The sequence below is a fragment of the Serratia quinivorans genome (assembly GCF_052113645.1).
GTDB lineage: Bacteria > Pseudomonadota > Gammaproteobacteria > Enterobacterales > Enterobacteriaceae > Serratia > Serratia quinivorans_B.
On record NZ_JBIEIU010000002.1, the window covers coordinates 55,297 to 112,359 of the forward strand.

Consider the following 57,063-nt stretch of genomic DNA (forward strand, 5'->3'; position numbering starts at 1 on the left):
TGACAGAACATTACCGGGTATAAATTACTTCTTGTCTTCCAGCAGGCAGCGATAAATCAGACCGCCAATAACACCACCCACTAATGGCACCAGCCAGAATACCCAGAGCTGTTGCAATGCCCAGGTCCCCTGGAATATCGCCACGCCGGTACTGCGCGCTGGGTTTACGGAAGTATTGGTTACCGGAATACTGATCAGGTGAATCAGCGTTAATGTCAGACCAATAGCCAACGGAGCAAACCCTGCCGGCGCGCGTTTATCTGTCACGCCATGAATAACGATCAGGAAGAATGCGGTCAATACCAATTCAATGGCGATCGCGGATTGCAGAGAATAGCCGCCCGGTGAGTGTTCACCGTAACCGTTGGAGGCGAAGCCGCCGCCGGTAGCATCAAAACCTGCCTTGCCGCTGGCGATCAAATACAACACCGCTGCTGCGGCAATCCCGCCAATCACTTGAGCAATCACATAGGGAATAACGTCTTTAGCGGCGAAACGGCCGCCGGCAAATAATCCCACGGTAATCGCCGGGTTAAAGTGCCCGCCAGAAATATGACCAACCGCATAAGCCATAGTGACCACGGTAAGACCAAAAGCGAGCGCTACACCAAGAAAACCAATACCCAGTTGTGGAAATGCTGCTGCTAATACTGCGCTACCACAACCACCGAACACTAACCAAAATGTGCCAAAAAATTCGGCAAAAAGTCGCTTTGACATAGATTCCATCCCACGGAAAATACTAACGGGCGTTAGCACTAAAAACTATAGAACACCTTTTTCAATTAATGCAGGTTTCTATCAGTATTTTCTTAATGCACCTTGAGTAACCGCGGGTATTAAATCCCCAGAGATTAATTTTGTCTATGCGATGACATCTATATTCTTGGCTTTTTGGCGCGTTTGCTGTTTTTTTTATCGCTGTTATAAGAATTTACCCTAAGCTTAGGCGGTATAGGTATTTTTAGCGGGAAATAGCCATGGTTAAATTAAGTTTTTCATGCGTTTTTTCCATTCGATTTACCCGCGTTCATTGCTAATTCCTATTTGCCATATTTAATTGTGGCTGAAATTCATAGCATTAGCCCTGTTTGTCATCAGACTGTCATGTGAGGCTAATACCTTAGCAAGCTGCCAACTCTCCCCCCTTAACTCTGAGCCATAACCATGAAAATAAAATCGGTTTCGCTGTTAATCAGTTCGTTGTTTCCTCTGTTGTCTTATGCTGCCAGCGACGTTGAAGTGACGCGCTATATTGTCAGCTTTCCCGGCGGCGAGCATGTGAGCTACCAGGGGGCATTCGCCAAGAATTTCCCGCAGGGATTGCCAGTGGGTATCGGTTCGGGCCTGGTATTTAATGGCCATGAAGGCAAAGATCTGTTGTTGACCACCCTGACCGATCGTGGCCCCAATGCCGATGCGCCTGCGGTGGGGGAACAGGAAGCGAAAATCTTCGCCAATCCGGCGTTCGTGCCGCTGTTGATGGATATTCGCGTGGGGAGCGGTAAAGCGGTCGCCAGCAACTCACGTCCGCTGCATGACCAGCAAGGGCCCATTAGCGGTTTGCCTCTGCCGGCGGGTTTGATCGGCGCAACTAACGAAGTGGCTCTGAGCGATACGCTGAAAACCCTGCAGAGCGATCGGCGTGGGTTGGATACCGAAGGCATCACGCCGGACGGTAAAGGTGGCTATTGGTTGTGTGATGAATATGGTCCATTCCTGATCCATATCGACAACCAGGGCAAGATCCTCGCCAAATACGGCCCGACGCCGGAACAAGGCGAGCAGGCCGTCGCCAGTGGGTTGCCGAATATCATCAAGTGGCGCCAGCCGAATCGCGGTTTTGAAGGCATCACCCGTTTGCCGGACGGGCGCATTCTGGCGGCGGTGCAGAGCACGCTCGACGTGGATGGCAAGAGCAAGAACAAGGCGCAGTTTACGCGCTTGGTCAGTTTTGATCCGGCCAGCGGCAAAACGGCGATGTACGGCTATCCGATCGATATCGACAGCTATAAAAAAGCCAAAGACGCCAAGGTGGGTGACATCGTGGCGGTGGACAACCAACACATCCTGCTGGTTGAGCAGGGCAGCGATAAAGACAAGCAGATGATCAACAAGATCTACCTGGTCGATCTCAGCCAGGCAACCGATCTGACGCCTTTCGACGGCAAGGGCAAGGCGCTGGAGTTTGACGATGCGAAAGATCTCGCCAAGCGCGGCGTGAAGTTGGCACAGAAGCGTGAAGTGGCGGATCTGCGTAAATTGGGTTGGCAGCAGGAGAAGGTAGAAGGCCTGTCGCTGATCGACGATCGCACCCTGGCGATCATTAACGATAACGATTTTGGCCTGCAGGCCAAGCTGGTGGACGCGCAACCCAAGGCCAAGAAAATCGGCGATTATCAGTTGGATAAACAGGGCAACCTGAGCCTGGAAGGAAAAACGGTATCGACCCGTATCGAACTGCAACCGCTGGAGAAACCGGAATCGCTCAGCGAGTTGTGGGTATTGACGCTGCCGCAGTCGCTGAAGTAAATACGGCATCCGGGGGCCGCGCCCTAATGCCAATCGTTTAATAGATCGAGATACCGGGACGATCCGGGGTGGGCCTCCGGTGGGAACCCTACCCCGGTTTCTCGCTGGTCAGTGAGCGTTGCTGGCCCGTGGCGCTCTGCTGCGTGAAATGCTCTCCCACACCGCGACCGCCACCATAATCAGCGTCGTCAGGCCGTTCACCATCAGTAAATCGGTGAGGTAGGCCAGCGGCGCCAACACGGCCAGTGCGATCAGCCCCAACAGGTGCGACAACGGGAAACGACGATACACCAACCGCTTGTACAGCGCGTTGGCGAGCAGATAAATCGCCGGACCCAACAGCAGCACCGCGGCCGTCACGTTGTCGATATGACCGTCAGGGTGGGCGATCACCAGTTCATTGGCAACGGCGCAGACGATGATCGCGCCAACCAGCACCACATGGACATAATGGAAGTTGGCCCCCAACTGGCCGGGGTTTTCCGCCTGGCTGATGGCATGGCTGCCGGCTTTGCTGCTGGTATCGAAATAGACCCACCACATCGCCAGACTGCCGAGGAAAGCCACCAGCGAGGCAATCAGTACCGGTGCGCTCCAGGACTCCATTTCGCTGAGGGTCGAACCGGTAATCAGAATGGTTTCCCCCAGCGCCACGATCACGAACAACTGACAGCGTTCTGCCAGGTGGTGGCCTTCGATAGTCCATTCGCTGCTGCTGTCGGAGCGGCCCAGCACTGGCAAACGGAAACCGAACATCGGCGAAACGTATTCGCACAATACCGCTATTGCCCACAGCCACAGTCGGTTATGGCCTTCCGCCAGCCCGCCGAGGATCCAGAACAGCGCCGAAATGCACATCCAGCCGAGAATGCGGCGGAAGTTTTGTTGCAGCGGATGGTTGGCGGGCAGCAGGTTCAGCACCACCAGTGAACGGCCCACCTGGATCGCCACGTAAAACAGCGCAAACGTCAGCCCACGCTCGCCAAATGCCTGCGGCAACGCAGAAGAGGCAAACAGCCCCAGCAGCATGATGCCGAACAGCAGGATACGGATAGGGCGGGTATCCGGGTTAAACCAGTTGGTGACCCAGGCGGTGTATTGCCAGGCCAGCCAGACGGCGAACCACAGCAACAGCGTTTCCAACGCGCCGATCAGCGTGAGGTGGTGCAGCAGATAGTGGGAAAGTTGGGTAACGGCAAAAACGTAAATCAGATCGAACAGCAATTCCGAAAACGAAACCGAGGCGCCACGGCCATCACGAACACGCAGTAAGGTTTGCGACATAGGGAGTCCTTCCATAATGATAACCTTCAGGAATAGCGTAGTTCAGTCGCGGGTGATGAGAGAAGAATCTTAAAAGTGAAGGTTTTTATTTTCCGCGTCCAAACGGACTTTTAATTGTCCTCCGTCAGGGGTAGAGTGGCTGCATAAACCTCGAATTGCCCTGCCGAAGACATACCTGCACGCACTTCCTCCTTATTTTCATCACAATGATTGATGTTCTTTACATTGGATTACGTCTGCTTTCATTGTCTGGTCGATAATTAACTCCACTGATACGAGAAAATAAACAAAAACATCTGGAGTTCACTATGAAACTATTACCTGGCATCGCAGCAGTTCTCTTGGCAGCCGCTTCATTTTCTTCCTTTGCAGCGCCGCTGTCGTCGGTAAAACAGATCAGTACTGAGCAGGCCAGTGGCATGCAAAGCCTTGGTGTAGTGTCGGTTTCCGGCGTTAGCGGTTCTCCGGGCGATGCGGTTCACGCGCTGAAAGAAAAAGCCCAGGCGGACGGCGCCAGCCGTATTCGTATTATCGGGCTGGACACCCCGGGGGATTCCAGCAACTGGCGCGGCAATGCGGAAATATACCGTTAATCGTCTGAAATAAATAAAGTTCGGCCACTGTTATCGGTGGCCGATAAAATAAACGGTTGTGGATAATAATCTGACCGGTAATGCTGTTGCCTGATTACCTGAAGATGATTGCCGCACCTTTTTTTTGCCTGCAGTCGGTTGCATTTTATTACAAGTATGTCGGCGGTTTTAGGAAACATGTTAATGAATACTTAAGAAATTGGGTTCAGATTGGTGGCTACTCAACCTAAGGAGGCCCCAATGTTAAACGCGACCCGGCTGCAACTGAAGAACCACTTTTCTTACCTCCAGCAGTTTATGGCTTCGCCGCGCACCATCGGTACGCTGGCGCCTTCTTCTCCCTGGCTGTGTCAGGCGATGCTGAATCAGATTGAATGGACCGGGGCGTTGTCGATCGCCGAACTGGGTGCGGCGGACGGTGTGCTGACCAAGAGAATATTGGGGCGCATGCGCGCCGATGCTTCGCTCGAGGCCTTTGAAATTCAATCTCATTTTGTGCATCAGCTGCGCAAAATCGACGACCGCCGCCTGCAGGTGATGGATCGTTCGGCAGAAGAAATGGCCCGCGATTATGACGTGGTGTTCTCCTGCCTGCCGCTGTTGTCGATCCCGCTTAAAATCAGCATTCGTATTTTGCAGCAGGCGCAGCAGCGTTTGCTGGCCCGCAACGGTACGTTGGTGCTGTTCCAGTACAGCCACCTGTCGGAAAAGCTGCTGTCCCGCTATTTCCACTGGAAACGGCTGCGGGTGGTGCGTAACTTCCCGCCGGCGCTGGTGTATATCTGCACGCCGCGTTAGCTAAAGCCTTTTTTCCATCACCACCACTTCGCCCCCGTACTGCTGCCGGCGTTCGATGGTTTGCCAGCCCCAGCCGGTATACAGCGCCTCGGATTTATCGGTAATCAGGTGCAATACGGGGTGATTGTGCTGGCGTGCCAATTGCACAATCGCCGCTTCCAGACGCTGCGCAATGCCCTGGCGGCGGTGATCCGGGTGCACAAACACCCCGGCCAGCCAGGGAGAAAGGTCCATTCGGTGATGATCGTCGCTCGGCCACAGGCTGGCCATGCCCAGCGGACGTTCCCCCTCAAGTGCGAGCAGGGTGGTGTAGTCTTCGCTCGGCTGCGCGCACAGGGCAAAACGCTGACGCGTGCGTTCCAGTGAACCGCCACGTTGTGAACCCCATTGACCAAAGGCCCATGCGGCGCACACGTCGCTGAGCTGTGGGCACTCTGCCAGTGGAACAATACGTTGGGTCATCTCTGTACCTCCTGGATTATTGGCAATCTGGCTCGTGTTTTATCGAATTATCGACCGATTTTTTAACTTTATAAAACGGCATTTACAGCGATTTTTCACGTTTCAGCGCCGAAACAGCGTGATTCAACGGATTTAGCTGGCCCGCCAAGGGTTGTGATTGAAAGTGCTAATGAGAGTGATTATCATGCGCGCATATTTTGCTGATCCGGTTCACTCATGCGCAATTCCCTCATGTTACTGCTGTTTTCCCTGCTGCTTGGCGTTTTTAGCGTTCAGGCGAAAATGGTCACCGATATCACTGGCCGTCAGGTCGAGGTGCCGGACAATCCGCAGCGTATCGTAGTGGGCGAAAGCCGGATGCTGTACACCCTGGCGTTGCTGGAGCCGGGCAACCCCGCCCAACGTATCGTCGGCTGGCCGGACGACATGGCGCGTTTCGATGCGCAAAGTTGGCAGCTCTACACGCAGAAATTCCCGCAGATCAAAGCCATACCTTCCATCAGCAAGGGCAACTTCCGCCAGGTTAACATTGAAAATCTGATCCGATTGAAACCGGATTTGGTGATCCTGGCCCGTTACGCGAAGGAAGAGGGGGACAGTGATTTACTGCTCACAGCGCTAAATAAGGCCGGTATTGCGGTGATCTATGTCGATTTACGGGTCGATCTGCTGCATAACACCGTGCCGAGCGTTCGGCTGTTGGGCGAGGTGCTCAACCGCCAGCAACGGGCGGAGCAGTTCATCCACTTCTATCAGCAGCATATGGCGGTGATCCAGCAGCGGCTGGCCGGCTACCAAGGGCCAAAGCCCAAGGTGATGCTGCACCTGCACCTTGGACGGCGCGAAACCTGCTGTACCACGGCGGCCCATGGCAACCTGGGCGATCTGCTGGCCTTTGCCGGCGGCGACAATATCGCCAACGCCAGCATCAAGGGCGTTTACGGCGAGCTGAACCCGGAAACGATTCTGACCGCCAATCCTGTCATTTACATTGCCACCGGCATGGCCGGTCCGCAGGGCAAGCGTTTTTCCGATCTGCGCCTTGGGCCACAGGTCACTCAGCAGGAGGCCGATGAAAGCTTCCGCCTGGTCATGCAAAAACAGCCGATGCTCGCCAACCTGAACGCGATAAAAAACCACCAGGCCTGGAGCATCTGGCACAACTTCTATCTCAGTCCGTACCACGTGGTGGCGGTTGAGATGTTCGCCAAAGCGTTCTATCCGGATCTGTTTGCAGACATCAACCCGCAGCAGACCTTCAAGCAGCTTTATCAACAATTTTTACCATTGCCTTTTTCAGGGACCTATTGGAGTCAGTTAGATAATGAATAATACCCAGCGTGGCTGGTGGTGCGCACTGCCTCTGGCGGCCTGTGCGTCGGTACCGGCAATCGGCGCGGAAAAAACGGCAGAGGAAGGGGAAACTCTGCTGGTAGTCGGCCAGGCATCGACGGAGGGGACGCAAAGTTATCAGCCGCTGACCAGCGTGACGGGCACCCGAACGGAGACCAGCCTGCTGAATGTTCCGCAGGCTGTCGACGTGGTGCCGCAGCAGGTGATTACCGATCAGGCGGTCAGCAGCCTGGATGAAGCGCTGTATAACGTCAGCGGCATTACCCAGGCGAATACCTTGGGCGGCACCCAGGACGCGGTGATGAAGCGCGGTTTCGGCGATAACCGCGACGGCTCCATTCTGCGCGACGGCGTGCGTTCGGTGCAGGCACGCAACTTTACCCCGACCACCGAGCGGGTTGAGGTGCTGAAAGGCCCCGCGTCGATGCTGTACGGCATGGGGGAACCGGGCGGGATGATCAACATGATCACCAAAAAGCCGCAGTTGCAGCAGCACACCCATGTGGAAGGTTGGGGCAGTAGCTTCAAGGGCGGAGGCGGCCAGTTGGACGTCACCGGGCCGATCGGCACCTCCGGGTTCGCCTATCGGATGATTGTCGATCACGATGAAACCGACTATTGGCGTAACTTTGGTCGTAACCGCCAGACGGTGATTGCGCCATCGCTGATGTGGTACGGCGAGAGCACCACGGTACGCGTTGCCTATGAGCATATGGAATACCTGGTGCCATTCGACCGCGGTACCATCATTGATTCGCGTACCGGCAAGCCGGTGAATACGCCGCGCGACCGCCGTTTTGACGAGGGTTATAACGCCACGCGTGGCGATCAGGACAGCCTGACCCTGCAGATCGATCAGGTACTGAACGACAGTTGGAAAAGCTCACTGACTTACGCCTACAGCCGCAACAGCTACAGCGACAATCAGGCTCGCGCGCTGGCTTTGGATCCTGAAACCGGCGTGCTGTCGCGCCAGGCCGACTCCACCGCCCATGCCGTCAGCCATGCCAACGCGGTACAACTGACGTTCAACGGTGACGTGGACTGGGGCAGCATCAACCACCAGATGCTGTTCGGGTTTGATTTTGAAGATAATCGGACCTACCGCGGCGATATGATCCGCGGTAAAAAGAACAGCGATTTCAACATTTATAATCCGGTGTACGGCCAGATGCCTACCTCGAATGCCGTCAGTGCCAAAGACAGCGATCAGCGTGAAAACCTCACCAGCTACGGTTGGTTCATGCAGGACTCCATTCAACTGACTGATAAATGGTTGGTGATGGGGGGGCTGCGCTATGACGCCTTCGACGTTTTTGCCGGTAAAGGGCGACCCTTCGTCACCAATACCGACAGCTCTGACGGCAAACTGGTGCCGCGCGCCGGGGTGGTCTACAAACTGACACCTTATGTGTCGCTGTACAGCAGCTATACCGAGTCCTTCAAGCCAAACTCTTCCATTGCCAGCCAGATTGGTTCGCTGCCGCCGGAACAGGGCAAGGCCTGGGAAGTGGGCAGCAAGCTTGAGTTGCCGAACGGCGTCACCGGAACCCTGGCGCTGTTCGACATCACCAAACGCAACGTGATGGTCAGCGAACTGGTGAATGGCGAAACCGTCACCCGTACCGCCGGGCGAGTACGTTCGCAGGGCGTGGAGCTGGATGTTGCCGGCAACATCACCGACTCGTTGAGCATGATCGGTTCTTACGCTTATACCGACGCGCGGGTGGTGGATGACCCGGATAACAAGGGTAAAGAGATGACCAACGTGGCACGCCATACCGCCTCGCTGTTCCTGACGCAGGATCTGGGCTCCCCAGGACTGTACAGCGGGGACAATGTACGGATAGGCGCCGGTGCGCGTTATGTGGGCCGCCGTCCGGGCGACGCCGCTAACAGTTTCACGCTCGATAACTACACCGTCGCTGACGCTTTCGCCGCTTACACCATGCCGATACAGGGTTACCGGGTGAAATGGCAATTGAACGTGAAGAACCTGTTCGACAAAACCTATTACCCTTCCAGCGGCGGAAATTTACGCGTGGCGATAGGGGAACCGCGTGAAGTGGTGCTGCGTGCCAGCGTCGACTTCTAATTTTTCGCGCAGCAACGCGAGCCCGGCGGCGGGTATCTGCCGTCGGGGAAATCTGGTTAAATAGCCGGCCCTGACGTTAAGGAGAACCCGATGAGCCTGCAAATCCGTTTAGCGCAGCCACAAGATATTGTTCAGTTGATTGCCGTCGAGCAGTCTGCGGCGCAGCTGTTTCTTCAACAGCCGGCCTGGCGTTTTATTGCCGAAGGCCCGGTGATGACGGCAGAGCAACATGCTGATTTTATTCAGCGGCAACACACGTGGCTGGCTGAAAATGCCGTGGGGGAGGTGGCCGGTTTTATCGCCGCCGTGCCGGGGCAGCAGGATTGGCATATCGCCGAGCTGTCGGTGGCCGCCCACTGCCAGCGACAGGGCATTGGCCGCCGTTTGATTATTGAGGTTGCGGCGCAGGCCGCCTTGTTGGGCGCACAGCGCCTGACGCTGACCACTTTTATCGATGTGCCCTGGAATGCGCCCTATTACCAGCGCCTGGGGTTCAGGCCGATAGCCGCCGAGCGACTCAGCACCTCACTGAGGCAGCAACTGGCTGAAGAGGTGGCGCAGGGCTTTGCCGTTGGCAGCCGCTGTGCCATGGAATTTACACTATCGTAAATATTGAAATACAGGCTGATGGCGGTATGATGCAGCAACTACGCCATCGCACGATCTGCACGCCGGATCCTGGCGTGCTAACGCATTCAAGTCACCGTATAAGGGACAACCCGTAATGACTCAAACCATTTTCATGGTCGGCGCTCGCGGAGCCGGTAAAACCACGGTGGGCAGTGCTCTGGCGTTGGCGCTGGGCTATCAATTCACCGATACCGATCTGTTTATGCAGCAGACCACGCAGATGAGCGTGGCGGAAATGGTCGCAAATGAAGGCTGGCTGGGTTTTCGCCGCCGTGAAAGTATTGCTCTGCAAACCGTAACTCAACCGTCAACTGTAGTTGCCACCGGCGGTGGCGCGATCCTGGCGGAAGAGAACCGTCAATTCATGCGTCAGCACGGCACCGTCATTTACCTGCGCGCTCCGGCCGAGGTGCTGGCGCAGCGGTTGGAAGAGTATCCGCAAGACACGCAGCGCCCCACGCTGACCGGGCGTCCGATTGCTGAAGAGATGCTGGAAGTACTGGCCGCACGCGAGGCCTTGTATCAGGAGACCGCGCACTACGTGATGGACGGCACCGGCAGCCCGCAGCAGGTGGTCGAAAAGATCCTCGCGGCGTTGCAGTTGGAAACGGTAAAGTAATCCTCCGCTGACACTTTCGGGCACCGAGCCTGGTGCCCGACTCTCCACATTTCTCTCCTGGGTAGCGCAATCGCGAGGCGATTGAGCAGGGGTCTTCACCGATTTTTCGCGAACGCGGCCTGAATGCTGTCAGTGCTAACGATCTGATGGCGGCTGTGGAGTCCGCTCAAGGCGATGCGTTGTCGGAGCAGTTTCTCAATGCGACGCGTCAGGCGCTGTTGCCGTCTGACGTTGAGTAAAATACAACCCCGGCGTGGTGCCAAAGCGTTGACGGAAGGCGGCAATATAGGCGCTGACATTGTCATAGCCGTATTCGCCGGCAATCCGGCCGACTGACTCACCGCGCGACAGAGGTTCCAGCGAGCGGAGCACTCGTGCCTGCTGACGCCAGCGGGCAAAGGTCACGCCGGTTTCACCGATAAAGCGGCGGCTGAGGGTGCGCACGCTCAGCCCGGCCCAGGCTGCCCATTCACTCTGGCTGCGGTCGCTGGCAGGCTCATTCAGCAGTGCGCGGGCGATTTTCAGCAGCCGCGCGTCCTGCGGTAGCGGCAACTGCAGTGGCGCGGTTTCTTCCGCTTTCATCTCATCCAGCAAGACCTGCAATAAGCGCAGCTGCGCCGGATCCAGCCTTTGCCCGGCGAAAGGGGCAATGCGGGCGACTAATGCCTGAATCAACGTCGAGGCGGGGCTCAAACGCGGTTGCGCAGGCAGCGTCGCGCACCGGGGTTCCGGCAGATACAGGCTCCAGCCGGTGACGTTGCCGCAGGCCAGTGCCTGATGCGGGCAGTTTGGCGGCAACCAGCCGATGCTGCCGGCGGTCATTGCCCATTGCCGCTCCCGGGTTTCCAACGCCATCATGCCGTGGGTCAACAGGTAGATCTGCCCGCCGGCGTGCTGGTGCCAGGGTGTCAGGTGCTTTTTGTGATGCCAAAGTCGCTCGCTTTGCAGGATCATAATGATTGGCCGATTAGCAGTATAAAAAGTCCGGATGTGGTTATTATGCCACCTTCCATCGGCTTTATGATCTCCTCGTCATTCAATTTTGGAGATCAACAATGAACCCGAAAACCCCCACCGCCGTAGTGCTCGACGCTTTACAGAGGGTCGTCGCCGCCCCGCAACACCAGCCGGCGTTGATCGATGAACTTTTCAGTGCCGATTACCGCCAGCAGGTGGACGGCAAGGCGCTGGATTATGTGCAGTTCGTGCAACATATGGCGTTGCTCAAGCAACTGACCCGCAGCATGACGCTGGAGATCGTCGCCATCGCCGGGCAGGGGGATTCGGTGCTGACACACCATCGGGTGCGGGTGGAAAAGCGGGACGGGCGTTGCAGCCGGATTAAGGTGCTGGCGCATTTCACCGTGCGCGACGGCAAAATCTGCGCTTGCGATGAGCTGACGCAATTGCTGGAAGGCGAACATGGCGATCGCGATCTGGGGTCACGGGTGTCGGCATAAATAGCACTGCTATACTTAAACCTGTGGAATCACACGGGAGATCAGCATGCGCGAAAATGACCGACCAGGCTATCCGAGAACCGCCCGAGTGGTCGCCGTTGACCGGGGCGACCCGAGCTTGCATATGCACCGTTTCGAGGTGCGTACCGACGATATTGAGCCGAATACGTTACTCAGTGAGCACGCAACCGAGCAGGAAGCGCTTGATGCCAAACATCGCTATGAGGATCCGGCGCTGGAAGATTAAGCGGCATCCCTCAGAAACCGGCGCAATGCCGGTTTCTTTATTGGTTCTACTGACCCCTTTTATTTATTTCTGTGGTGCGGCAACCCTAAATTAGCATGACATGCTGGTTTATACCCTTGAGCTCGAGTAACTGCGTGGTAATGGAGTTATTTCATCCCTGTTCTCTGTTGTATTTTATTTTGTGAAGCATCATCCGCTGGGATTAATGGGCGGGATGAAAAATAAACTGCTTGACGATAAGTTGTGCGAGTTTTAGTTTCTAATTATCAAACAGGAACTGAGTTCCATATAGTGGAACAGGGCGCGCCATGACAACCTTGGAAAATGCCGCAGCGGTATTAAAGCTATTTTCACAACAACGGATGATGCACGGTCAGCCCGGTATTTCATTCAGCGATGTGGTGAACCAATTAGCGCTGCCAAAAAGTACCGTCTCGCGTCTGCTGCAGACCATGGAAACGCAGGGCATGCTGGAGCGCGATCCCGACAGCAAACTGTATAAAATCGGCCGTTTGCTGTTATCGGTCTCCAGCCATTATCTGTCGACGCCGCTGGTGGACAGCGTGGCGGCCAGTATGGTGCAGCTCAGCCAACTCACCAGCTGCACGGGCTATGTTTCGGTGCTGGAAGGGCAAGAGATCATGGTGATGCGCATGTTCCCGGGCCGTCATTTCCTCCAGGTAGTGACGCCGGCGGGCAGCCGCTCACCGGCGGCGGAAACCTCGGTGGGCCGGGCAATACTGGCGCGAGACAGTGATGAACAAGCCATGGCGCGCTATGCCGCGGGTTACTCTGTGGCTTCGCCCAATGCTCCGCAATCGCCGGAGGCGCTGTTGAGCAAGCTGGCGCAGATTCGACGGCAGGGCTGGTCTCTGGCCCGCAACGAAACCCTGCATGGCATCAGTTCGCTGGCGACGGCTGTGACCAATAAACACCGCAATGAAACGGTGGGTCTGTGTTTATCCTTTGCCACGCAGGCGGATGAACAACCGTTTTCAGCCGCCGTATTAGAGGCATTGATGACGGTATCCCGGCAATTGGCGGAAAAATTCGGTGATGATTATTGGCAACAGATCAAATAACGCACCGAAATAATTTCGCCAGCACTCAATAATTAACAAAAGCCAACACCAGGGAGTTTGTTAATTATTTAAATGATGATTAAGGGTCAATAAATTATTAATTCAACTCACAGTTCCAAATATCGGAACTGTGACGGCAGCCTTACGCCGAAAAATGACCCTTGCCAAGCGCCAGCGCATATTCAGGGAAATTGACGTCATGAAATCGAATACCACCATAAATCCGTTGAAAGATATAGGTACGCTGTTGGTGATGGTGATTCTGTCCATCGTCGGGGCCATTATCGGCGTGCAGCTGATCACCACGCTGGGCGTGACGCCCAATACGTCGATCATTGGCGCGCTATTCGCCATGTTGTTGGCGCGCATTCCGTTGCAGATGTTCCAGCGTTACCGGTCGGTGCATACGCAAAACCTGGCGCAAACGGTGATCTCTTCCGCCACCTTTGGCGCCGCCAACTCCCTGCTGATGCCGATTGCCGTGCCCTATGTGATGGGCCAACCGCAGCTGATCCTGCCGATGTTTTGCGGGGTGGCGGCGGCGATGCTGCTCGACGCCTACCTGCTGTATCGCATGTTTGACACCAAAATCTTTCCTGCCTCCAATGCCTGGCCGCCGGGCGTCGCGGCGGCGGAAGCCATTAAGGCCGGCGACCGGGGCGGCAAACAGGCCTGGCTGCTGGTGGTGGGGGTAGTGGTCGGGATCGCTGGGTCGATGCTTAAAATCCCAATGGCCGCATTCGGCACCGCGTTTATCGGCAATATTTGGGCATTGGGGATGTTCGGCGTCGGCCTGCTGTTACGCGCCTACGCGGAGCCGATGGCGGGTTTTGACATCAATGCGCATTTCATTCCGCATGGAGTGATGGTCGGTGCCGGGTTGGTGGCCTTGATCCAGGTGGTGCAGGTGATCCGCAGCAAAAACGCCGATGCAGCCGGTTACAGCCAGGCCGATACCGAAGTGCGCAAGGCACTGGGGTTAGGTGCCGTTGGCTATATCATCATTGCGGCGCTGCTGGCGTTGGCCGCTGGGCTGTACAGTGAGATGTCGCTGACCATGCTGGTGCTGTTTGTGATTTACGCCGCGTTTGCTGCCTTTGTGCATGAGCTGATCGTCGGTATCGCTGCGATGCATTCCGGCTGGTTCCCGGCCTTTGCGGTGGCGCTGATTACCCTGATTATCGGCATTCTGATTGGCTTCCCGCCGTTGGCTCTGTGCGTGCTGACCGGCTTTACCGCCGCCACCGGCCCGGCGTTTGCCGACATGGGCTTTGATCTGAAAGCCGGCTTCATTTTGCGCGGCTACGGCAAAGATTTGCAGCAAGAGCTGCTGGGGCGCCGTATTCAGCTGTTCGCCGCGCTGATTGCCTTCGTCATCGCCATTCCGGTGGTGTACTTCGCCTATTCCAGTTACTTCCTGCAGGACCTGATCCCGCCGGTAGCGCGGGTGTACGCCAAGACCATCGAGGCGGGCGCGCAGCCGGGCATTGCCTACAGCTTGCTGATCTGGGCCATTCCCGGTGCCATCGTGCAACTGATTGGCGGGCCCAAGCGCCAGCTCGGCGTACTGTTGGCCACCGGTCTGTTGATCAACAACGCGTTGGCCGGATGGGCGGTGATCGTCGGCATTGCGCTGCGCATTCTGATTATCCGTCGCTGGGGCGACAAGGGCCGTACGCCGATGGAGATCATGGCGGCCGGTTTTATCGCCGGTGATGCGCTGTACAACTTTTTCAATTCCATTTTTTCCAGCAAAGGGAAATAACCCACCCGGTTAAATTGTGAGGCTAGTCAACTATGAGTTTGCAACAAACGCTGCAGGTTTTTGAATTAATTGATAATGCATATGTGAGCGGTCAGGATGTTGTCGATCTGTTTGCCTCTTATCCCGGTATCCGGGCCAGTACGCTGCGTGCCAGCGGGCCGAAAGGCGCGACCGATTTCGTGCGGATTGATATCCCCGGAAGCGCCGGTAAAAGCCAGGGTGGGGATGCGCCGACCCTGGGTATTGTCGGCCGCTTGGGCGGCATCGGTGCACGGCCTACGCGCATTGGCCTGGTGTCTGACGGCGACGGGGCGATCGCCGCGATTGCCAGCGCGCTGAAGCTGGCAGAAATGCAACGTAAAGGCGATGTGCTGGCGGGAGACGTCATCATCACCACCCACATTTGCCCTGACGCGCCAACCCGTCCGCATGATCCGGTCGATTTTATGGATTCACCGATCGACGACGTGACTATGAACGATAATGAAGTGGTGGCGGAGGCCGACGCGATTTTGTCTATCGACACCACCAAAGGCAATCGCATCATCAACCACAAAGGCTACGCGCTGTCGCCAACGGTGAAAGAAGGCTACATCCTGCGGGTGGCGGAAGATCTGCTGCGGATTATGGAGATGACCAGCGGTCGCCCGGCGGTGACCTTCCCGATCACCACACAGGACATTACGCCGTACGGCAACGGGGTACATCACCTGAACAGCATTCTGCAACCTTCTACCGCGACTGCTGCGCCAGTGGTCGGCGTGGCGATCTGTACCGAATCGGTGGTGCCGGGCTGCGGGACCGGTGCCAGCCATGAAGTGGATATTGCGCTGACCGCGAAGTTCGCCGTGGAAGTGGCGAAAGAGTTCGGACGCGGCACCTGCCACTTTTACCAGGCCGATGAATACGCGCAGCTGCTGGCGTTGTACGGCAGCCTGAGCCACCTGCAAAAAAGGAAATAACCGGATGAATGCTTCATTTGCCACGCTGACTATCGGCCAGGCGCCGCGCAACGACATCATGCCGCTGTTGTCTGCCTATCTGCCTGCGGAGCAGGTGAGGCACGTCGGGTTGCTGGACGGGTTGAGCCTCGCCCAGATTGAAGAACGTTATATCCCCGTAGCCGGTGAGAAGGTGCTGGTTTCACGTCTGCTGGACGGGACACAGGTGAAGCTGGCAGCCTCGCGGGTCGAGCAGGGGTTGCAGCATAAAATCAGCGAACTGGAGGCGGACGGTTGCGATGTGATCCTGCTGTTGTGCACCGGCGAATTCGGCCGGCTGCATGCAGAACGGGCGCTGTTGCTGGAGCCGGATCGCATCATTCCACCGCTGATTTCCGCCATTGTCAGCCAACATCGGGTCGGCATCGTGGTACCGGTGGCGGAACAAATCGACCAGCAGGCGGGCAAATGGCAACTGCTGGCGACGCCCCCCTGTTTCGCCGTGGCCAGTCCCTATCTGGCGGATGACGCCGCGTTGGTGCTGGCAGCGAGTGAATTGCAGCGACAGGGGGCGCAGGTGGTGGTGCTTGATTGCATCGGCTATCACCGCCGGCATCGCGATTTCTTGCAGGCACGGCTTGAAATACCGGTACTGCTGTCCAACGTGCTGGTCGCCAAGTTGGCAGCTGAGCTAATTGACTGATTAAAAAGCTAATAAAATCTCATTCTGTCGGGTACCTGCGGCTGTCCGGCGCGTTTTTGAGTGTCGAACCAGAACGGCAGGCTGACGCTCTACCGCCCGACAGAATTTTACACTGCGTCACGATCGCATTTCGCGTGAAAAACCAGTGACAGATCAACCTCAATCCCCCAATATGGATTTCCCATAAAGTTGATTACGCGGGTGCCAGTCTATGCTGAAAGTGAACGAGTATTTTGCCGGAAAAGTGAAGTCTATCGGTTTCGATAGTAGCAGCATCGGCCTTACCAGCGTCGGTGTCATGGAAGAGGGAGAGTACACCTTCACCACCGCCCAGCCGGAAGAAATGACCGTGATTACCGGTGCGTTGAAAGTGTTGCTGCCGGGCTCGCCGGACTGGCAGGTGTTTATGCCGGGTGAGAAGTTCTTCGTACCGGGTCACAGTGAGTTCAACCTGCAGGTGGCCGACGCGACCGCCTATCTGTGCCGTTACTTAAGCAAATAACTTCACCCTCTGGTGATACATCAGGGCTCTGCATGCAGAGCCCTTGGTATTTCTGGCGAGGATTAACGCTGGGCTTCGCCACCCAGAGCTTCGATGGTGTTTTTGATTAACGCCGCCAGCTCGCTGGTCATCAGGATGAAATCGGCGTCAAAACGCTGGGCGAAGTCGTCCCGATCGATATCGTCATTTTGCTCACGCAGCGTATCGGCGAACTTCAGGCGTTTCAACGAGCCGTCATCCGCCAGCACCAGTTGAATGCGCTCTTGCCAGTCCACCGCCAGCTTGGTCACCAGTTTGCCGGCTTCGATATGCACCGCAATTTCATCGCTGATCAGGTTCTGTTTCTTGCAACGGATCACGCCACCGTCTTCCAGAATCGCCTTCAGTTCCGCCTCGTCCTGAATGATAAAGCCGGCCGGCAGTTCACCGGAACGCACCCATTCGGTCAGCGTCAGTTCGATCGGGCTTTCCATGGTCAATGGCACTACCGGCAGCGAACCCAGGCTCTTGCGCAGCAGCGCCAGAGTGTCTTCCGCGCGTTTGGCGCTGGCGGCATCAACCATGATCAGGTCGTTGACCGTGTCGATCCACATAAAAGTCTGGTTAAAACGGCTGAAGGCGCGTGGCAACAGGCTGTGCAACACTTCGTCTTTCAGCGCGTCTTTTTCTGTTTTCTTCAGCTTGCGATGCTGTTCGCCTTCGAGGCGTTCAATTTTGGCCTGCAACTCTTGCTTGATGACCGGCGACGGCAGGATTTTTTCTTCCTTGCGCGCGCAAATGACGATCTGGCCGTTAACCGCATGCGTCAATGCGTCGCTGTGTGAGCCCATTGGGGAGACCCAGCCGGTTTTCGCCATGTCCTGGCTGCCGCACGGGGTGAAAGCAAAAGCGCTGAGCTGTTTTTCCATTTCATCCGCGTTTAGCGCAACTTCGCGGCTCAAACGGTAAACCATCAAATTCTTAAACCACAGCATAATGTTATCCCTGGCTGGGCGTGCAGCTGGCACGCTTATTCATCAAAAGCAGGGCGGCATAATAACGAATCAGAGGCGAAAAATCGCCTCATTCCCTCTGAATTGCGTCGTTGCCCGCGTTTGGACGGCGTGCCCGTTGCAACGCCAGCGCCAGCTGCCGCTGGCTGAACGGCTTACGAAGCAGTTCAACGTTGGGCAGATTTTCTTCGTGCTGGCGGCGCAGATCCTGGCCGCTGATCAGCAGGGCGGTGAGGCGCGGGTTAATCTCCCGCGCCAGCCCAATCACCTGCACGCCGTCCAGCTCGCCCGGCAGCATCAGGTCGCTGATCAGCACGCCAATATCCGGCGTCTGGCGCAGCAGCGCCAAGGCTTCATGGCTGTCCGCGCTGTCCAGTGTCAGGTAACCGAGCTGGTGCAGGTGTTCGCACAGCGTCTGACGCACGTCGTTTTCATCCTCCAGTACCAACACCAGTTTGTCTGTGATCTGGCTGTCCTCGAGCGGCAGAGAGGGCGCTTGCGCCAGTGCCGGTGTCGGGGCTCGGGGCAATTGCAGGCGAACCAGCGTGCCCTTGCCCGGCGCGGTTTCAATCTGCACCCGTCCACCGGACTGACGGACAAAGCCGTAGACCATCGACAGGCCCAGCCCGCTGCCGCTGCCCACCGCCTTGGTGGTGAAGAAGGGTTCGAACACCTGCGCCTTCACTTCTTCCGACATGCCGCAGCCGGTATCAATCACCTCCAGCGCCACCATGTCCTGTTTCTTTCCGCCGCTGCGCACCACCCGTTGGTTGTAGATGCGGATCTTCACCACGCCGCTGCGGCCTTCCATGGCATCCCGCGCGTTGACCACCAGGTTGATCAGCGCGTTTTCCAACTGATTGGCATCGATCCACGCCGGCCAGCCGGGGTGCTGTGCCTCAATGTTCAGCGATAACGTGGTGGGCAGCGAATGGCGCAGCAGCTCCTGCAGGTTTTCCACCAGCGCCTGCAGTGTGATGGCCTGCGGGTGCAGCGCCTGTTTCCGCGAGAATGCCAGCAGCCGCTGGGTGAGTTGCGCCCCGCGTTCTGAGGCCTTCAGCGCCCGGGCGATACGCTGTGCGGTCTGCGCGTCCTGCGTGTGCTGAGTGGTCAGTTCCAGGCTGCCGATAATCACCGCCAGCAGGTTGTTGAAGTCATGCGCCAGGCCACCGGTGAGCTGACCGACCGCCTTCATTTTCTGGCTGTGCAGCAGCGCTTCTTCCAGCGCTTTGCGCTCGGTGCGTTCCAGCACCACGTTGACCACGCCGCGGTTCGGCACCGGGCTGAAGCGGAGCTCTACGGTGCGGCCATCGCTCAGGCGCAGTTCCTGCGGTTGCGGCAGTTCGCTGGACAAGTTGGCCAGCACCGCTTCCCAGCGTTGGCCCGCCGGTGGCGTGACGTGTTGCAACAACTCGCGGTAGTGCTGGCCCCGGTGCAACTGATGTTCGTTGAGCCCCAGCAGCAAGGGATACTGCGGATTCCACACCACTAACTGGCCGTCGTTATCAAATAGCGCAAAGCCGTCGCGCATCGCCAGGAAGGTGGTTTCCAGCTGGGTGCTTTTTTCTTTCAGCAGACGGGAGGTCTGCTCCAGCGAGGCGGTGTTGCGGGCAAAGACGTTGAAAGCCCGCGCCAACTCGCCGAGTTCATCACGGCGTTGCAGCGCCGGTACGCTGACGTCGCGTTCGCCGCGTGCCAGCCGCGTCATGGCCCCGGCGATCGCCGTCAGGTTCGAGCCGAGATTGCGATAGATATACAGCCCGGCGAAGCCGGTGATCACCAGCGCCAGCAGTGCGAACAGGCCGATAAACCAGCTGATGGAGCTGAGCTCATGATGGGTTTGCTGAGTGCGCAGTTCCGATTCGTTCGCCACCTTTTGCACGTAAAGGTTGATATCGTCATTGAGCATCGCCACTAACGCTTTGATATGGTAGGTGTAATAGGCCAGCGCCAGGTCGCTTTGCTCCAGTTCCAGCGTTTCGGGCAGCAGGCGTTGTTCGCTAAGGCGAAACTGCCGCATTTTCTCGTCCACCAAGGCATCCGGGCTGTGTTGCGGCCAGTAGGCCATGACGTTGTCGAGCTGTTGGGCGGCGGCTTTGGGCGTCGGGGTCTGAATGGCGATCGCCAGCAGCCGGTCGATCTGGCTCAGCAGCGGCAGCGAGGGTTGGTTCAGGTTATTGCGCTGGTTGAGGCTGGCAATATGCCGCAGCGTGCTCTGCGACTGGTACAGCCCGCTGAGCAGGATATTGCGTTGCAGATGCCGCTGGTGACCGAGATCCAGCATGCGGGTCACGCTGGTTTCCAGCGCGTTGCTGCGGCTGATGATGCGCTTGACCAGCGCCGATTCGCTGTGGGCCAACGGCGCGTCCGCCAACCGATTCAGCGAGGCTTGCAGTACCAGTTGGGTTTGTTTCAACCGGGCGGATTCGCTCTGGTATTCCAGCGCCCCAACCACTTGCGAAAGCCGAATGGCCGCGGTCGCCACGTTGGAAGTATCCCGGCTCAACGCCATGCTGCCGTTCATCTCTTTCAAGGTTTGCGCCTGCATCTGTTCCTGCAGCTTGCCCGCATGGTAAAAGCCGAAGATCGCCACGCCGCTGACCATCAGCGTCACCGCCACCACCAGCAGGTTGAACATCAGCAGGCGCCCGCGCGCGCCGGCAAGGAAAGGCAGTCTGCGCATCCTATCTCCCGTAACTGACTGTTCGCAGTATAAATCCCCATCCCATTAACAATATGACAAAGATGAACAGCCGCTGACATTTTGCATTTATTTATGCGTGGTTAACTGCACTCAATCCGAACCGCAATCTGAGGTATGACGATGAGCGCGACCCCGATTCTGGAAATGCACAACATCGCCAAGAGTTTTGGTCAGTTCTATGCGCTGAAGGGCGTCAACCTGACGGTGTATCGCGGTGAGATCCACGCGCTAATGGGTGAAAACGGCGCGGGCAAAAGTACCTTAATGAAAATATTGGCCGGCGCTTATATCGCCAGCAGCGGGGAAATTTTTATCGATGGGCAGCCGTTCGCCATCAAAGGGCCAAAAGATGCCCTGGCGGCAGGCATCACGCTGATTTACCAGGAAATGAATTTGGCGCCGAATTTGACGGTGGCGGAAAACATTTTTTTGGGCAGCGAGATCCAGCGCGGCGGCCTGGTGAAGCGCGGACAGATGTTGTTGGAAGCGCAGAAGGTGATCGATCGTCTGGGGGCACAGTTCAGTGCCGGCGATCGCGTGATGAAATTAACCATCGCCGAGCAGCAACAGGTGGAAATCGCCCGTGCGCTGCACCGTAACAGCCGCATTCTGGTGATGGATGAACCCACGGCGGCGCTCTCTTCGCGTGAGACGCATCGGTTGTTCGAACTGATCAAACGGCTGCGCGATGAAGGCATGGCGATCATTTATATCAGCCATCGCATGGCGGAGGTGTACGAGCTTTCGGATCGCGTCAGCGTGCTGCGTGACGGCCAGTATGTTGGCAGCCTGATGCGCGACGAGCTGTCCGCCAGCGAACTGGTGCGCATGATGGTAGGCCGACCGCTGAGTGATTTGTTCAACAAGGAGCAGGGCATCGCGGTGGGTGAACCCCGCCTGACGCTGCATGGCCTGACCGACGGCAAGAAGGTGAAACCGGTCAGTCTGCAGGTTCGCGCCGGTGAAATTGTCGCTCTTGCCGGGTTGGTGGGGGCCGGGCGCTCCGAGCTGGCGCAGCTGATTTTCGGCGTGCGCAAGTCCAGCGGCGGCACGGTGGAGGTCGATGGCAAGGTGGCCAGTATCCACTCGCCGCGCGACGCCATCGCGCTGGGTATCGGTTTCCTCACTGAAAACCGCAAAGAGCAGGGTTTGTTTCTCGATCTGGCGGCACATGAAAATATCGTGATGGCGACGCTGGAGCGCGACGGTCGCTACGGCCTGCTTAATCGCCGCAAGGCGCAACGTATTTCCAGCGACGCAATCGGTCTGCTGAATATCCGCGTACCGCATGCCCAGGTCAGGGCCGGTGGGCTGTCCGGCGGCAACCAGCAAAAGCTGCTGATTTCACGCTGGGTGGCGATCGGTCCGCGCATTCTGATCCTCGACGAACCGACGCGCGGCGTAGACGTTGGCGCCAAAAGCGAGATTTACCGCATCATGAGCCAGATGGCGCAGCAAGGCGTGGCGATCCTGATGATCTCCAGTGAACTGCCTGAGGTGGTCGGCATGAGCGACCGGGTCTACGTGATGCACGAAGGCAGCATCGTCGGGGAACTGAGCGGCGCTGAGATCAGCCAGGAAAACATTATGACGCTGGCCACCGGCGTCGACGCCACCCAGCCGCAGGTGACTACCGCATGAATAATTCCATTCCTACGCTCAAGGAGCCGACCATGACTTCGAATCCGCTGCCATCAGGCGCAAAAAATCCGACGCTGAAGCGGGCGTTATTGGGCGATATGATGCAAACCGTCGGCATCTTGCCGATATTGATCCTGATCGTCGCAGTTTTCGGCTTTGTCGCACCGAATTTCTTTACCGACGCCAACCTGCTGAATATCGCCCGGCAGGCGTCGATTAACATCGTGTTGGCGGCGGGCATGACCTTTATCATCCTGACCGGCGGCATCGATCTCTCGGTCGGTTCGATGCTGGGCACCACGGCGGTGGTGGCGATGGCGGTTTCACTGATGCCGGACATGGCCGGCTTGTCGATCCCGTTGGCGCTGCTGGCCGGGTTGGGTATGGGGCTGTTTAACGGTTTTCTGGTGGCCTACGCGGGTCTGCCGCCGTTTATCGTCACCCTGGGGACCTACACCGCGCTGCGCGGTGCCGCTTATCTGCTGGCGGACGGCACCACCATCATCAATTCCAATATCAGTTTTGAATGGATCGGTAACGCTTATTTGGGGCCGATCCCGTGGCTGGTGATTATCGCCTTTGCGGTGATCGCACTGTGCTGGTTCATTCTGCGCCGCACGACTCTGGGGGTTCATATCTACGCGGTAGGCGGCAACATGCAGGCGGCGCGCCTGACCGGGATCAAGGTTGGCGCCGTGTTGCTGTTCGTCTATGGCATGAGCGGTCTGTTGTCCGGGCTGGGCGGGGTGATGAGCGCTTCTCGGCTGTACAGCGCCAACGGCAACCTCGGCATGGGCTATGAGCTGGACGCGATTGCCGCAGTGATCCTCGGCGGCACCAGTTTTGTCGGTGGCATCGGCACCATTACCGGCACCCTGGTGGGAGCGCTGATTATCGCCACCCTGAACAACGGCATGACGTTAATGGGCGTCTCTTATTTCTGGCAATTGGTGATCAAAGGGGCGGTGATCATCATCGCGGTGTTAATCGACAAGTATCGCACCCGCAATTATCAACACTGATCTACCGGTCCTCTTTCAAGCCGCAGCGTTGTGACTTGCACTCGCTGCTACTCGAAATCCATAGGGCAAGGTTGAGTGAAAAAGAAAGGTTGGTTAGCGCCCACCGGGGCAGGTTTTTCGTATCTCAGAAAATAATGAGGAAAACACTATGCGTTTCAAGCCATTGATTACTGCTTTGCTGGTTACCGCTGCGCTCGGCAGTGCCTCGTTGGTGCAGGCGAAAGAGTTGAAATCGATTGGGGTGACGGTGGGCGATTTGGCCAACCCGTTCTTTGTGCAAATCACCAAAGGTGCGGAACTGAAAGCGCGTGAGCTGGCCGGTGACAAGGTCAACGTGACGCTGGTGTCGAGCGGTTACGATCTCGGCCAGCAGGTGGCGCAGATCGATAACTTTATCGCTGCCAAGGTCGATATGATCATCCTCAACGCCGCGGATTCCAAAGGTATCGGCCCGGCGGTAAAACGCGCCAAAGACGCGGGCATCGTGGTGGTGGCGGTTGACGTGGCGGCTGAAGGCGCCGATGCCACCATCACCTCGGACAATACCCAGGCCGGCGCCATGGCCTGTAAGTACATCAGCGACCGCCTGAAAGAGAAAGGCAACGTGGTGATCATCAACGGGCCACCGGTCTCTGCGGTACAGAACCGGGTGGAAGGCTGCATGACCGAGCTGAAGAACCATCCGCAGATCAAGCTGTTGTCCTATAACCAGAACGCCAAGGGCAGCCGCGAAGGCGGGCTGGAGATCATGACCGCGCTGCTGGCCGCCAATCCGAAGATCGACGGGGTGTTCGCGATTAACGATCCGACGGCGATCGGTGCGGATCTGGCGGCCAAGCAGGCGCAGCGCAGTGAGTTCTTTATCGTTGGCGTCGATGGATCGCCAGACGGCGAAGAGGCGCTCAAGCGCGGCAATTCATTGTTTGTGGCTACGCCGGCACAGGATCCGCAGGTGATGGCGGCCAAAGCGGTCGAGATCGGCTACCAGATCCTGCAGGGCAAACCCGCGCCAACCGGCCCGGTGCTGATCCCGGTGACCATGATCGATAAAAACAATATCGGCAGCTACAAAGGCTGGACGGTGAAATAACCTGTTGTCGGCGGGGTCTGCTACGCCAGGCCCCACATTTCATCACCGCTTCCGGAGGCGACATGAACCGTTCCGCCGTGAACCAGACTCTGCAACAAACCCAGCACTTTTTTGCCCGCTTTGACGTCCATCTGCCGCCCTTTGCCCACTTCAGTCCGCCCGTCTGGCGCCAGCTCGATCGCCAGCCGTGGCAGGAGGTGTTCGACCTGAAACTGGGCTGGGACGTCACGGCGTTCGGCGGCGATGATTTTGCCCGCAAGGGACTCACGTTATTCACGTTGCGTAACGGTTCACCGGGGGGGCAACCCTACGTCAAATGCTATGCGGAAAAGATCATGCATTGCCGCGAAGCGCAGGTCACGCCGATGCATTTCCACTGGCGTAAACGGGAAGACATCATCAACCGCGGCGGCGGTAACCTGATCGTCGAACTGCACAATGCCGATCCACAGGAAGGACTGGCCGCTAGCCCGGTGAGCGTGACGCTGGACGGCTGCCGACAGACCCACGCCGCCGGGTCGCGCCTGCGGCTGGCGCCGGGAGAAAGCATCTGCCTGACGCCGGGCATCTATCACAGCTTTTGGGGCGAGGAAGGCTTTGGCGATGTGCTGGTAGGGGAAGTGTCGACGGTGAATGATGACGACAACGATAACCGTTTCCTGACGCCGCTCAGCCGTTTTAGCCCGATCGAAGAGGACCAGCCGCCCCAGTGGCTGCTGTGTCACGAATACTTGCGCTTTATCGCTTAAGGAGAACCAGCATGGCATTGATTTCACTGGCGCAGGGGTTGTGATGACCCGGCACGGCATTGGTGCTGTCGGCGCTGCGCTGGCTGGATTATATCAGGCGGCAGCTACCGGCTGGCTGACGTCGGCGGCAAAGACATAACCCAGCCCGCGAATGGTGCGGATCAGCTCGGGCTGATGTGGATTGCTCTCGATCTTGCGTCGCAGCCGCATGATCAACACGTCGATGGTGCGATCGAAGACCTCCAGTGTTTCGCTGTGGGTCAGCTCCAGCAGGCGATCGCGGGTCAGCACTTTGCGCGCATGTTGCACCAGCGCCAGCAGCAAACCGTATTCGCCCTGGGTCAGATCGACAGGTTGCCGCTGGGGGTTGTGCAGCGTGCAACGGCTGGTGTCCAGGCACCAACCGTTGAACTGCCAGCCCTCGGCTTTGGCCGGGCCGGCGGCGCTCGGCTCCAGTGCCAGCGCACCGGTACGACGCAGGACCGCCTTGGCGCGAGCGACCACCACGCGAGGGTTAAAGGGTTTGGCGATGTAGTCGTCGGCGCCCATTTCCAGGCCGACCACCACGTCGGACTCGGAGCCGAGGCCGGTCAGCATCACCACCGGCAGATCCGGCCGCAGACGGTGAATCTGCTGCAACACCAGCAGGCCGTTGGTGTCCGGCAGGATCAGATCAAGCAGCACCAGCGCAATGTCGGGCTGCTGGTTGAGGAGTGTCAGCGCCTCGCTGCCCCGGTGGCAGGCATGCACGGTAAACACGTGCTCGTTGAGCACGTCGCGAAGCAGGTCACAGATAGCGGGATCGTCGTCGACGATCAATATGGCAGGTTTCATCGCTGCTCTCCGAATTTTATGATGCGGAAAAATGTTATCAATAGGTTAACTGATGAAATTCAGTGTACCTGATGGCTAATTAATAAGCGGCAGCCGGTGCGGTTCTGATGCGGAAATTGCCATCGCCGTCACACTCGGCGTTAATGGGGTGATCCCGAAAGCCGGTTACATTAGGCTGTAGCAATGTTGTTGTGCATTGAGGAGAAAAATCGTGCGCATTGGTATCGACCTGGGTGGCACCAAAATTGAAGTGATCGCGTTGGCCAACGACGGGCGGGAACTGTTCCGCCATCGTATTGCCACGCCGCGCCATGACTATCAGAAAACGCTGGAAGCGATCGCCGGTTTGGTGACGCTGGCAGAAGACAATACCGGGCAGCAGGGCTCGGTCGGGGTGGGCATTCCCGGTACGCTGTCGCCCTATACCGGCTTGGTGAAAAACGCCAACTCGGTGTGGCTTAACGGCCGGCCACTGGACAAAGACCTGTCGGCGATGCTGGCGCGTGAAGTCCGTATCGCTAACGACGCCAACTGCCTGGCGGTATCGGAAGCCACCGACGGCGCCGCCGCCGGCAAGCAAACCGTGTTTGCGGTGATCATCGGCACCGGCTGCGGTGCCGGGGTGGCGATCAACGGGCAGGCACACTCTGGCGGTAACGGCATCTCTGGCGAATGGGGGCATAACCCGCTGCCGTGGCTGGACGATGACGAACTGCGTTTTCGCGCGGAGGTTCCCTGCTACTGTGGCAAACAGGGCTGTATCGAGACCTTTATCTCCGGCACCGGCTTTGCCACCGACTATGCGCGCCTGAGCGGCAATCCGCTAAAAGGGCATGAGATCATGACGTTGGTGGCCCAGGGGGATACTCTGGCGGAGCAAGCCATCAGCCGCTATGAACTGCGGCTGGCGAAATCGCTGGCGCACGTGATCAATATTTTTGATCCGGACGTGGTGGTGTTGGGCGGTGGTATGAGCAATGTGGATCGTCTTTATCAGCACGTGCCGCAGTTGGTGAAATCCTGGGTATTCGGCGGCGAATGTGAAACCCCGATCCGCAAGGCCGTCCACGGCGACTCCAGCGGCGTGCGTGGCGCGGCCTGGCTGTGGCCACAGCTGTAACTGTTGCAAAAAAGCGCGGGACTGCTCGCGCTTTAATCAATTACCTGTACAAAAACTAGACTCCCCATTATGCTTTAGCTAACTTAGCTAAGGAGATCGCGTATGCCTATCCAGGCCAATATGCACGAAGCCAAATCCAATCTGAGCCAACTGGCGGATAAAGCCGCACAAGGAGAGACCGTGATTATAGCGAAAGCAGGGAAGCCGTATGTTCAGCTGGTGGCCATCAAAGGGCAAACTCGCCAGCCTGGTGCTGCCAAGGGCAAATTTACCGTACCGGAGAATTTTAATGATGGCGATGCAGACATCACAGCGCTGTTTGAGGGGGATGAATGAGGCGTCTGCTGCTGGATACTCATGCGCTGCTGTGGTGGCTGATAGACGATGCCAGCCTGGGGGAAAATACCAGAAAGCAGATAGCCGAGCCCGGCAATGTGGTGTTTGTCAGCGCGGCCAGCATTTGGGAGATTTCGATTAAGCGGGCGCTGGGCAAGCTGGTGCTGCCGGAAGACATTTTTGAGGTGATTGAGGCCGAAGATTTCCTGCCGCTGCCCATGTCGGCTTTTCACGGCCAGCAGGCAGGCGAATTGCCCCCACACCATCATGATCCTTTTGATCGCATGCTGATCGCTCAGGCACAGGCCGAAGGGCTGACGCTGATTAGCGCCGACGCCGCTTTTCCGCAGTACGGCATTCGGGTGTTTGACGCCCGACGCTAACGCTATTTTGTCTCGCTCTCGTTGCGTACCCGTTCGATATGAATGGTCAGAAACATCATCTCTTCGCGGGTGAGTTGGTGCTGATAATTTTTTTCGATGTGCTGATTAATCTTGCCTGCGCAGGCAAAGGAGCTTGGGTACTTTTCTTTCACCACCAGATAGAGTGAATCGTCATCACTGTCGACGTAGTTTTTACCCAGCAGACGCTGGGCGAAGAACTTCAGGTGGGTAACAAAGCGGTGATAACTCAGGGCTTCTTCGTTGTAGTCAAAACGGAAGTGGTATTTGACGATATTCAGGATCTCCTGCATGACACGAGTGATGTGCAGGGTGTTGTGCATCTCGTCATTCAACTGAGCGTTAACCAGGTGCAGGGCGATAAATCCTGCCTCGTCTTCCGGCAAGGAGGGACCCAGTCGTTGAGCGATCAGCGCCAGTGCCTCCAGCCCGACGGCAAACTCGGCCGGGTAGAGTTTCTTGATTTCCCACAGCAGCACGTTTTTGATGTCCAGCCCCTGCGCATGGCGTTGCAGCGCAAAATGGATGTGATCGGTCAGCGTGATATAAACGATATTATGCAGCTTGCCTGGCAGGCGCTGGCGGGCGAGGGTGATGATTTTGTCGGCGGTGGTCACGCAGGCCAGCGGGATCTCCGACAGCAGCGTTTTATAGCGCTCGGCCATATCGCTGCCGTTCAGCGTGAAGATCTTCTCGATCAGATCTTCGTCCAGCAGATCGCCGGCCTTCTTCTTAAAGCCGATGCCTTTTCCCATGACCACCGTCTCTTCCTGGCGGTCGTCCAGCGTAATCACCACGTTATTATTGAGTATTTTAGCGATCTTCATGGTTTTTCCCGGATGTTTCAGCATACTGAAAACGAAAAAACCTGACGTACAGGAGCGATCCCGTACGTCAGGTTTTGCCTGTATATTTACAGTAACAATCCTGTTATCGATAGCATCATAAACTTTGTCAGCGGTGGCTCAATGCTTTTCACCGGGGAGTGCCGCCACGGTCACATTTCTGCGGCCGGGCAAGGTTATTCCAGCCGGAACTGTGGCTCCAGCCGGCTGATGCCGAGACCGTTAACCTTTTTCACCTTGATCTGCACCGGAATGCGATCTTTCATTGCTTCAACGTGGCTGATCACGCCGATCGTTTTTCCTGAGGCGTTCAGGCTGTCGAGCGCGTCCAGCGCGGTATCCAGGGTTTCCGCATCCAGCGTGCCGAAGCCTTCATCGAGGAACAGCGAATCGATACTGGTCTTGTGGCTGACCAGATCGGACAACGCCAGCGCCAGCGCCAGGCTCACCAGGAAGCTTTCCCCACCGGACAGGGTGCGGGTGTCGCGCAGTGCGTCCGCTTGCCAGGTATCCACCACCTGCAATTCCAGCGCGTCGCTGGTTTTGCGCTGCAGCAGATAGCGCCCGTGTAGCCTCCCAAGCTGATTGTTGGCCAGATAGACCAGATGATCGAGCGTCAATCCTTGGGCGAACTTACGGAATTTATCACCCTCTTTGGAGCCGATTAACTGATTGAGATAGCTCCAGTCGTCGTACTGTTGCTGACTTTGGCTGATTTGCTCAAACAGCGACTGCTGATTGAGGCGGCGTGCGGCGTCGCTTTCCAACTGATTGCGGACTTCACCCTGCCGTAGCTGCAGGGTTTTGAGCTGCTGCGCCAGCGTGGTCAGATCCTGACTCAGGGTTTGGGGATCGGCCTGGGTTTCATCCAACCCTTCCGGACGCTGCCGGCGCTGTTGCTCCAGGGTTTCCAGGGATTGAGTCAGCAGAGCGCTGGCTTCCACCTGTCGCTGCTGCAACTGCTCTTTGCGCTGTTGCAATTGTTGACGTTGGTCGTCATTCAACAGTGCGGCGTTAAAGGCGGCCTCGTCACCGAATTCACTGGCGGACAATGCCTGTTGCCAGTCTTGCTCCGTCTGTTGCAGTCGCTCAGTCTGTTGCAGCAGTTGCTGCTGTAGTCCGGCGAGCTGTCCGCTCAGGCGATCACGCTGTTCCTGCGCTTTCTGCCATTGCTCAGCCGCCTGTTGGCTGGCCTGCTCACAGGCTGTCTGCCGGGCGCGTAACTGTTCACGCACCTGCGCGATGTGCTGTTCGCCAAACAGGGCCAGCCTTTGTGCACGTTGTTCGGCAAGGGCCAGCTCTGCTTCTTGCCGCTGTTGCAGCAGGCGTTGCTGTTGCGACTGGGCCTCGGCGTGGCTTTTTGCCAGCAGGGCAAAGCGTTCGTCCAGCCGCGCCTTCTCCTGCTGCGCCTGCTGCTGCTGCGTTTGCAGGGCGGCCAACTGATCTTTAGCCTGCTGCACGGCGTGGGCTGCCTGCTCATGTTGCAGCAGACAGGCCTGGGCCTGACGCTCTTCATGGTCGCAGGCGCTCAACCACTGGCTAAGGCTGTCGGTGTCCTGCAGGTCAAAATCAAACGCCAGAGGCGTGCTGAGGGTTTGCCACTGCTGCCGGTGTGCGGCCAGTTGTTGTTCGTCTTGCCCGATGAGCTGTTGCTGGCGTTGCAACTGCTCCTTCAGGCTTTCGCAGCGGGTGCGCAGTTCGGTGCCCTGGGTGTACAAGGCCTCGGTTTTGACGCGCATCTCCGCCAGGCGTAATGCGGTCTCAGAAGGTTTTACCGCCTGATATTGCTCAATGGCCGGATGTTCGGCAGAGCCGCACAGCGGGCAGGGCTCGCCAGTTTGCAGACGGGCGCGTTCCGCTTCCAGACTGACGATGCGTTGTTCCAGCTCAAGGGCTTTCTCCACGTCCGTCTGATGCGCTTTTTGCTGTTTGTACTGCTGGCGCGTTGCTTCGAGCTGTTTTTCAAGCTCGCCGAGCTGCGCCTGACCGGCGGCGAATTCTTTGCGCTGCTGCTCCAGACGTTCGCTGACCTGGCCAAACAGCGAGGAGAGCGTGAATAACTGCTGGCGCACCGGGCGCAGTTCGGCCAACTCGCTCTGACGCTGGCGCAGTGCTGTCAGGGGCGATTGAGCTTCCAGCGTATTTTGCAGCTGTTGCTGCGTCGCCAGCGCGGCGCCAAGGCCGTTAAGCCGCTCCTGATGCTGCCCCGCCTGGAGGGTGAGTTGGGTTCGTTGAACCTCGAGTTGTTCCAGCTCCGCTTTTTGCTGTGCGTACTGCTGCGTGGCGGTATCACAGGCCTGTTGCAGTTCTGCCTGCGTTTTTTGTAACTGGGCGATCTGGTGGTCGAGCGGGACGATCTGCTCGTCGATCAGCCGTTGCTGTGCCTGCTGGTGTTCGGCATGCGCCTGCAATTGCGCGCGCGCTTGATCCACCGCCTGTTGCAGCGGCGCCATTTGGGCGAGTTGCTGTTCTTGTTGCAATACCCACTGAGCGATCTGCTGTTGCAGCGTCTTGTGATCGCTATGGCAGCGGTTGCGCTCGTTGAGCAGCGGTCGCAGTTTCTCTGCCGGTTCGCTGCGTGCCAACTGCTGCAACTGCGGTTCTGCCGCGGCCTGCTCTTGCTGTACTGCGCTCAACTGGCCTTGATATTCCTGCTGTTTCTGCAGCGTCTGTTGCCAATGCTGTAGCCAGTTCAACGCCCGTTGCTGGCGTTGGGTCTGTTCGCTGAGGGTATTTTCCTGCGAACTGAGTTCCACGAGCTGGTTTTCCAACTGAAGGCGCTGTTCGTCATTGAGTAACTCAATGCCGCTGGCGCGTTGATGCAGCGCGTCCAGATCGGTTTTGGCCTGCTTGTGCTGCTCGAAAACGCGTTCGGAGAGCTGGCCGTAAATCTCGGTGCCGGTCAACTCTTCCAGCAGTTCGGCTCGGTCATTGGCGTCGGCATTGAGGAAGGCGGCGAACTGCCCCTGGGACAGCATCATCGATTTGGTAAAGCGACCGAAATCCAGCCCGGTGATCGCGGCGGTAAGATCCAGTTTGTCGCGCACTTTGTCCGCCAGGATCTTGCCGTCTTCGCGCAGCGCCAGTTCCACCTTCGGTGCCTGCAGGTTGCCGTCCGGGGAATTTTTGGCGCGACGTTGGCTCCAGAAGGCGCGATAACCGACGCCTTTGACCTCAAATTCGACCTCCGCCAGCGATTCGGCGGTGTGGCGGGTCATCAGTTCGTTTTGGCTGGGCGTGACGTTAAGGCGCGGCGTCTGGTGATACAGCGCCAGGCAGATGGCGTCCAGCAGGGTGGTTTTACCCGCCCCGGTGGGACCGGTGATGGCGAATAATCCGTTACTGGCAAAGGGCTCGGCGGTGAAGTCGATCTTCCATTCCCCCTGCAACGAGTTGAGGTTTTTTAATCTCAGGCTGAGGATTTTCATGGGTTCGGCTCCTGGCTGTTGTGCCGTACGGCTTCGACCACCTGTTGGAACATCTGGCTCATTCGCTGCTTGCGGGCTTCGGCCATCTCAGGCTCTTGCGCCAGCCGCCGTTCGAACACTTCATTGACGCTCAGTTCATTGAGCGTTTCTTTGTCTTGCTGCTCAATGGCCTGGCGGCGTTGTTCTTTGCTGCGGCGCAGCAGCACCACTTCCACCGGCAGTTGATCGGCCAGCAGCTGAATGCGGCGCTGAATGTCGCTCAGGTAATCCTGTGTCGCCACTTCAATATCCAGCCATACCGGCAAATCACCCTGATAATCGGCGAACTGCTGCAATTGCTGCTCGATCTGCGCCAAATCACCCTTAATGAGCTGCATCGGTTGGAAGCTTGGGATCTCCAACGCGCTGACCTGCTGCAGGGCACCCGCGGCGAAATCCACCATAAACACGCTCTTGGCCTTGCCCAACTCGTCAAAACTCAGCGGGATAGGGGAGCCGCTGTAGCGGATATGCTCAGATTTGGCGACGTTTTGCGCGCGGTGAATATGCCCCAGAGCAATGTAGTCAGCCGGCGGGAAGGCCTGCGCCGGGAAGGCGTCCAGCGTGCCAATATAGATGTCGCGCACCGAATCGGAAGTGGTGACGCCGACGGTGGTCAGATGGCCGGTGGCGACGACGGGCAGCGGCAAGCCCAGCGCCTCACGGCGAGCACAGGCGGCCTGGTACAGCTTTTGATAGTGGTCGGCGATAGACTCTTGCAGCGCCTGCTGTTTTTGCACGCCCGACTCACCGGCGCGGCTGGTGAGCAGATCGCGTGGGCGCAGAAAAGGAATGGCGCATAGCACCGCACCCGGTTGGCCGTCGCGCTGATTCAGCACCAGTACCTGTTGTTCGATTTCGCTCTGCGCGTTGGCAATCACGGTGGTATTCAGGCAAGAAAGTAATTCACGCGATTCATTCAAGGTGGCCACGGAGTCGTGATTGCCGCCCAATACTACCAACTGGCAGCCGGTGTGCTGCAATTCCACCACGAAACGGTTATACAGCTCGCGGGCATAGCTGGGCGGCGAGCCGGTATCGAACAGATCCCCGGCGACGATCAGCGCATCCACCTGGTGTTGTTCGATCTGTTCGATCAGCCAGCGCAAAAATGCCTGATGCTCGGCGGCGCGGCTTTTGGTGAAAAAATACTGGCCAAGATGCCAGTCAGAGGTGTGGATCAGGCGCATGACACTCCCGGGGCGATAGGGTAATGGCGGTGATTATAAAGGGAATATGATGTTTCTGCGTGATTAGAAATAATCGCTATGCTTACTGCCTATTACAGTGCGTTTTTTTCATGGCTATTTATTTCATAAATCTGTCACAAAACTGACGCATAATGGCGCCCGCAATCAACTGTGATCGCTAACACATTGGCAGGATTGACGATGGCAAGACGCATACTGGTGGTGGAAGACGAAGCGCCGATCCGTGAGATGGTGTGCTTTGTGTTGGAACAGAATGGTTACCAACCGTTGGAAGCTGAGGATTATGACAGCGCTGTGACGCGCCTGTCTGAGCCGTTTCCTGATTTAGTGTTGCTCGACTGGATGTTGCCAGGGGGCTCTGGCATTCAGTTTATTAAACATATGAAGCGTGAAGCGATGACCCGTGATATTCCGGTGATGATGCTGACAGCGCGCGGTGAAGAAGAAGACCGGGTGCGCGGTCTGGAAGTCGGGGCGGATGATTACATCACCAAACCCTTCTCGCCGAAGGAACTGGTGGCCCGCATCAAAGCGGTAATGCGCCGCATTTCACCGATGGCGGTGGAAGAAGTGATTGAAATGCAAGGGTTGAGCCTGGACCCATCCTCACACCGCGTGATGGCTAACGAGCAAGCGCTGGATATGGGGCCGACCGAGTTCAAACTGTTGCACTTCTTTATGACCCACCCGGAGCGCGTTTATAGCCGCGAACAGTTGCTTAATCACGTCTGGGGCACTAACGTTTATGTGGAAGACCGCACCGTTGACGTGCATATCCGTCGACTCCGTAAGGCGTTAGAGACCAGTGGTCATGACAAAATGGTTCAAACCGTTCGGGGCACCGGCTACCGATTCTCAACGCGCTACTGATCGCGCCGCGCTGGAGAATATGCCGTGTTAGAACGTCTATCCTGGAAGAGGCTGGCCCTGGAGCTGGCCCTTTTCTGCTTGCCTGCCTTACTGCTGGGGCTGATGTTCGGTTATCTGCCCTGGCTGCTGCTGGCCTCGGTGCTGGCGGCATTGGTATGGAATTTCTACAACCAACTCAAACTTTCCCACTGGCTGTGGGTCGACCGCAGCATGACGCCGCCGCCCGGGCGTTGGAGCTGGGAACCGCTGTTTTACGGTCTGTATCAGATGCAGCAGCGGAACCGTCGTCGTCGCCGTGAGCTGGCGCTGCTGATCAAACGCTTCCGTAGCGGGGCGGAATCGCTGCCTGATGCGGTGGTGATGACTACCGTCGAAGGCAATATCTTTTGGTGTAACGGGTTGGCGCAGCATCTGCTGGGCTTCCGCTGGCCGGAAGACAATGGCCAGCACATCCTTAACCTGCTGCGTTATCCGGAGTTCAGCCACTATCTGCAACAGCAGGAGTTCTCACGCCCCTTGACGCTGCAACTGAACAACGAACATTACGTGGAATTCCGCGTGATGCCCTATTCCGAAGGGCAGTTGCTGATGGTGGCGCGCGATGTGACCCAGATGCGCCAGTTGGAAGGGGCACGGCGCAACTTCTTCGCCAACGTCAGCCACGAGTTACGAACGCCGCTGACGGTGTTGCAGGGCTACCTGGAGATGATGAGCGACGAAGAGCTGGATGGTTCGCTGCGTGGCAAGGCGCTGGGCACCATGCAGGAGCAGACCCGGCGTATGGACGGGCTGGTCAAACAACTGTTGACGCTGTCACGTATCGAGGCCGCGCCCAATGTCGAAATGAATGAGCGGGTCGATATTCCCCTGATGCTGCGGGTTTTGCAACGCGAGGCGCAATCACTGAGTGGCGGTAACCACGAGATCACCTTCCGGGTGAATGAGCAGCTCAAGGTGTTTGGTAACGACGACCAACTGCGCAGTGCGGTGTCGAATTTGGTGTATAACGCCGTCAATCATACACCGAAAGGCACCCATATTGAGGTCAGTTGGCAACAGACGCCAAACGGCGCGCAGTTCCAGGTCAGTGATAACGGGCCGGGCATCGCTGCCGAGCATATTCCACGCCTGACCGAACGTTTCTACCGTGTCGACAAGGCCCGTTCACGCCAGACCGGCGGCAGCGGTTTGGGGCTGGCGATCGTCAAGCATGCGCTCAGCCACCACGATGCGCGGCTGGAGATCCTCAGCGAGCAGGGCATCGGCACCCGATTTATCTTTACCTTGCCTAACCGGTTGATTGTTCCCGCGGCTTTATCAGAGAATGCGGTGAAAAATTAACGCGAGAGGCTGGCATGATCCGAATCACCCGAGGGCTGTTGCTTTGTCTGGCGTTGCTGGCAAGCAGAGGCGCGCTGGCGCAGCCGGATGGCATGCTGTCCGGCAACCTGTCGAGCGTCGGTTCCGATACGCTGGCCAATCTGATGGCGCTGTGGGCACAGGACTTCAGTCAGCATTACCCCAACGTTAACCTGCAGATCCAGGCCGCCGGCTCTTCCACTGCGCCGACCGCGTTAGCGGCGGGTGCAGCGCAGCTTGGCCCGATGAGCCGCCCGATGAAGGCGGCAGAGGTGTCGGCGTTCGGGCATCGCTACGGCTATGCGCCGCTGGCGGTACCGGTGGCCGTAGACGCGCTGGTGGTGCTGGTGCATCAGGACAATCCACTGCGTGGCCTTAACCTGCAGCAACTCGATCGAATTTTCTCCGCGACTCTGCGCTGTGGCGAAAGCCGGCCGTTGACGCGTTGGGGAGAGCTGGGGTTGACCGGCGATTGGCAGCAACGCACCCTGCAACGTTTTGGCCGCAATTCGGCCTCCGGCACTTACGGGTATTTCAAACTGCGTGCGCTGTGTGGCGGTGATTTTATGCCGCGCGTCAATGAGCTTCCGGGGTCCGCTTCGGTGGTGCAGGCGGTGGCCGGTTCGCTGAACAGTATCGGTTACGCCAGCATCGGTTTTCGCGCCAGCGGCGTGCGACTGTTGCCGTTAGCGGAGTCCGGCGAAAACTATGTCATCCCTAATGACGTAAACGTGCGCAACGGCAGCTATCCGTTGTCGCGCTATCTGTATATTTACATCAACAAGGCGCCCAACCAGCCGCTGGAGCCGCTGACGGCCGCATTTCTTGATCGCGTGTTGTCAGATACCGGGCAAAATCTGGTCAATCACGACGGTTACCTGCCACTGCCGCCCGAGACCCTGCGGAAAACCCGCCTGGCGCTGGGCCTGCAATAAGTCTTGCCTGGGGGCCTTCTGCCCCCAACATGAATTTCTTTCATCCCCCATGAAAATTCTTCCGTTGCCGCCCGGCAGTCGACATGACAGCATGCTGTTCATAAAGATTATGGACGTCTGGATGTCTATTTGTAACCCAGCGTCATAGTTCACACTGTAAATTACTGAGGCAAAGGCCCCGATCTTTTGCCCGCTACCGGGAGTCATACTATGTGCGATTGCAACTCTGCTTTTCACGCTGACGTTGTCGGCAGTCTGTTGCGCCCCACGGCGCTGAAAACCGCGCGTCAACAGTTCCAACGGGGTGAGATTGATGCCGCCGGCTTGCGGGAGATTGAAGATGAGCAGATCCGTCTGGCGGTGGCAAAGCAGAAAGATCTCGGCCTGGCGGTGGTGACCGATGGGGAGTTCCGTCGGGCATGGTGGCACTTTGACTTTTTGGAAGGGCTGGATGGCGTGGAAGGCTACGACGCGGAGCAGGGGATCCAGTTTAACGGCGTACAGACCCGGGCGCGCAGCATCAAGGTGGTGGGTAAACTGGGCTTCAATCCGCAGCACCCGATGCTGACTGACTTTCGTTTTCTGAAGGCCACCGCCGGTGATGCGGTGCCGAAAATGACCATTCCAAGCCCTAGCGTGCTGCACTTTCGCGGTGGGCGCAAGGCCATCGACAGCCAGGTTTATCCGGATCTGAACGCCTATTTCGACGATTTGGCGCAGACCTACCGCGATGCGATCAAGGCGTTTTATGATGCGGGTTGCCGCTATCTGCAACTGGATGACACCGTCTGGGCCTACCTGTGCTCAGACGATCAACGGCGGCAGATCCGCGAACGCGGAGAGGATCCGGATCTTCTGGCGCGAATTTATGCTGATGTGCTGAATGCGGCGATCGCCGACAAGCCGGAAGATCTGATCATTGGCTTGCACGTTTGCCGCGGTAACTTCCGCTCCACCTGGATCTCTGAGGGAGGTTATGAGCCGGTGGCGGAGATCCTGTTTGGTCAGGTGAACATCGACGCCTTCTTCCTGGAATACGACAATGAACGTTCCGGCGGTTTCGAGCCGCTGCGTTTCATCAAACCAGGCAAACAGCAGGTGGTGCTGGGCTTGATCACTACCAAAAACGGTGAGCTGGAAAATCCTGAGCAGGTGAAACAACGTCTTGAGGAAGCGGCGCAGTATGTTGATCGTCGCCAACTGTGCCTCAGCACCCAGTGTGGTTTTGCCTCGACCGAAGAGGGCAATAGTCTGAGTGAACAGCAGCAGTGGAATAAGCTGCAAAGCGTGGTGAATATTGCTCAGCAGGTTTGGCAACGGTGAAAATCCCGTTCAGACCGCGCGGAAACTGGATGTTTATTGGTGTTTTCGCGCGGTCATGAGCCATCTGCTTCACGTTTTGTGAATGCGTTGCTCAAAAATGATACAAATCATGTATTGTATATTTATTGATAGCCACTACGATCGACTGGTGTCGAAAGATTATCTGGTCGATAGCTCTGCTTTTTGTCGTGCGTCTTGCCTTTCAACGCTATAAACGTTTAACTTAGCCTCCGTTGTCGGACTAAACCTCCATTTATAACTCCTAAAACTCTGCCCATCATCATGAGTGGTCACTTTCGAATAAGGACAAAACGCCGGACGTTATGCGTTTTTTGCTCTTATTGGTCTCGCGATGAAATGGCAAGCCGGCAACCGGGTGGGGCATAACGCTACCCCCATATCGGGCATTTTTTTTCATTTGAACAGGCAACACGACATCGTATGAGTCATCGTTTAACGTCAAAAGATATTATCGCATTGGGTTTTATGACCTTTGCCTTATTCGTCGGCGCCGGAAATATCATTTTCCCGCCGATGGTCGGTTTACAGTCCGGTGAACACGTCTGGACCGCAGCTATCGGCTTCCTGATCACCGCCGTCGGTCTGCCGGTGATGACCGTGATCGCCCTGGCGCGCGTCGGTGGCGGCATTGACGCCCTGAGCTCGCCGATTGGCCGTCGCGCCGGTCTGTTGCTGGCTACTGTCTGCTATCTGGCCGTAGGTCCGCTGTTCGCCACCCCGCGTACCGCGACCGTCTCCTTCGAAGTGGGCATCGCGCCGCTGACCGGTGATGGCGCCATGCCGCTGTTTATTTACAGCCTGGTGTACTTCGCGTTGGTGATCGGCATTTCCCTGTATCCGGGCCGCCTGCTCGATACCGTGGGCCATGTGCTGGCACCGCTGAAAATTGTTGCGCTGGGCGCGCTCGGCATCGCCGCGCTGGTTTGGCCGGCAGGTACGCCGATCCCGGCGACCGACATTTATCAGAACGTTCCCTTCTCTTCCGGCTTCGTCAACGGCTATCTGACCATGGATACGCTGGGGGCGCTGGTCTTTGGCATCGTCATCGTTAACGCCGCGCGTTCCCGCGGGGTAAAGGATGCCGGCTTGCTGACGCGTTACACCATTCTGGCCGGGTTGATTGCCGGTGTGGGTCTGACGCTGGTTTACCTGAGCCTGTTTAAACTGGGTTCCGGCAGCGGCGTGTTGGTGCCGGACGCGACCAACGGTGCGGTGATCCTGCATGCTTACGTGCAAAACACCTTCGGTGGGCTGGGCAGCTTCTTCCTGGCGGCGTTGATCTTCATCGCCTGTATGGTGACGGCGGTTGGCCTGACCTGCGCCTGCGCCGAGTTCTTTGCCCAATATCTGCCGTTCTCTTACAAAACGCTGGTGTTTATTTTGGGGCTGTTCTCGATGGTGGTGTCCAACCTGGGCCTGAGCCATCTGATCCAGATCTCCATTCCGGTGCTGACCGCGATTTACCCGCCGTGCATCGTGCTGGTGGTGCTGAGCTTCACCCTGCGCTGGTGGAACAGCGCGTCGCGTATTATCGCGCCGGTGATGTTAGTCAGCCTGTTGTTTGGTATCCTTGACGCGGTGAAAGCGTCCAGCTTCCAGCAAATGCTGCCGGATTGGACCAATCACCTGCCATTGGCAGCACAGGGTCTGGCATGGTTGTCGCCTTCGCTGTTGATGCTGGTGCTGGTCGCGATTTATGACCGGGTTTGTACGCGTTCCGAAGTGACCGCGCACTCATAATTCCCCGGCTAAATTTTGGGCCACGGACTTGTCCGTGGCTTTTTTACGTTTAAAAAACACGGGTTATTTTCATGCAACAACAGTCACCCACCGCTCCCGCGCCCAATAAGCTAAAACGCGGTCTCAGTACCCGTCACATTCGCTTTATGGCTCTGGGGTCGGCTATTGGTACCGGCCTGTTCTACGGTTCGGCGGACGCGATTAAAATGGCCGGCCCAAGCGTTTTGCTGGCGTACCTGATTGGCGGCATCGTCGCTTTTATCATCATGCGTGCGCTGGGCGAGATGTCCGTCAACAACCCGCAGGCCAGCTCGTTTTCGCGTTACGCGCAGGATTACCTTGGCCCGATGGCCGGGTATATCACCGGCTGGACCTACTGTTTTGAAATCCTGATCGTTGCGATTGCCGACGTGACCGCTTTCGGCATCTATATGGGCGTGTGGTTCCCCGAAGTGCCGCACTGGATTTGGGTGTTGAGCGTGGTGCTGGTCATTGGCGCCATCAACCTGATGAGCGTGAAGGTGTTCGGTGAGCTGGAGTTCTGGTTCTCCTTCTTTAAAGTTGCCACCATTATCATCATGATTGCTGCCGGTATCGGCATCATCATTTGGGGGATTGGCAACGGCGGACAGCCGACCGGCATCCATAATCTGTGGTCCAACGGCGGCTTCTTCAGCAACGGCTTTATCGGCATGATCCTGTCGCTGCAGTTGGTGATGTTCGCCTACGGCGGTATCGAAATTATCGGCATCACCGCCGGCGAAGCCAAAGACCCGAAAAGCTCGATTCCCAAGGCCATCAACTCGGTGCCGTGGCGTATTCTGGTGTTCTACGTCGGCACGCTGTTTGTCATCATGTCGATCTATCCGTGGAACCAGGTCGGCACCAACGGCAGTCCGTTCGTGCTGACTTTCCAGCATATGGGCATCACCGTAGCTGCGGGCATCCTCAACTTTGTGGTGATCACCGCGTCGTTGTCGGCGATTAACAGCGACGTGTTTGGCGTTGGCCGCATGCTGCACGGCATGGCCGAACAGGGCCATGCGCCGAAGATGTTCAGCAAGGTGTCCAAACGCGGTATTCCGTGGGTCACGGTAGTGGTGATGATGCTGGCGCTGCTGTTGGCGGTCTATCTCAACTACATCATGCCGGAAAACGTGTTCCTGGTGATTGCCTCTCTGGCGACCTTCGCCACCGTGTGGGTGTGGATCATGATCTTGTTCTCGCAGATTGCCTTCCGTCGCAGTCTGAGCAAAGAGCAGGTGAAAGGTTTGGCGTTCCCGCTGCGCGGCGGGGTATTCACCTCGGTGGTGGCGATCATCTTCCTGGTGTTTATCATCGGTCTGATTGGTTACTTCCCAACGACGCGTGTCTCGCTGTACGCCGGTTTAGTGTGGGTGGTGGTGCTGTTGGCGGGGTATTACTTCAAGGTCAACCGCCAGAAGAAGCTGGCAACGCCGGCGCAGCAGCAAGATTGAAATTGAAAACACCGGCCATGAGCCTAATGCTTGTCAGTTAAGGCGATATTGTCCCCTCTCCTTTGGGAGAGGGTTAGGGTGAGGGGATACATACCAACGCAAAAGCCCCCTCACCCCGGCCCTCTCCCTCTGGAGAGGGGGACGCCCACTTAAACAACGTCGTACATTCTTATTCAGAGCTTTGCTTAAGTGACCGGCATTAGGCCATGAGCCGGTGTTTTTCTGTAGGTGTATTTTGTGTACTAGGCAAAATCCAGCTTGCGCAGCTTTGATACGTCGATAGATTGTCTGGCGTGCCACAAATCATAAGTATCCTGCATTTCCATCCAGACCCGCTCGGAGCTGCCGATGACAATGGACAAACGGATAGCCATTTCTGGCGATATATCTGATTTACCGTTAATCAGACGCTGTACCGTTGATGGTGCCACGTCTAATGCTTTGGCCAAGCCACGAGCACTGAGGTTTAATGTCTCCATGGTCTCTTTTATCAATTCCCCGGGGTGTGGCGGGTTAAACATTTGAGTCATTAGTGATAATCCTCATAGTTAACGATATAGACGTCACCCTCTACCAATTTAAAGGTGATTCGCCAATTACCGGTTACTGTTATTGACCAAAGTCCGCTTCGATCGCCGGTTAACGAATGCAACAAGAAACCGGGAAGATCGACATCATTGATCTCTTTGGCCAGATTCAACACGCTTAGACGGAGGCGGATTTTTTTCGCCTGTTTGGCATCAATACCTGCGGTTGAACCCGTTTCAAAAAATTTCTTTAGTCCCTTATGCCTGAAGCTTTTTATCATCCTGATGGCTCCTTGGGTGTTGCGTTATACGCATCATAATTTTCTGCCGCGCATGGCGCAACGTTTTTGATGGTTTTGTAACCTCTATTGCTTATGCTTATCCTCAGGCTCGTCGTCACCGGAGGCACGAGCCTCGTTGCGCAGGCTGCTGTCGCTCAGCCGTTCCTCTTTCCCTTCTCCGGCTACGCGCGCCAGCACTTCGCGAATATCCTGCATGCTGCTGCTCAGGGCGCTCAATGACGGTTGCAGGGGGCGGCTCAGGCGGCTTTCGTCCAGCGAGGCGCTGTGCAGACAGCCGATAAACAGTAGCGTGGCCAGCAGGGTAAACAGCCGGTGTTTTACCTGTTTCAGCAAGGGCGACTCTTTCTTTCACATGGTATGGGTGAACGTATTAACACCGCTTTACATGGGCAAGAAAAGGGGCTGGAGACATCTGCTGGCAATTGGCGGGGAATAATTACCAGCAGAAACAGTTACGTCAGCCTGCGTCAGGAAATGTCTGCCGCCTGGCGTATCGGGTTCAGCATGCTGCGCATGTCGTTACCGGTTGGCGTTTGGTGTACCCGCAGATCGAATTCGTTAATCACCGCCAAGAGATGGTCGAAGATATCCGACTGAATACTTTCGTATTCTGCCCAGAGCGTGGTGTTGGTGAAAGCGTAAATCTCCAGCGGCAAGCCCTCTGGCAGCGGTGCCAATTGGCGTACCATCAGTGTCATATTCTGGTGAATGCCCGGATGGGCGCGCAGGTACGCCACCAGATAAGCGCGCAGCGTGCCAAGATTGGTCAGGCGGCGGCCGTTGAGCGGTGAACTGAGGTCTACGCCACTCTGCTGGTTATGTTGGCTCAATTCCTGCGTTTTATCGTTCAGATAACGTTGCAGCAGCGGGTTACGGTTCAGTCTCTGCTGCTCTTCATCCGACAAAAAATGCACGCTGGTGGTGTCGATATTGATGCTGCGCTTGATGCGGCGTCCGCCGGATTCCGACATGGAACGCCAGTTCTTGAAGGAATCGGAGATCAGCGCGTAGGTGGGAATGGTGGTCACGGTATTGTCCCAATTGCGCACTTTGACCGTGGTCAGGCCAATGTCGGTGACTGCGCCGTCGGCACCGTATTTCGGCATTTCCAGCCAGTCGCCGATGCTCAGCATATCGTTGGCGGAAAGCTGAATGCCGGCCACCAGGCCGAGGATCGGGTCTTTAAACACCAGCATCAGCACCGCGGTCATCGCACCCAGCCCGCTGAGCAGCAGCAATGGCGATTTCCCCATCAGCAGCGAAACGATCATGATGCCAATCAGGATCGCCGCCACCAGCTTCAGCCCCTGAAAAATACCGCGCAGCGGCAGCTGCTTGGATATCGGACTTTGGCGCAGCATTGCCAGCAGCGTATCCAGCAGGGAAAACAGCGACAGCAGGGCGAAGCCCATGATCCAGACCTGGGCGGCGGTGACGATAATCGCCTGAGTCTCGCTACCGGCGTGCAACCACAGCACCGCCTGCAGATTAATGATCACCCCTTGCAGCAACAGCGCCATACGCTGGAACAGCTTGTACTGGGTGATCGCCTGTTGCCAGACGCGTTGCGACTGTTGACCACGGCGTTGGATCGCCGCCAGCACCACGCGGTGCAACACCAGGTGGATCACCACCGAAATCAGGACGATCAGCCCCAGCACCATCAGCAGGGACATCATCCCGCTGAACTCCAGCCCGAACTTCTCCAGCCACAGGGTTATCTGTTGTTGCATTGCCGCTCCTTTAAAAATGCGCAAAAAATATCCAATACACTCAAAAGACGTTAGCCTAAGGGTTGCGGGCCATAATGTGCGGCTGTTTACCTTTTTTTACATAGGGTTAGTGCTGTTTGATGATCTCCACCCCCCGGCTCCTCCCCGAGTTTACCGGCCAGAGAGGAGGGGGACTTGCACTCAACGTGGCATTGTTCGTGGCATTGAATAACGTCGTCGATTTCGTTTTGTACAGCAGGAGGAAAGTCATGCTTAACGCCTGGCATCAACCGGTCCCACCTTTTGTGGTGAAGAAGGGACAACGCCTGGATATCACGCTGTGGTTACAGGGTAATGAACTGCCTGAGCGGGTCTTTTTACGCGCAGAGCCGGACAATGAAGAGTGGCTGCTGATAATGAAAGGGCAGCAGGTTGGCGGGCTGCAGCGCTATCAGGCCAGCCTGACCCTGAATGAGGGCGAGGCAACCCGCCGTTACTGCTTCAAACTGGTCTGGGCCGACCGCCAGCAATGGTTTGGTCCACAGGGAAAATCTCTGACGCCGCCGGGACAGTTGACGCAATTTGCCGTCGACGTACCCGATAGCAGCCCCGCCTGGGTGGCAGATCAGATTTTTTATCAGATTTTCCCCGATCGCTTTGCCGGCAGCGGCGGTGAACATGGCATTCAGAGCGGCAGCTATCGTCATCATGCGGCCGGCTGCGATGTCGTACGCCGTGACTGGCAACATCCGCTGGAAGACCGGCATGCGGCATCCACCTTCTATGGCGGCGATTTGGACGGCATCAGCCAAAAATTGCCCTACCTGCAGCAACTGGGCGTGACGGCGCTGTATCTGAACCCGATCTTCACCGCCCCGAGCGTGCATAAATACGATACCGAGGACTATTATCAGGTCGATCCCTATTTCGGCGGCAACGCCGCTTTGCAGCGTTTGCGAGTGAGCACTCACAAGGTGGGGATGAAACTGGTGCTCGACGGGGTGTTTAACCATACCGGCGACTCTCACCCATGGTTTGACCGCCACCAGCAAGGTGACAGCGGCGCTTGCCATCACCCGGACTCGCCGTACCGCGGCTGGTTCAATTTCTACCCTGATGGCCGCGCGCTTGACTGGAAGGGCAACGCCAGCCTGCCGAAGCTCAATTTTGCCGAACCCCAGGTGGCTGAGGCGATTTATCGCGGTGATAACAGCGTGGTGCGTCATTGGTTGCGCCCGCCCTACAGCATTGACGGCTGGCGGCTGGACGTGGTGCATATGCTGGGTGAAAACGGCGGCGCCACCGGCAATCTGCAGCATCTGGCGGGGATTTATCAGGCGGTTAAACAGGAAAATTCGCAGGCCTATGTTCTGGGCGAGCATTTTGGCGATGCGCGGCGCTGGCTGCATGCCGGCGTTGAAGATGCGGCAATGAACTACATGGGCTTCGCCCTGCCGGTCAGGGGCTTTTTAGCCGGGTTGGACGTGGCGCATCACCCGGTGCAGATGGCTGCGGCGGACTGTGCACAATGGATGGACGACTACCGGGCAGGCCTGCCGCATGGCCGCCAGTTGATTCAGTTCAACCAGCTCGACAGCCATGACACCGCGCGCTTTTTGACATTGTTGCAGGGCAATCAGGCGCGGATGCGGATGGCGGCGGTGTGGCTGATGAGCTGGATCGGCGTGCCTTGTTTATATTATGGCGATGAAATTGGCCTGGACGGTGCCAACGACCCGTTCTGCCGTAAACCTTTCCCGTGGGATGAAAGCCAGTGGGATCAGAGCCTGCTGGCTTTGTTCCAGCGGATGGCGGCGTTGCGTAAGAAGAGCCTGGCGCTGCGACGTGGCGGGTGTCAGATCCTGCATGCCGTCGGTGAGACGCTGGTGTTTGTGCGCCTCTATCAACAAGAACAGGTGCTGGTAGCGATACAGCGTGGCGGCAGTGGTGCAGTGACGTTACCGCACAGTCCGTTGCTGGCGGCAGGCCAATGGCAACGGTTGGAAGGGGATGGAGAAATGGGCGAAACGCAGAACGCGCTTGCGCTGCAACTGGGCGAAGAGTCGGTCACCCTGTGGCGGCGGCCAGGCTAAGCCAAGATGAAGCAGGGCCGGAGTACCGGCCCTTAATTCAGTTAGTGGGCGTTCACACGCCCTGTCAGATCATCAATAGCCTACGGCTGAACCGGCCGGGCGACGAATGTCATTGGCGCCGTACAGGTAGCCTTCGCGTACTTTACCGGAAACGGCGGAGTCGTTGCCGGAGTTGGCCGGGCTGACACCGGCGGCACCCGGCAGGCCCACCAGAATCAGTTCGGCCGCACCCCATGGCGTTTGCTCAACCATCTTGTAACCCATACCGGCAAGGATTTTCAGCGTATCGGCAGAAACGCCACGCTGTTCGTAATAAACCTCATCCGGCAACCACTGATGGTGGATACGTGGTGCATCTACCGCCTCCTGCGGCGCCATGCCGTGATCAATCACGTTCAGTGCGGTCTGCAGGGTGATGGTGATGATGCGCGAACCGCCCGGCGAGCCGAGCACCATAAAGATTTTATTGTCCTTGGTCACCAACGTCGGGCTCATCGACGATAGTGGGCGCTTACCGGGGGCAATGCTGTTGGCGGTGCCCTGCACCAGGCCATAGAGGTTTTTCTCGCCGACCTTGACGGTGAAATCATCCATCTCGTCGTTGAGGAAGAAGCCGGTGCCCGGGGCGATCACCACCGCGCCAAAGCGACCGTTGACGGTATAGGTAGTGGAGACGGCGTTGCCGTCATGATCGACAATCGAATAATGGGTGGTTTCCGGTTTTTCGTGGGGTTCCATGCCAGGCTGCACGTTTTCTGACGGTGTGGCCTGGTCCGCGACGATTTTCTTGCGGATCTCTTCGGCATAACTCTTGCTGACCAGTCTGTCGATCGGGTTCTTGATGAACTCCGGGTCGCCGAGGTAGGTGTTACGGTCCATATAGGCGTGGCGCATCGCTTCGGTCATGGTGTGGATGGCCGCCGCCGAATTAAAGCCCATGCTTTTAAGATCGTAACCTTCGACCACGTTGAGGATTTCGCACAGCGTCACGCCGCCAGAGCTTGGCGGCGGGGCCGAAACAAATTTATAGCCGCGATAGCTGCAGGTAATCGGCGGGGTTTCGGTCACTTTGTAGTTGGCGAAGTCGGCCGCGGTCAGGATGCCCCCGCCTTGTTTGGCCGCCGCCTCTACCGCCTGGGGAATTTTGCCTTGGTAGAAGGCGTCAGGGCCGTCTTTGGCGATAGCGGCCAGGGTGTTGGCCAAATCACTCTGCACCAGGCGATCGCCCGGCTGCAGTGGCGTGCCGTCCGGGCGCAGGAAGATTTTGGCGGATTCCGGATCCTGTTTAAAGCGCGCGATGGTGGTGTCGAGGATATCGGTATCGGCACGGGTCAATACAAAGCCCTCACGAGCCAGTTTGATCGCCGGCCCCATGACCTGTTCGCGACTCAGTTTGCCGTATTTCTGGCGTGCGGTTTCCATGCCCAACACGGTGCCCGGTACGCCCGCCGCCAGATAGCCGTACAGGCTGGCACCTTTCTTCACGTTGCCCCCGGCATCCAGATACATGTTGGCGCTGGCTGCCGCCGGCGCCGTTTCACGGAAGTTGATGAAGGTATCGGTGCCGTCGGCCAGGTGCACCGTCATAAAGCCGCCGCCGCCAATGTTGCCGCAGCACGGGTTGACCACCGCCTGCGCATAGCCAACGGCCACTGCTGCATCTACGGCGTTACCGCCCAGCTTAAGGATATCGACGCCGACCTGCGAGGCCAGATGTTGCGACGTCACCACCATGCCGTTTTTGGCTTCGACCGCCGGATTGGATGCGGCATACAGGCTGCTGCTGACCAGCAGCGCCGCCATGGTCAGCGGTTTGCTCCATTTCTGTAAAAACATAGTTATTCCTACCCTGTCAGTTTTCTTATTGTGTTTGGCTTGCCACGGGTGCAGTGCAAAGAGTGGGCCAGCGTTATTGATACTAGCTGCAGATAAGGGATTGTGCGGAATACGGCCAGGAAAATGTGAGCGGAAACAAGGAAGTGAAGCACGGAAACTGGGCAGGGTGCCCTAATTTGGCGCAAAAAAAACCGGCCGCGAGGGCCGGTTGATACACTTGCAGGCTGAAATTACAGCTTGGAAGCGTTCTCGGACAGGTATTTAGCCACGCCGTCCGGAGAGGCGCCCATACCTGCTTTGCCTTTTTCCCACTGAGCCGGGCACACTTCGCCGTGTTGCTCGTGGAATTGCAATGCGTCAACGGTACGGATCATTTCGTCGATGTTACGGCCGATTGGCAGGTCGTTAACAACCTGAGCACGAACCACACCGTCTTTGTCGATCAGGAAAGAACCACGCAGGGCAACGCCTGCTTCTGGGTGCTCGATGCCGTAAGCTTTCTGAATTTCACGCTTAATGTCAGCAACCATTGCGTATTTCACTTCCCCGATGCCGCCATTCTCGACTGGGGTTTTACGCCATGCGTTGTGGACAAATTCTGAGTCGAATGAAACGCCAACCACTTCAACGCCACGCTTCTGGAATTCTTCATAGCGGTGATCGAAAGCGATCAGCTCAGAAGGACATACGAAGGTGAAGTCCATCGGCCAGAAGAACAGGACGGCCGGTTTGCCGTTCAGGTGCTTCTTCAGGTTGAAGTTTTCAACGATTTCGCCACTGCCAAGTACGGCAGCTGCGGTGAAGTCAGGGGCTTGACGAGTTACCAGGACCATAATTACTCCTGTAATAGGTGTTAAGGGGTTGATGTAAAAACAAGGGCCAGTATAGGGGCCACGACAGGGTGAATAAAGGGTAAAAGACCAATCGATGAGATAGCTTTTACCTATTAAAGTCGTTGATTAAATTTAGCGAGCTTTAAAAATAACCTTTTCCCATAAAAGGGCAAGGCTTAAAAAGCAATTTCTTGTAAAGCATCGCATTTTCAAGGGGTTTGGTTTGACCTTACAGCTTTTTGTCTTTTGCCTGCTGCATCATCTGTGGGTAAAACTGCCAGAACTGTGTTTCAAGCTGATGATAGTTGCGCTCCACGTCGGCGAAAGAACCTGCCAGCGCGGCCAAACGCGGACGACGGCTGGCCATCCCCGCCAGTACGTTGCCGATAAACGGCAGTTCGGCGTAGCGTTCCAGCCAGCGTTCCGGCCATAAATAGCCGTTCAAATTCTGAAAGCGCGGCGGTGTCATCGGCAAATGCGGCACGATCTGGCTGCGGGCTTGCTGGGTGAAGCCGTGCAGGCTGAGAGAAGGCTCGAGTTGCTGCCAGTGGCGTGCCAGGAAGTGATCCCACACCACGTCTAGCGTGATCGGCGCCACGCGCCGGTGTTCTGCAGAGAAGTAGTCGCGGCAGGCTTTGACCTGCGGCAGGCTGTCGGTCAGGACATCGACGCGGCGGTGCATCATAATGCCGGCCACCACCTCGGGATCGTACTCGCCCGCGGGGTTGCCGCGCACGAAGTCGGCCAACAGATTGCCCAGTAACGAGCTTTCCGCTAGCTGGGCCAAATGGAGATGTGCGAGAAAATTCATCCGGCAACTATACCTGAAGTCATGCAAATCCTCCTTATTTCTTGCCGCTGACCGCCCGCAGCTTTAGACTAGGCCGCCTGTTTTTTATGACCAACATACCCGTCGCCTTTCAAGCCGCAGTATTGTTGGCTGCACTTGCCCATTCCGGTCACTTACTCAAGTAAGCTCCCGGGGATGGGCAAGCTGGCCGCCTAACTGCAACTTGAAATTCATAGGGTATATACAATTGAAGAAGTGAATACCCATGCGCGTCGCCGATTTTTCGTTTGAACTCCCCGAGACCCTGATTGCCCGTTATCCCCAACCTGAGCGCAGCGGCTGCCGTTTGCTGCAGTTGGACGGGCCGAGCGGGGCGCTGACGCACGGCGTATTCACCGATCTGCTGGATAACCTGGACGCCGGCGATTTGCTGGTGTTCAACAATACCCGGGTGATCCCGGCGCGCATGTTTGGCCGCAAGGTCAGCGGCGGCAAGATTGAAGTTCTGGTGGAGCGCGTGCTGGACGACCATCGGGTATTGGCGCACGTTCGCGCTTCAAAGGCCCCCAAGCCAGGCACCGACCTGCTGCTGGGCGACGATGAAAGCATCGCCGCAACCATGGTGGCGCGCCACGATACGCTGTTCGAACTGCGTTTCAACGATGAGCGCGACGTGTTCACTATCCTTAATGCCGCCGGTCATATGCCGCTGCCGCCGTATATCGATCGCCCAGACGAAGACGCGGACCGTGAGCTTTACCAGACGGTTTACAGCGAGAAGCCGGGTGCCGTAGCGGCACCGACCGCCGGGCTGCACTTCGACGAGCCGTTGTTGGCTGCGCTGCGCGAGAAGGGCATCGAGATGGCCTTCGTGACCCTGCATGTGGGCGCGGGCACCTTCCAGCCGGTGCGGGTGGAAACTATCGAAGAACACGTCATGCACGCCGAATACGCGGAAGTGCCGCAGGACGTGGTTGACGCGGTATTGGCCTGTAAAGCTCGCGGCAAGCGCGTGGTGGCGGTGGGCACCACCTCGGTGCGTTCGCTGGAAAGCGCCGCCAACGCCAGCCAGCAGGCGTTAATCGCGCCGTTCTTCGGCGATACCAGCATCTTTATCTTCCCGGGCTACCATTATCAGGTGGTCGACGCGCTGGTGACCAATTTCCACCTGCCGGAGTCGACGCTGATTATGTTGGTTTCCGCCTTTGCCGGTTATAAAAACACCATGAATGCCTATCAGCAGGCGGTGGCCGAGCAATATCGTTTCTTCAGCTATGGCGATGCTATGTTCATCAGCCGTAACCCGCAGGCGGAGCAAGAGTCCGTCGGCGAATAAATTCCCTGAGTCGCGCAACTGGCGTGGCTCGATGTTAATCACGCCAGACTGTTTCTCTGGCGCTGGAGGCTTTGTGAAGTACGAATTAGACACAACCGATGGCCGCGCTCGTCGCGGTCGCCTGATCTTTGAACGCGGCGTGGTGGAAACCCCGGCCTTTATGCCTGTCGGCACCTACGGCACGGTAAAAGGCATGACGCCGGAAGAAGTCAAAGAGACCGGCGCACAGATCCTGCTGGGCAACACCTTCCACCTGTGGCTGCGTCCAGGCCAGGAGATCATGAAGCTGCATGGCGATCTGCATGATTTCATGCAGTGGCATGGCCCGATCCTCACCGACTCCGGCGGCTTCCAGGTGTTCAGTCTGGGTGCGATGCGCAAGATTAAAGAAGAAGGCGTTCATTTCCGTAACCCGATTAACGGCGATAAAGTTTTCCTCAGCCCGGAAAAATCGATGGAAATCCAGTACGACCTGGGATCTGACATCGTGATGATCTTCGACGAATGCACACCGTACCCGGCAGACTGGGACTACGCCAAACGTTCGATGGAGATGTCATTGCGCTGGGCGCAGCGCAGCCGCCAGCGTTTTGACGAGCTGAATAACAAAAATGCTTTGTTCGGCATTATTCAGGGTGGTGTTTACGAAGATTTACGTGATGTTTCAGTAAAAGGGCTGGTGGATATCGGTTTTGATGGTTACGCTGTGGGCGGCTTGGCGGTCGGCGAGCCGAAAGAGGATATGCATCGCATTCTTGAACATGTTTGCCCACAAATTCCGGAAGATAAGCCACGTTACCTGATGGGCGTCGGCAAGCCGGAAGATCTGGTTGAAGGCGTGCGTCGCGGTATCGATATGTTCGACTGCGTGATGCCAACGCGTAATGCCCGTAACGGCCATCTGTTCGTGACTGACGGTGTGGTAAAAATCCGTAATGCCAAGCACAAGGATGATACTTCTCCGCTGGATAAAGACTGTGATTGCTACACGTGTCGCAATTACAGCCGCGCCTACTTGCATCATCTCGATCGTTGCAACGAAATACTGGGTGCCCGATTGAACACCATTCATAACCTGCGTCACTACCAACGCCTGATGGCGGGTTTACGCGAGGCCATTGAACAGGGTAAATTAGAGCTGTTTGTTGCGGATTTCTACGGTCGGATCGGTAAACCGATTCCACCTTTAAACGCTTGAATTAATAATTGATAACTTAATGAGGGAATTTCAATGAGCTTTTTCATTTCTGACGCCGTCGCATCCGCAGGAGCTCCGTCTCAGGGAAGCCCGTACTCTCTGATCATTATGCTGGTGGTTTTTGGTCTGATTTTCTATTTCATGATCCTGCGCCCACAGCAGAAACGCGCTAAAGAGCACAAGAAACTGATGGACTCCATCGGCAAGGGTGATGAAGTGCTGACCACCGGTGGCCTGATTGGCCGCGTGACCAAAGTGGCTGACACCGGCATCATCGCCATTGCGCTGAATGACACCACGGAAGTGATGATCAAGCGTGACTTCGTGGCGGCCGTTCTGCCGAAAGGTACCATGAAGGCCCTGTAATTTTGTTTTCCCGAAGGGAATTGCCGTGCTAAACCGTTATCCTTTGTGGAAGTATCTGATGCTGATCGTGGTGATCATCGTCGGTCTGCTTTACGCGCTTCCCAACATCTATGGTGAGGATCCGGCTGTACAAATCACTGGCGCGCGCGGTGTCGCCGCCAGTGAAACTACGCTGGACCAAGTCCGTACCGTATTAGAAAAAGACAAGATCGCGAGCAAGTCGATTGCGCTGGAAAATGGCGCCATCCTGGCTCGCTTTAGCAATCCTGACATTCAGCTGCGTGCCCGTGAAGCCTTGATGGCCGAACTGGGTGACAAATTCGTGGTGGCGCTGAACCTGGCTCCGGCCACGCCAGCCTGGTTGGCGATGCTGGGTGCAGAACCGATGAAACTCGGTCTGGACCTGCGCGGTGGCGTGCACTTCCTGATGGAAGTCGACATGGACACTGCGCTGAGCAAGCTGCAGGAACAGACCATGGATACCCTGCGCAGCGAGCTGCGTGAAAAGGGCATTCCTTATGCGTCTATCCGCAAGCTGGACAACAACGGCGTGGAAGTGCGTTTCCGCGACGATGCTGCCCGCGATCAGGCCATCAGCTACCTCAGTCCGCGTCAGCGCGATATGGTGTTCTCTGCCAACGGCAGCAACACCCTGAAAGCCAGCTTGACGGATGCCCGTCTGAGCGAAGCGCGTGAATATGCGGTACAGCAGAACATCACTATCCTGCGTAACCGTGTTAACCAGCTCGGCGTTGCCGAACCGCTGGTGCAACGCCAGGGCTCTGACCGTATCGTGGTTGAGCTGCCGGGTATTCAGGATACCGCTCGCGCGAAAGAGATCCTGGGCGCTACCGCCACGCTGGAATTCCGTTTGGTTAACACCAATGCGGACACCACAGCAGCGGCCAACGGCCGTGTGCCGGGCGACTCGGAAGTGAAAGACACCCGTGAAGGCCAGCCTGTCGTGCTGTACAAGCGTGTGATCCTGACCGGTGACCACATCACCGACTCCACTTCCAGCACCGACGAATATAACCAGCCGCAGGTTAATATCTCGCTGGACAGTGCCGGTGGTACCGCGATGTCCAACTTCACCAAGGACAACATCGGCAAGCCGATGGCGACCCTGTTTGTGGAGTATAAGGACAGCGGCAAGAAAGACGCCAACGGCCGTGCGATTCTGGTGAAACAGGAAGAAGTGATCAACGTGGCGAACATTCAGTCACGTCTGGGCAACAGCTTCCGTATTACCGGCATCGGCAACCCGAACGAAGCACGTCAGCTGTCACTGCTGCTGCGCGCCGGTGCGCTGATTGCGCCTATCCAGATCGTGGAAGAGCGCACTATCGGCCCGACCCTGGGACAACAGAACATCACCCAAGGTCTGGAAGCCTGCTTGTGGGGCCTGGTGGCATCCATCGTGTTTATGGTGGTTTGGTACCGTAAGTTCGGCATGATCGCTACCACGGCGCTGGTCGCCAACCTGGTGCTGATTGTCGGCGTGATGTCCCTGTTGCCGGGGGCGACGCTGACCATGCCGGGCATTGCCGGTATCGTGCTGACGCTGGCGGTGGCGGTCGACGCCAACGTACTGATAAATGAACGTATCAAGGAAGAGCTGAAGAACGGACGTTCCGTTCAGCAGGCGATCCATGAGGGCTATAAAGGCGCGTTCTCCAGTATCGTTGACGCCAACATCACCACCCTGATCACCGCAATCATTCTGTACGCAGTAGGTACCGGTTCGATCAAGGGCTTTGCGATTACCACCGCAATCGGTGTGGCGACGTCCATGTTCACCGCGATTGTCGGTACCCGTGCCATCGTCAACCTGCTTTACGGCGGCAAACGCATTAACAAGCTGTCTATCTGAGGAGTGCGTTGTGGCACAGGATTATACTGTTGAACAACTCAACTACGGCCGTAAAGTCTATGACTTTATGCGCTGGGATTACGTGGCCTTCGGCATCTCGCTGGTGCTGTTGATCGCGTCAATCGCCATTATGTCGGTGCGCGGTTTTAACTGGGGTCTGGACTTCACCGGCGGTACGGTGATTGAAATCAGCCTGGAACAACCGGCCAACCTCGATCTGATGCGCGATACGCTGGAAAAAGCCGGGTTCCAGGACCCGGTTATTCAGAACTTTGGCAGCAGCCGTGACGTGATGGTGCGTATGCCACCCGCGACCGGTACCGCAGGCCAGGAACTGGGTAACAAAGTGATCGGCGTGATCAACGACTCTGTCGATAAAAACGCCACGGTGAAGAGGATTGAGTTCGTCGGCCCGAGCGTGGGCACCGAACTGGCGCAAAACGGCGGCATGGCGCTGCTGGTGGCGTTGATCTGTATTCTGATTTACGTCGGTTTCCGCTTCGAGTGGCGTTTGGCGCTGGGGGCGGTTATTGCGTTGGCGCATGACGTGATCATCACCATGGGCGTGCTGTCGCTGTTCCATATCGAGATTGACCTGACCATCGTCGCATCATTGATGTCGGTTATCGGTTACTCGTTGAACGACAGCATCGTGGTTTCCGACCGTATTCGTGAGAACTTCCGCAAGATCCGCCGCGGGACGCCTTACGAAATCATGAACGTGTCGTTGACCCAGACACTGAGCCGTACTTTGATGACCTCCGGTACCACCCTGATGGTGGTGCTGATGCTGTACATCTTCGGTGGCGCGATGCTGCACGGCTTCTCTCTGGCGATGTTGATCGGTGTGTCTATCGGTACCATATCCTCTATCTACGTGGCGTCCGCGCTGGCGTTGAAACTGGGTATGAAACGCGAACACATGCTGCAGCAGAAAGTGGAGAAAGAGGGCGCAGATCAGCCTTCTATCATGCCTTAATCTGTCGGTGAGTTGAAATACGATGCCGGGCCGGTTTATCCCGACCGGCATTTTTTTGCCTGAAAATCGCTAATCCAGATCCGGCAAGCTCAGTTGGTTGAGTGAGTTCACCAGTTCTGCCAGGCTACCCGCCTGCATTTTTCCATCACGCTGGCCCTATGCACTTCGACGGTTCGCACCGCGATAAAGTGATGTTCGGCGATCTGTTTGTTAGTCATTCCTGCGGCTACCGCACGGGCAATATCGCGTTCGCGCGGTGTCAGCGCGCCGAAAAGCTGTTACCGTTGGCGTGACTCAACGTTGAGAATGGATAATGCAGTGCTCCAGTGCTCCAGTGCTCCAGTGCTCCAGTGCTCCAGTGCTCCAGTGCTTCAATCAGCGGCGTGGCGGCGATCGGTTTTTGTAGAAAATCAACGGCTCCCAGCTTCATTTCCTCCAAGGCCATGGCAATATCTCCGTGACCGGTGACGTTCACCACCGCCAGCGTACTATTTTGCTGTCGCAAGCCTTGATGGACCAGCTCCAAGCCTTAAATTTGTTGATTAATGTCAAAATCAGTGTGAGTGATAGTCATGTACAATATTTCTAGCCGTTTCGGCCACTGACTGGCTAGATGGTTTTTGGCCCGAAAGCTTAATCAGACGACAAAGTTCGGTGCATTTCTCGCCCCGGTAGCTGATAAAGTTCTGGTCACAATCGCACTTGTTCTCGCAGCCGAGCAAGTTAACTCATGGCTGGCCACCATTCCTGTGGTAATCATGATCGCCCGCTAGATTATCATTTGCGCTAAGGGAATGGATGGCTGTGCTTGGGAAACGAAGTGTGGTGAAGGTTTCATGGGTTGGTAAGGTAAGCATCATTGCAAGTGATATGCTTGACCGTCCTTCTGTGGCGAACTGGATTAACCGTGATGTCTATCGGATTGATTGTATTATACGCCTCAATCGCTTTAACGATATATTAAACTTATAGTTGCCTTGGCTCTGTAAAATATACGCCTGCAGGCCATTAACATAATTTAAATCCAACCACTGAAATGGTGATCTGTAAGCTTTAAACTTATTAATACGAGATTTTAAAATGCTAAGCTTGTTTGTTTCACTGGTTTTATTAGTTGTGTCATTGCTTTTCACTAGGAAGTTTTTATCACCGAATCTCACAGAGAAAATACTTGTCATTTTGTTGTGCGTGATAATATTGTTCATTAGTTTCTTCTATGTTGGGGCCAACTACTTCACAGGCGCAGGGATAAATGAATCTGTTGTTTACACTCTTCTCAGTGATATGAAGGGCGCTGGTGTTCAAAAATACATCCTCCCATTCTCAATGATGCTCATCACCTTCCTGTGCATGGTATTCATGATATATAAGGCTCTTAACGTAAAGAAAAAAACTCCAAAAAAAACAAGTAAAAAGAATACACTTAAAATATTCTTTGTTATTTTGGCTTCTGTAGTTATCAATCCAGGAGTGATTGGGATATATAAAATTTTCAATTCAAGACTCCACGAGCCAACAGATTTTTCCGAATATTATATTGACCCCTCCTCTCAGATTAAAAAACCAACAAAAAATATCATTTACATCTATGGCGAAAGCCTGGAGAGAACTTACTTTGATAAATCATGGTTCCCTCGCTTGACTGACGAACTTTCATCAATAAAGGATGAATCGTACGATTTTAACAATACCATCCAGTTGCCAGGTACTGATTACACAATTGCGGGTATCGTTGCTTCACAGTGTGGCATTCCATTGTTCGCCTCTTTCTCTGGCAATTCGTCTGACTCTCTGGCTTCGTTCTTCCCCGGAACAACGTGCCTTGGAGATATACTTAAAAAATCAGGTTATGAGCTCTACTTTTATCAGGGGGCAGATCTTGATTTTGGAGGGAAAAGATTATTTTTCCAGAATCACGGGTTTGACCATGTGTTTGGATTGCAGGAATTAGCTGGTAGCGTAACCGATAGTTCTTATGTGAACGACTGGGGTTGGTACGATGATACAGTCCTGG

At 56.6% G+C, this 57,063-nt stretch carries 54 protein-coding genes (1 of these 54 only partly in view); 35 read left to right on the plus strand and 19 right to left on the minus strand.

The features are described 5' to 3' along the window. Nucleotides 1-24: 24 nt before the first annotated feature. On the minus strand, nt 25-720 hold the full coding sequence (aqpZ, locus tag ACGS9J_RS05520; protein WP_442230029.1) for an aquaporin Z: 696 nt from the start codon (nt 718-720) through the stop codon (nt 25-27). Nucleotides 721-1,167: 447 nt separating this feature from the next. Between aqpZ and ACGS9J_RS05525 the strand changes: the two genes are divergently transcribed. Beyond that, nucleotides 1,168-2,532 (plus strand): esterase-like activity of phytase family protein, encoded by a 1,365-nt coding sequence (locus ACGS9J_RS05525; RefSeq protein WP_442230030.1) that lies wholly within the window; start codon nt 1,168-1,170, stop codon nt 2,530-2,532. Nucleotides 2,533-2,640: 108 nt separating this feature from the next. On the opposite strand, the gene ACGS9J_RS05530 is transcribed toward ACGS9J_RS05525, so the two are convergent. Continuing rightward, nucleotides 2,641-3,816 (minus strand): low temperature requirement protein A, encoded by a 1,176-nt coding sequence (locus ACGS9J_RS05530; RefSeq protein WP_442230031.1) that lies wholly within the window; start codon nt 3,814-3,816, stop codon nt 2,641-2,643. A 308-nt stretch (nt 3,817-4,124) separates the two neighbouring features. On the opposite strand from ACGS9J_RS05530, the gene ACGS9J_RS05535 reads away from it, so the two are divergent. Both ACGS9J_RS05535 and ACGS9J_RS05540 read left to right on the plus strand, forming a co-directional pair. After that, nucleotides 4,125-4,409, plus strand: a complete 285-nt coding sequence (locus tag ACGS9J_RS05535; protein ID WP_442230032.1) for a DUF1471 domain-containing protein — start codon at nt 4,125-4,127, stop codon at nt 4,407-4,409. Nucleotides 4,410-4,649: 240 nt separating this feature from the next. Continuing rightward, a complete protein-coding gene (locus ACGS9J_RS05540) occupies nt 4,650-5,207 on the plus strand; it encodes a class I SAM-dependent methyltransferase (protein WP_442230033.1) in 558 nt (185 codons plus the stop codon). Here ACGS9J_RS05540 and ACGS9J_RS05545 read toward each other — a convergent pair whose 3' ends face one another. Beyond that, nucleotides 5,208-5,669: a GNAT family N-acetyltransferase gene (locus ACGS9J_RS05545; protein ID WP_442230034.1), complete on the minus strand. Its 462-nt coding sequence runs from the start codon at nt 5,667-5,669 to the stop codon at nt 5,208-5,210. 216 nt (nt 5,670-5,885) lie between these two features. Here ACGS9J_RS05545 and ACGS9J_RS05550 point away from each other — a divergent pair, with 216 nt between their 5' ends. From ACGS9J_RS05550 to aroL, 4 genes are all read left to right on the plus strand, one after another. Further along, nucleotides 5,886-7,001, plus strand: coding sequence for an ABC transporter substrate-binding protein (locus ACGS9J_RS05550; RefSeq protein ID WP_442230035.1), 1,116 nt, complete (start codon nt 5,886-5,888; stop codon nt 6,999-7,001). Next, nucleotides 6,994-9,117, plus strand: coding sequence for a TonB-dependent siderophore receptor (locus ACGS9J_RS05555; protein ID WP_442230036.1), 2,124 nt, complete (start codon nt 6,994-6,996; stop codon nt 9,115-9,117). The genes ACGS9J_RS05550 and ACGS9J_RS05555 overlap by 8 nt, the downstream gene beginning before the upstream one ends. Before the next feature lie 90 nt (nt 9,118-9,207). After that, nucleotides 9,208-9,726, plus strand: a complete 519-nt coding sequence (locus ACGS9J_RS05560; protein WP_442230037.1) for a GNAT family N-acetyltransferase — start codon at nt 9,208-9,210, stop codon at nt 9,724-9,726. Nucleotides 9,727-9,841: 115 nt separating this feature from the next. Beyond that, on the plus strand, nt 9,842-10,366 hold the full coding sequence (aroL, locus tag ACGS9J_RS05565) for a shikimate kinase AroL (protein ID WP_442230038.1): 525 nt from the start codon (nt 9,842-9,844) through the stop codon (nt 10,364-10,366). Nucleotides 10,367-10,561: 195 nt separating this feature from the next. Here the strand turns inward: aroL and ACGS9J_RS05570 are convergent, their stop codons facing one another. Then, complete coding sequence (locus ACGS9J_RS05570; protein WP_442230039.1) at nt 10,562-11,320, minus strand: helix-turn-helix domain-containing protein; 759 nt, start codon at nt 11,318-11,320, stop codon at nt 10,562-10,564. A gap of 101 nt (nt 11,321-11,421) precedes the next feature. Here ACGS9J_RS05570 and ACGS9J_RS05575 point away from each other — a divergent pair, with 101 nt between their 5' ends. The 7 genes from ACGS9J_RS05575 to ppnP all read left to right on the plus strand — a co-directional run bounded on the left by ACGS9J_RS05575 (nt 11,422) and on the right by ppnP (nt 17,066). Then, nucleotides 11,422-11,826 carry a nuclear transport factor 2 family protein gene (locus tag ACGS9J_RS05575; protein ID WP_442230040.1) on the plus strand — a complete coding sequence of 135 codons (405 nt, stop codon included), beginning with the start codon at nt 11,422-11,424 and terminating at the stop codon, nt 11,824-11,826. 46 nt (nt 11,827-11,872) lie between these two features. Beyond that, on the plus strand, nt 11,873-12,073 hold the full coding sequence (locus ACGS9J_RS05580) for a YaiA family protein (protein WP_442230041.1): 201 nt from the start codon (nt 11,873-11,875) through the stop codon (nt 12,071-12,073). 308 nt (nt 12,074-12,381) lie between these two features. Then, a complete protein-coding gene (locus ACGS9J_RS05585) occupies nt 12,382-13,155 on the plus strand; it encodes an IclR family transcriptional regulator (protein WP_442230042.1) in 774 nt (257 codons plus the stop codon). 199 nt (nt 13,156-13,354) lie between these two features. Continuing rightward, nucleotides 13,355-14,920 carry an OPT/YSL family transporter gene (locus ACGS9J_RS05590; protein WP_442230043.1) on the plus strand — a complete coding sequence of 522 codons (1,566 nt, stop codon included), beginning with the start codon at nt 13,355-13,357 and terminating at the stop codon, nt 14,918-14,920. Between the two features lie 32 nt (nt 14,921-14,952). Beyond that, nucleotides 14,953-15,882: a DUF1177 domain-containing protein gene (locus ACGS9J_RS05595; protein WP_442230044.1), complete on the plus strand. Its 930-nt coding sequence runs from the start codon at nt 14,953-14,955 to the stop codon at nt 15,880-15,882. 4 nt (nt 15,883-15,886) lie between these two features. Beyond that, nucleotides 15,887-16,564, plus strand: coding sequence for an AroM family protein (locus ACGS9J_RS05600; RefSeq protein ID WP_442230045.1), 678 nt, complete (start codon nt 15,887-15,889; stop codon nt 16,562-16,564). A 211-nt stretch (nt 16,565-16,775) separates the two neighbouring features. Then, nucleotides 16,776-17,066 carry a pyrimidine/purine nucleoside phosphorylase gene (gene ppnP, locus ACGS9J_RS05605; RefSeq protein WP_020825434.1) on the plus strand — a complete coding sequence of 97 codons (291 nt, stop codon included), beginning with the start codon at nt 16,776-16,778 and terminating at the stop codon, nt 17,064-17,066. Between the two features lie 62 nt (nt 17,067-17,128). Here ppnP and rdgC read toward each other — a convergent pair whose 3' ends face one another. Continuing rightward, complete coding sequence (rdgC, locus tag ACGS9J_RS05610) at nt 17,129-18,040, minus strand: recombination-associated protein RdgC (RefSeq protein ID WP_020825435.1); 912 nt, start codon at nt 18,038-18,040, stop codon at nt 17,129-17,131. A gap of 88 nt (nt 18,041-18,128) precedes the next feature. Beyond that, nucleotides 18,129-20,741, minus strand: a complete 2,613-nt coding sequence (locus ACGS9J_RS05615) for an ATP-binding protein (RefSeq protein WP_442230046.1) — start codon at nt 20,739-20,741, stop codon at nt 18,129-18,131. A gap of 141 nt (nt 20,742-20,882) precedes the next feature. Between ACGS9J_RS05615 and ACGS9J_RS05620 the strand changes: the two genes are divergently transcribed. The 4 genes from ACGS9J_RS05620 to ACGS9J_RS05635 all read left to right on the plus strand — a co-directional run bounded on the left by ACGS9J_RS05620 (nt 20,883) and on the right by ACGS9J_RS05635 (nt 25,264). Then, complete coding sequence (locus ACGS9J_RS05620; protein ID WP_442230047.1) at nt 20,883-22,403, plus strand: sugar ABC transporter ATP-binding protein; 1,521 nt, start codon at nt 20,883-20,885, stop codon at nt 22,401-22,403. A 32-nt stretch (nt 22,404-22,435) separates the two neighbouring features. Then, nucleotides 22,436-23,425, plus strand: coding sequence for an ABC transporter permease subunit (locus ACGS9J_RS05625; RefSeq protein ID WP_442230308.1), 990 nt, complete (start codon nt 22,436-22,438; stop codon nt 23,423-23,425). Between the two features lie 148 nt (nt 23,426-23,573). Beyond that, on the plus strand, nt 23,574-24,515 hold the full coding sequence (locus tag ACGS9J_RS05630) for an ABC transporter substrate-binding protein (RefSeq protein WP_442230048.1): 942 nt from the start codon (nt 23,574-23,576) through the stop codon (nt 24,513-24,515). A gap of 62 nt (nt 24,516-24,577) precedes the next feature. Beyond that, nucleotides 24,578-25,264 carry a D-lyxose/D-mannose isomerase gene (locus ACGS9J_RS05635; protein WP_442230049.1) on the plus strand — a complete coding sequence of 229 codons (687 nt, stop codon included), beginning with the start codon at nt 24,578-24,580 and terminating at the stop codon, nt 25,262-25,264. 93 nt (nt 25,265-25,357) lie between these two features. Here ACGS9J_RS05635 and ACGS9J_RS05640 read toward each other — a convergent pair whose 3' ends face one another. After that, nucleotides 25,358-26,098, minus strand: a complete 741-nt coding sequence (locus ACGS9J_RS05640) for a response regulator (RefSeq protein ID WP_442230050.1) — start codon at nt 26,096-26,098, stop codon at nt 25,358-25,360. 211 nt (nt 26,099-26,309) lie between these two features. On the opposite strand from ACGS9J_RS05640, the gene mak reads away from it, so the two are divergent. The 3 genes from mak to ACGS9J_RS05655 all read left to right on the plus strand — a co-directional run bounded on the left by mak (nt 26,310) and on the right by ACGS9J_RS05655 (nt 27,937). Continuing rightward, a complete protein-coding gene (mak, locus tag ACGS9J_RS05645; RefSeq protein WP_442230051.1) occupies nt 26,310-27,218 on the plus strand; it encodes a fructokinase in 909 nt (302 codons plus the stop codon). Nucleotides 27,219-27,320: 102 nt separating this feature from the next. Beyond that, a complete protein-coding gene (locus ACGS9J_RS05650) occupies nt 27,321-27,554 on the plus strand; it encodes a type II toxin-antitoxin system Phd/YefM family antitoxin (protein WP_442230052.1) in 234 nt (77 codons plus the stop codon). Next, on the plus strand, nt 27,551-27,937 hold the full coding sequence (locus tag ACGS9J_RS05655) for a type II toxin-antitoxin system VapC family toxin (RefSeq protein ID WP_442230053.1): 387 nt from the start codon (nt 27,551-27,553) through the stop codon (nt 27,935-27,937). The genes ACGS9J_RS05650 and ACGS9J_RS05655 overlap by 4 nt, the downstream gene beginning before the upstream one ends. A 2-nt stretch (nt 27,938-27,939) precedes the next feature. Here the strand turns inward: ACGS9J_RS05655 and licT are convergent, their stop codons facing one another. The 3 genes from licT to sbcD all read right to left on the minus strand — a co-directional run bounded on the left by licT (nt 27,940) and on the right by sbcD (nt 33,457). After that, nucleotides 27,940-28,782: a BglG family transcription antiterminator LicT gene (gene licT, locus ACGS9J_RS05660; protein ID WP_442230054.1), complete on the minus strand. Its 843-nt coding sequence runs from the start codon at nt 28,780-28,782 to the stop codon at nt 27,940-27,942. A 194-nt stretch (nt 28,783-28,976) separates the two neighbouring features. Further along, a complete protein-coding gene (gene sbcC / locus ACGS9J_RS05665; protein WP_442230055.1) occupies nt 28,977-32,228 on the minus strand; it encodes an exonuclease subunit SbcC in 3,252 nt (1,083 codons plus the stop codon). Next, entirely contained in the window at nt 32,225-33,457 is a 1,233-nt protein-coding gene (gene sbcD / locus ACGS9J_RS05670; protein ID WP_442230056.1) for an exonuclease subunit SbcD, read from the minus strand. The genes sbcC and sbcD overlap by 4 nt, the downstream gene beginning before the upstream one ends. A 201-nt stretch (nt 33,458-33,658) precedes the next feature. Between sbcD and phoB the strand changes: the two genes are divergently transcribed. From phoB to proY, 6 genes are all read left to right on the plus strand, one after another. Beyond that, nucleotides 33,659-34,348 carry a phosphate response regulator transcription factor PhoB gene (gene phoB / locus ACGS9J_RS05675; RefSeq protein ID WP_012005482.1) on the plus strand — a complete coding sequence of 230 codons (690 nt, stop codon included), beginning with the start codon at nt 33,659-33,661 and terminating at the stop codon, nt 34,346-34,348. Between the two features lie 24 nt (nt 34,349-34,372). Then, nucleotides 34,373-35,689 (plus strand): phosphate regulon sensor histidine kinase PhoR, encoded by a 1,317-nt coding sequence (phoR, locus tag ACGS9J_RS05680; RefSeq protein ID WP_442230057.1) that lies wholly within the window; start codon nt 34,373-34,375, stop codon nt 35,687-35,689. Nucleotides 35,690-35,703: 14 nt separating this feature from the next. Next, entirely contained in the window at nt 35,704-36,642 is a 939-nt protein-coding gene (locus ACGS9J_RS05685) for a PstS family phosphate ABC transporter substrate-binding protein (RefSeq protein WP_442230058.1), read from the plus strand. Nucleotides 36,643-36,852: 210 nt separating this feature from the next. After that, a complete protein-coding gene (locus ACGS9J_RS05690; protein WP_442230059.1) occupies nt 36,853-37,965 on the plus strand; it encodes a cobalamin-independent methionine synthase II family protein in 1,113 nt (370 codons plus the stop codon). Between the two features lie 441 nt (nt 37,966-38,406). Further along, nucleotides 38,407-39,726, plus strand: a complete 1,320-nt coding sequence (gene brnQ / locus ACGS9J_RS05695) for a branched-chain amino acid transport system II carrier protein (protein WP_442230060.1) — start codon at nt 38,407-38,409, stop codon at nt 39,724-39,726. 71 nt (nt 39,727-39,797) lie between these two features. Next, nucleotides 39,798-41,204, plus strand: a complete 1,407-nt coding sequence (proY, locus tag ACGS9J_RS05700) for a proline-specific permease ProY (RefSeq protein ID WP_442230061.1) — start codon at nt 39,798-39,800, stop codon at nt 41,202-41,204. A gap of 242 nt (nt 41,205-41,446) precedes the next feature. Here proY and ACGS9J_RS05705 read toward each other — a convergent pair whose 3' ends face one another. The 4 genes from ACGS9J_RS05705 to ACGS9J_RS05720 form a co-directional block, all read right to left on the minus strand. After that, entirely contained in the window at nt 41,447-41,734 is a 288-nt protein-coding gene (locus tag ACGS9J_RS05705) for a HigA family addiction module antitoxin (protein ID WP_044548648.1), read from the minus strand. Then, nucleotides 41,734-42,012 (minus strand): type II toxin-antitoxin system RelE/ParE family toxin, encoded by a 279-nt coding sequence (locus ACGS9J_RS05710; protein ID WP_044548650.1) that lies wholly within the window; start codon nt 42,010-42,012, stop codon nt 41,734-41,736. The genes ACGS9J_RS05705 and ACGS9J_RS05710 overlap by 1 nt, the downstream gene beginning before the upstream one ends. A gap of 84 nt (nt 42,013-42,096) precedes the next feature. Then, the gene (locus ACGS9J_RS05715; protein ID WP_442230062.1) at nt 42,097-42,366 is read right to left on the minus strand and encodes a hypothetical protein; all 270 of its coding nucleotides are present in this window, start codon (nt 42,364-42,366) and stop codon (nt 42,097-42,099) included. A 134-nt stretch (nt 42,367-42,500) separates the two neighbouring features. Next, complete coding sequence (locus ACGS9J_RS05720; RefSeq protein ID WP_442230063.1) at nt 42,501-43,766, minus strand: mechanosensitive ion channel family protein; 1,266 nt, start codon at nt 43,764-43,766, stop codon at nt 42,501-42,503. A gap of 248 nt (nt 43,767-44,014) precedes the next feature. On the opposite strand from ACGS9J_RS05720, the gene malZ reads away from it, so the two are divergent. Then, nucleotides 44,015-45,838, plus strand: a complete 1,824-nt coding sequence (gene malZ / locus ACGS9J_RS05725; protein WP_442230064.1) for a maltodextrin glucosidase — start codon at nt 44,015-44,017, stop codon at nt 45,836-45,838. 72 nt (nt 45,839-45,910) lie between these two features. On the opposite strand, the gene ggt is transcribed toward malZ, so the two are convergent. The 3 genes from ggt to ACGS9J_RS05740 all read right to left on the minus strand — a co-directional run bounded on the left by ggt (nt 45,911) and on the right by ACGS9J_RS05740 (nt 49,318). Continuing rightward, nucleotides 45,911-47,674, minus strand: coding sequence for a gamma-glutamyltransferase (ggt, locus tag ACGS9J_RS05730; RefSeq protein WP_442230065.1), 1,764 nt, complete (start codon nt 47,672-47,674; stop codon nt 45,911-45,913). 230 nt (nt 47,675-47,904) lie between these two features. Next, nucleotides 47,905-48,507 (minus strand): peroxiredoxin C, encoded by a 603-nt coding sequence (locus tag ACGS9J_RS05735; protein WP_234589440.1) that lies wholly within the window; start codon nt 48,505-48,507, stop codon nt 47,905-47,907. A 229-nt stretch (nt 48,508-48,736) separates the two neighbouring features. Further along, a complete protein-coding gene (locus tag ACGS9J_RS05740; protein ID WP_442230066.1) occupies nt 48,737-49,318 on the minus strand; it encodes an ACP phosphodiesterase in 582 nt (193 codons plus the stop codon). Between the two features lie 244 nt (nt 49,319-49,562). Between ACGS9J_RS05740 and queA the strand changes: the two genes are divergently transcribed. From queA to secF, 5 genes are all read left to right on the plus strand, one after another. Continuing rightward, nucleotides 49,563-50,633, plus strand: a complete 1,071-nt coding sequence (gene queA / locus ACGS9J_RS05745) for a tRNA preQ1(34) S-adenosylmethionine ribosyltransferase-isomerase QueA (protein ID WP_442230067.1) — start codon at nt 49,563-49,565, stop codon at nt 50,631-50,633. Nucleotides 50,634-50,706: 73 nt separating this feature from the next. Then, on the plus strand, nt 50,707-51,831 hold the full coding sequence (gene tgt, locus ACGS9J_RS05750; protein ID WP_442230068.1) for a tRNA guanosine(34) transglycosylase Tgt: 1,125 nt from the start codon (nt 50,707-50,709) through the stop codon (nt 51,829-51,831). Nucleotides 51,832-51,864: 33 nt separating this feature from the next. After that, nucleotides 51,865-52,197, plus strand: coding sequence for a preprotein translocase subunit YajC (yajC, locus tag ACGS9J_RS05755; protein WP_012005503.1), 333 nt, complete (start codon nt 51,865-51,867; stop codon nt 52,195-52,197). Between the two features lie 25 nt (nt 52,198-52,222). Then, the gene (gene secD / locus ACGS9J_RS05760) at nt 52,223-54,070 is read left to right on the plus strand and encodes a protein translocase subunit SecD (RefSeq protein ID WP_442230069.1); all 1,848 of its coding nucleotides are present in this window, start codon (nt 52,223-52,225) and stop codon (nt 54,068-54,070) included. 10 nt (nt 54,071-54,080) lie between these two features. Then, entirely contained in the window at nt 54,081-55,049 is a 969-nt protein-coding gene (gene secF / locus ACGS9J_RS05765) for a protein translocase subunit SecF (protein WP_442230070.1), read from the plus strand. Between the two features lie 107 nt (nt 55,050-55,156). On the opposite strand, the gene ACGS9J_RS05770 is transcribed toward secF, so the two are convergent. Beyond that, nucleotides 55,157-55,267, minus strand: coding sequence for a LuxR C-terminal-related transcriptional regulator (locus ACGS9J_RS05770; RefSeq protein WP_442230071.1), 111 nt, complete (start codon nt 55,265-55,267; stop codon nt 55,157-55,159). A gap of 41 nt (nt 55,268-55,308) precedes the next feature. Continuing rightward, nucleotides 55,309-55,554, minus strand: coding sequence for a response regulator (locus tag ACGS9J_RS05775; protein ID WP_442230072.1), 246 nt, complete (start codon nt 55,552-55,554; stop codon nt 55,309-55,311). A gap of 115 nt (nt 55,555-55,669) precedes the next feature. Between ACGS9J_RS05775 and ACGS9J_RS05780 the strand changes: the two genes are divergently transcribed. Then, nucleotides 55,670-55,822, plus strand: coding sequence for a CDP-alcohol phosphatidyltransferase family protein (locus ACGS9J_RS05780; protein ID WP_442230073.1), 153 nt, complete (start codon nt 55,670-55,672; stop codon nt 55,820-55,822). A gap of 307 nt (nt 55,823-56,129) precedes the next feature. Then, nucleotides 56,130-57,063: the start of a phosphatidylglycerol--membrane-oligosaccharide glycerophosphotransferase gene (opgB, locus tag ACGS9J_RS05785; protein WP_442230074.1), read on the plus strand. Its footprint extends 1,361 nt past the window's final position; 934 of the gene's 2,295 nt are visible here — the first part of the coding sequence; its start codon is at nt 56,130-56,132; the stop codon falls past the right edge of the window.

Coding starts and splice junctions, on each gene's coding strand:
- ACGS9J_RS05640 (WP_442230050.1), bottom strand. CDS start 26,098: ATGAAACCTGCCATATTGATCGTCGACGACGATCCCGCTATCTGTGAC.
- ACGS9J_RS05735 (WP_234589440.1), bottom strand. CDS start 48,507: ATGGTCCTGGTAACTCGTCAAGCCCCTGACTTCACCGCAGCTGCCGTA.
- ACGS9J_RS05580 (WP_442230041.1), top strand. CDS start 11,873: ATGCGCGAAAATGACCGACCAGGCTATCCGAGAACCGCCCGAGTGGTC.
- ACGS9J_RS05575 (WP_442230040.1), top strand. CDS start 11,422: ATGAACCCGAAAACCCCCACCGCCGTAGTGCTCGACGCTTTACAGAGG.
- brnQ (WP_442230060.1), top strand. CDS start 38,407: ATGAGTCATCGTTTAACGTCAAAAGATATTATCGCATTGGGTTTTATG.
- sbcC (WP_442230055.1), bottom strand. CDS start 32,228: ATGAAAATCCTCAGCCTGAGATTAAAAAACCTCAACTCGTTGCAGGGG.
- queA (WP_442230067.1), top strand. CDS start 49,563: ATGCGCGTCGCCGATTTTTCGTTTGAACTCCCCGAGACCCTGATTGCC.
- rdgC (WP_020825435.1), bottom strand. CDS start 18,040: ATGCTGTGGTTTAAGAATTTGATGGTTTACCGTTTGAGCCGCGAAGTT.
- phoB (WP_012005482.1), top strand. CDS start 33,659: ATGGCAAGACGCATACTGGTGGTGGAAGACGAAGCGCCGATCCGTGAG.
- ACGS9J_RS05710 (WP_044548650.1), bottom strand. CDS start 42,012: ATGATAAAAAGCTTCAGGCATAAGGGACTAAAGAAATTTTTTGAAACG.
- ACGS9J_RS05655 (WP_442230053.1), top strand. CDS start 27,551: ATGAGGCGTCTGCTGCTGGATACTCATGCGCTGCTGTGGTGGCTGATA.
- ppnP (WP_020825434.1), top strand. CDS start 16,776: ATGCTGAAAGTGAACGAGTATTTTGCCGGAAAAGTGAAGTCTATCGGT.
- ggt (WP_442230065.1), bottom strand. CDS start 47,674: ATGTTTTTACAGAAATGGAGCAAACCGCTGACCATGGCGGCGCTGCTG.
- ACGS9J_RS05590 (WP_442230043.1), top strand. CDS start 13,355: ATGAAATCGAATACCACCATAAATCCGTTGAAAGATATAGGTACGCTG.
- ACGS9J_RS05770 (WP_442230071.1), bottom strand. CDS start 55,267: ATGACTAACAAACAGATCGCCGAACATCACTTTATCGCGGTGCGAACC.
- ACGS9J_RS05690 (WP_442230059.1), top strand. CDS start 36,853: ATGTGCGATTGCAACTCTGCTTTTCACGCTGACGTTGTCGGCAGTCTG.
- proY (WP_442230061.1), top strand. CDS start 39,798: ATGCAACAACAGTCACCCACCGCTCCCGCGCCCAATAAGCTAAAACGC.
- aqpZ (WP_442230029.1), bottom strand. CDS start 720: ATGTCAAAGCGACTTTTTGCCGAATTTTTTGGCACATTTTGGTTAGTG.
- ACGS9J_RS05525 (WP_442230030.1), top strand. CDS start 1,168: ATGAAAATAAAATCGGTTTCGCTGTTAATCAGTTCGTTGTTTCCTCTG.
- ACGS9J_RS05685 (WP_442230058.1), top strand. CDS start 35,704: ATGATCCGAATCACCCGAGGGCTGTTGCTTTGTCTGGCGTTGCTGGCA.
- ACGS9J_RS05705 (WP_044548648.1), bottom strand. CDS start 41,734: ATGACTCAAATGTTTAACCCGCCACACCCCGGGGAATTGATAAAAGAG.
- ACGS9J_RS05615 (WP_442230046.1), bottom strand. CDS start 20,741: ATGCGCAGACTGCCTTTCCTTGCCGGCGCGCGCGGGCGCCTGCTGATG.
- ACGS9J_RS05545 (WP_442230034.1), bottom strand. CDS start 5,669: ATGACCCAACGTATTGTTCCACTGGCAGAGTGCCCACAGCTCAGCGAC.
- ACGS9J_RS05560 (WP_442230037.1), top strand. CDS start 9,208: ATGAGCCTGCAAATCCGTTTAGCGCAGCCACAAGATATTGTTCAGTTG.
- ACGS9J_RS05570 (WP_442230039.1), bottom strand. CDS start 11,320: ATGATCCTGCAAAGCGAGCGACTTTGGCATCACAAAAAGCACCTGACA.
- ACGS9J_RS05635 (WP_442230049.1), top strand. CDS start 24,578: ATGAACCGTTCCGCCGTGAACCAGACTCTGCAACAAACCCAGCACTTT.
- ACGS9J_RS05530 (WP_442230031.1), bottom strand. CDS start 3,816: ATGTCGCAAACCTTACTGCGTGTTCGTGATGGCCGTGGCGCCTCGGTT.
- ACGS9J_RS05585 (WP_442230042.1), top strand. CDS start 12,382: ATGACAACCTTGGAAAATGCCGCAGCGGTATTAAAGCTATTTTCACAA.
- ACGS9J_RS05720 (WP_442230063.1), bottom strand. CDS start 43,766: ATGCAACAACAGATAACCCTGTGGCTGGAGAAGTTCGGGCTGGAGTTC.
- sbcD (WP_442230056.1), bottom strand. CDS start 33,457: ATGCGCCTGATCCACACCTCTGACTGGCATCTTGGCCAGTATTTTTTC.
- ACGS9J_RS05550 (WP_442230035.1), top strand. CDS start 5,886: ATGCGCAATTCCCTCATGTTACTGCTGTTTTCCCTGCTGCTTGGCGTT.
- aroL (WP_442230038.1), top strand. CDS start 9,842: ATGACTCAAACCATTTTCATGGTCGGCGCTCGCGGAGCCGGTAAAACC.
- ACGS9J_RS05595 (WP_442230044.1), top strand. CDS start 14,953: ATGAGTTTGCAACAAACGCTGCAGGTTTTTGAATTAATTGATAATGCA.
- yajC (WP_012005503.1), top strand. CDS start 51,865: ATGAGCTTTTTCATTTCTGACGCCGTCGCATCCGCAGGAGCTCCGTCT.
- licT (WP_442230054.1), bottom strand. CDS start 28,782: ATGAAGATCGCTAAAATACTCAATAATAACGTGGTGATTACGCTGGAC.
- ACGS9J_RS05600 (WP_442230045.1), top strand. CDS start 15,887: ATGAATGCTTCATTTGCCACGCTGACTATCGGCCAGGCGCCGCGCAAC.
- ACGS9J_RS05540 (WP_442230033.1), top strand. CDS start 4,650: ATGTTAAACGCGACCCGGCTGCAACTGAAGAACCACTTTTCTTACCTC.
- ACGS9J_RS05625 (WP_442230308.1), top strand. CDS start 22,436: ATGACTTCGAATCCGCTGCCATCAGGCGCAAAAAATCCGACGCTGAAG.
- ACGS9J_RS05650 (WP_442230052.1), top strand. CDS start 27,321: ATGCCTATCCAGGCCAATATGCACGAAGCCAAATCCAATCTGAGCCAA.
- ACGS9J_RS05535 (WP_442230032.1), top strand. CDS start 4,125: ATGAAACTATTACCTGGCATCGCAGCAGTTCTCTTGGCAGCCGCTTCA.
- ACGS9J_RS05630 (WP_442230048.1), top strand. CDS start 23,574: ATGCGTTTCAAGCCATTGATTACTGCTTTGCTGGTTACCGCTGCGCTC.
- ACGS9J_RS05620 (WP_442230047.1), top strand. CDS start 20,883: ATGAGCGCGACCCCGATTCTGGAAATGCACAACATCGCCAAGAGTTTT.
- ACGS9J_RS05555 (WP_442230036.1), top strand. CDS start 6,994: ATGAATAATACCCAGCGTGGCTGGTGGTGCGCACTGCCTCTGGCGGCC.
- ACGS9J_RS05740 (WP_442230066.1), bottom strand. CDS start 49,318: ATGAATTTTCTCGCACATCTCCATTTGGCCCAGCTAGCGGAAAGCTCG.
- malZ (WP_442230064.1), top strand. CDS start 44,015: ATGCTTAACGCCTGGCATCAACCGGTCCCACCTTTTGTGGTGAAGAAG.